This window comes from Scytonema sp. HK-05 (genome assembly GCF_963872035.1).
In the GTDB taxonomy this organism is placed as follows: domain Bacteria; phylum Cyanobacteriota; class Cyanobacteriia; order Cyanobacteriales; family Nostocaceae; genus Kalymmatonema.
The window spans coordinates 1-57,671 of the sequence record NZ_CAWMYC010000158.1 but is presented as its reverse complement, the minus strand read 5'-3'; the positions used below and the strand labels follow the sequence as shown (position 1 = coordinate 57,671).

The 57,671-nt window shown below is 43.9% G+C and carries 40 protein-coding genes and 1 pseudogene (1 of these 41 running past the window's edge); 24 read left to right on the top strand and 17 right to left on the bottom strand.

Annotated features, from left to right (window positions below):
• Positions 1-1,437 carry the 5' portion of a DGQHR domain-containing protein gene (locus AACT52_RS36660; RefSeq protein WP_073628423.1) on the bottom strand. It extends 162 nt beyond the left edge of the window, so only the first 1,437 of its 1,599 coding nucleotides appear in the window; its start codon is at positions 1,435-1,437; its stop codon lies beyond the left edge, outside the window.
• Between the two features lie 733 nt (positions 1,438-2,170).
• On the opposite strand from AACT52_RS36660, the gene dndC reads away from it, so the two are divergent.
• The 10 genes and pseudogenes from dndC to AACT52_RS36610 all read left to right on the top strand — a co-directional run bounded on the left by dndC (position 2,171) and on the right by AACT52_RS36610 (position 13,346).
• Entirely contained in the window at positions 2,171-3,775 is a 1,605-nt protein-coding gene (gene dndC, locus AACT52_RS36655; protein ID WP_073628421.1) for a DNA phosphorothioation system sulfurtransferase DndC, read from the top strand.
• Positions 3,776-3,921: 146 nt separating this feature from the next.
• A complete protein-coding gene (dndD, locus tag AACT52_RS36650) occupies positions 3,922-5,916 on the top strand; it encodes a DNA sulfur modification protein DndD (protein ID WP_073628419.1) in 1,995 nt (664 codons plus the stop codon).
• 71 nt (positions 5,917-5,987) lie between these two features.
• Positions 5,988-6,377 (top strand): DNA sulfur modification protein DndE, encoded by a 390-nt coding sequence (gene dndE, locus AACT52_RS36645; protein WP_073628417.1) that lies wholly within the window; start codon positions 5,988-5,990, stop codon positions 6,375-6,377.
• Positions 6,378-6,468: 91 nt separating this feature from the next.
• Positions 6,469-7,932: a DNA phosphorothioation-associated putative methyltransferase gene (locus AACT52_RS36640; protein ID WP_073628415.1), complete on the top strand. Its 1,464-nt coding sequence runs from the start codon at positions 6,469-6,471 to the stop codon at positions 7,930-7,932.
• 408 nt (positions 7,933-8,340) lie between these two features.
• The gene (gene iscB, locus AACT52_RS36635) at positions 8,341-9,615 is read left to right on the top strand and encodes an RNA-guided endonuclease IscB (RefSeq protein ID WP_073628629.1); all 1,275 of its coding nucleotides are present in this window, start codon (positions 8,341-8,343) and stop codon (positions 9,613-9,615) included.
• Between the two features lie 84 nt (positions 9,616-9,699).
• Positions 9,700-10,993 (top strand): annotated as a pseudogene (locus AACT52_RS36630) (AmpG family muropeptide MFS transporter).
• Positions 10,978-11,379, top strand: coding sequence for an ABC transporter permease (locus tag AACT52_RS36625; RefSeq protein WP_073628411.1), 402 nt, complete (start codon positions 10,978-10,980; stop codon positions 11,377-11,379). Before AACT52_RS36630 ends, AACT52_RS36625 begins: the two are co-directional and overlap by 16 nt.
• Before the next feature lie 291 nt (positions 11,380-11,670).
• A complete protein-coding gene (locus AACT52_RS36620) occupies positions 11,671-11,919 on the top strand; it encodes a hypothetical protein (RefSeq protein WP_073628409.1) in 249 nt (82 codons plus the stop codon).
• Entirely contained in the window at positions 11,912-12,427 is a 516-nt protein-coding gene (locus AACT52_RS36615) for a GNAT family N-acetyltransferase (protein ID WP_073628407.1), read from the top strand. Before AACT52_RS36620 ends, AACT52_RS36615 begins: the two co-directional genes overlap by 8 nt.
• A 160-nt stretch (positions 12,428-12,587) precedes the next feature.
• Positions 12,588-13,346 carry a HEAT repeat domain-containing protein gene (locus AACT52_RS36610; protein ID WP_073628405.1) on the top strand — a complete coding sequence of 253 codons (759 nt, stop codon included), beginning with the start codon at positions 12,588-12,590 and terminating at the stop codon, positions 13,344-13,346.
• Between the two features lie 62 nt (positions 13,347-13,408).
• On the opposite strand, the gene AACT52_RS36605 is transcribed toward AACT52_RS36610, so the two are convergent.
• The 6 genes from AACT52_RS36605 to AACT52_RS36580 all read right to left on the bottom strand — a co-directional run bounded on the left by AACT52_RS36605 (position 13,409) and on the right by AACT52_RS36580 (position 27,864).
• Positions 13,409-14,755: a PQQ-dependent sugar dehydrogenase gene (locus AACT52_RS36605; protein ID WP_073628403.1), complete on the bottom strand. Its 1,347-nt coding sequence runs from the start codon at positions 14,753-14,755 to the stop codon at positions 13,409-13,411.
• Between the two features lie 309 nt (positions 14,756-15,064).
• Positions 15,065-16,159 (bottom strand): hybrid sensor histidine kinase/response regulator, encoded by a 1,095-nt coding sequence (locus AACT52_RS36600; protein ID WP_073628401.1) that lies wholly within the window; start codon positions 16,157-16,159, stop codon positions 15,065-15,067.
• Between the two features lie 222 nt (positions 16,160-16,381).
• Positions 16,382-17,593 carry an EAL domain-containing response regulator gene (locus AACT52_RS36595; RefSeq protein ID WP_073628399.1) on the bottom strand — a complete coding sequence of 404 codons (1,212 nt, stop codon included), beginning with the start codon at positions 17,591-17,593 and terminating at the stop codon, positions 16,382-16,384.
• The gene (locus AACT52_RS36590; protein ID WP_073628397.1) at positions 17,571-22,712 is read right to left on the bottom strand and encodes a PAS domain S-box protein; all 5,142 of its coding nucleotides are present in this window, start codon (positions 22,710-22,712) and stop codon (positions 17,571-17,573) included. The genes AACT52_RS36595 and AACT52_RS36590 overlap by 23 nt, the downstream gene beginning before the upstream one ends.
• A gap of 792 nt (positions 22,713-23,504) precedes the next feature.
• Positions 23,505-26,405 carry a family 10 glycosylhydrolase gene (locus AACT52_RS36585; RefSeq protein ID WP_073628395.1) on the bottom strand — a complete coding sequence of 967 codons (2,901 nt, stop codon included), beginning with the start codon at positions 26,403-26,405 and terminating at the stop codon, positions 23,505-23,507.
• A gap of 115 nt (positions 26,406-26,520) precedes the next feature.
• Positions 26,521-27,864, bottom strand: a complete 1,344-nt coding sequence (locus tag AACT52_RS36580) for a TIGR03279 family radical SAM protein (protein ID WP_073628393.1) — start codon at positions 27,862-27,864, stop codon at positions 26,521-26,523.
• 388 nt (positions 27,865-28,252) lie between these two features.
• On the opposite strand from AACT52_RS36580, the gene AACT52_RS36575 reads away from it, so the two are divergent.
• Positions 28,253-29,254 (top strand): FecCD family ABC transporter permease, encoded by a 1,002-nt coding sequence (locus AACT52_RS36575; protein WP_073628391.1) that lies wholly within the window; start codon positions 28,253-28,255, stop codon positions 29,252-29,254.
• A gap of 213 nt (positions 29,255-29,467) precedes the next feature.
• On the top strand, positions 29,468-29,659 hold the full coding sequence (locus tag AACT52_RS36570; protein WP_233153821.1) for a hypothetical protein: 192 nt from the start codon (positions 29,468-29,470) through the stop codon (positions 29,657-29,659).
• 246 nt (positions 29,660-29,905) lie between these two features.
• Here AACT52_RS36570 and AACT52_RS36565 read toward each other — a convergent pair whose 3' ends face one another.
• Both AACT52_RS36565 and AACT52_RS36555 read right to left on the bottom strand, forming a co-directional pair.
• Positions 29,906-31,060 carry an SUMF1/EgtB/PvdO family nonheme iron enzyme gene (locus tag AACT52_RS36565; protein ID WP_073628389.1) on the bottom strand — a complete coding sequence of 385 codons (1,155 nt, stop codon included), beginning with the start codon at positions 31,058-31,060 and terminating at the stop codon, positions 29,906-29,908.
• Between the two features lie 713 nt (positions 31,061-31,773).
• Positions 31,774-32,865, bottom strand: coding sequence for an effector-associated domain EAD1-containing protein (locus AACT52_RS36555; protein ID WP_073628387.1), 1,092 nt, complete (start codon positions 32,863-32,865; stop codon positions 31,774-31,776).
• Between the two features lie 224 nt (positions 32,866-33,089).
• Between AACT52_RS36555 and AACT52_RS36550 the strand changes: the two genes are divergently transcribed.
• Both AACT52_RS36550 and AACT52_RS36545 read left to right on the top strand, forming a co-directional pair.
• Positions 33,090-33,899: an ABC transporter ATP-binding protein gene (locus tag AACT52_RS36550; RefSeq protein WP_073628385.1), complete on the top strand. Its 810-nt coding sequence runs from the start codon at positions 33,090-33,092 to the stop codon at positions 33,897-33,899.
• Positions 33,892-34,809, top strand: coding sequence for an ABC transporter substrate-binding protein (locus AACT52_RS36545; RefSeq protein ID WP_443216607.1), 918 nt, complete (start codon positions 33,892-33,894; stop codon positions 34,807-34,809). The genes AACT52_RS36550 and AACT52_RS36545 overlap by 8 nt, the downstream gene beginning before the upstream one ends.
• A 163-nt stretch (positions 34,810-34,972) precedes the next feature.
• Here the strand turns inward: AACT52_RS36545 and AACT52_RS36540 are convergent, their stop codons facing one another.
• A complete protein-coding gene (locus AACT52_RS36540) occupies positions 34,973-35,935 on the bottom strand; it encodes an undecaprenyl-diphosphate phosphatase (protein ID WP_073628384.1) in 963 nt (320 codons plus the stop codon).
• 171 nt (positions 35,936-36,106) lie between these two features.
• On the bottom strand, positions 36,107-37,057 hold the full coding sequence (locus tag AACT52_RS36535; protein WP_073628383.1) for an undecaprenyl-diphosphate phosphatase: 951 nt from the start codon (positions 37,055-37,057) through the stop codon (positions 36,107-36,109).
• A 186-nt stretch (positions 37,058-37,243) separates the two neighbouring features.
• Here AACT52_RS36535 and AACT52_RS36530 point away from each other — a divergent pair, with 186 nt between their 5' ends.
• From AACT52_RS36530 to nadB, 3 genes are all read left to right on the top strand, one after another.
• On the top strand, positions 37,244-37,984 hold the full coding sequence (locus AACT52_RS36530; RefSeq protein ID WP_073628382.1) for a DUF3120 domain-containing protein: 741 nt from the start codon (positions 37,244-37,246) through the stop codon (positions 37,982-37,984).
• A gap of 372 nt (positions 37,985-38,356) precedes the next feature.
• Positions 38,357-38,818 (top strand): photosystem II complex extrinsic protein PsbU, encoded by a 462-nt coding sequence (psbU, locus tag AACT52_RS36525; RefSeq protein ID WP_073628380.1) that lies wholly within the window; start codon positions 38,357-38,359, stop codon positions 38,816-38,818.
• A gap of 187 nt (positions 38,819-39,005) precedes the next feature.
• Entirely contained in the window at positions 39,006-40,679 is a 1,674-nt protein-coding gene (gene nadB, locus AACT52_RS36520) for an L-aspartate oxidase (protein ID WP_073628378.1), read from the top strand.
• 140 nt (positions 40,680-40,819) lie between these two features.
• Here nadB and AACT52_RS36515 read toward each other — a convergent pair whose 3' ends face one another.
• From AACT52_RS36515 to btpA, 4 genes are all read right to left on the bottom strand, one after another.
• Complete coding sequence (locus AACT52_RS36515; RefSeq protein WP_233153820.1) at positions 40,820-41,146, bottom strand: hypothetical protein; 327 nt, start codon at positions 41,144-41,146, stop codon at positions 40,820-40,822.
• A gap of 702 nt (positions 41,147-41,848) precedes the next feature.
• Positions 41,849-44,056, bottom strand: a complete 2,208-nt coding sequence (locus AACT52_RS36510; protein WP_233153819.1) for a CHASE2 domain-containing protein — start codon at positions 44,054-44,056, stop codon at positions 41,849-41,851.
• A gap of 310 nt (positions 44,057-44,366) precedes the next feature.
• The gene (locus AACT52_RS36505) at positions 44,367-45,332 is read right to left on the bottom strand and encodes a vitamin K epoxide reductase family protein (protein ID WP_073628374.1); all 966 of its coding nucleotides are present in this window, start codon (positions 45,330-45,332) and stop codon (positions 44,367-44,369) included.
• Between the two features lie 141 nt (positions 45,333-45,473).
• On the bottom strand, positions 45,474-46,322 hold the full coding sequence (gene btpA, locus AACT52_RS36500) for a photosystem I biogenesis protein BtpA (protein WP_073628372.1): 849 nt from the start codon (positions 46,320-46,322) through the stop codon (positions 45,474-45,476).
• A gap of 828 nt (positions 46,323-47,150) precedes the next feature.
• Here btpA and rimO point away from each other — a divergent pair.
• The 3 genes from rimO to AACT52_RS36485 all read left to right on the top strand — a co-directional run bounded on the left by rimO (position 47,151) and on the right by AACT52_RS36485 (position 50,956).
• Positions 47,151-48,470 (top strand): 30S ribosomal protein S12 methylthiotransferase RimO, encoded by a 1,320-nt coding sequence (gene rimO, locus AACT52_RS36495; protein WP_073628370.1) that lies wholly within the window; start codon positions 47,151-47,153, stop codon positions 48,468-48,470.
• 82 nt (positions 48,471-48,552) lie between these two features.
• Positions 48,553-50,097, top strand: a complete 1,545-nt coding sequence (locus AACT52_RS36490) for a DEAD/DEAH box helicase (RefSeq protein ID WP_073628368.1) — start codon at positions 48,553-48,555, stop codon at positions 50,095-50,097.
• 271 nt (positions 50,098-50,368) lie between these two features.
• Positions 50,369-50,956, top strand: coding sequence for a Uma2 family endonuclease (locus tag AACT52_RS36485; protein WP_073628366.1), 588 nt, complete (start codon positions 50,369-50,371; stop codon positions 50,954-50,956).
• 5 nt (positions 50,957-50,961) lie between these two features.
• On the opposite strand, the gene AACT52_RS36480 is transcribed toward AACT52_RS36485, so the two are convergent.
• Entirely contained in the window at positions 50,962-51,870 is a 909-nt protein-coding gene (locus tag AACT52_RS36480) for a class I SAM-dependent methyltransferase (protein WP_073628364.1), read from the bottom strand.
• 266 nt (positions 51,871-52,136) lie between these two features.
• Entirely contained in the window at positions 52,137-53,546 is a 1,410-nt protein-coding gene (locus tag AACT52_RS36475) for a glycerol acyltransferase (RefSeq protein WP_073628362.1), read from the bottom strand.
• Between the two features lie 83 nt (positions 53,547-53,629).
• Here AACT52_RS36475 and AACT52_RS36470 point away from each other — a divergent pair, with 83 nt between their 5' ends.
• The 4 genes from AACT52_RS36470 (at position 53,630) to AACT52_RS36455 (ending at position 57,620) form a co-directional block, all read left to right on the top strand.
• Positions 53,630-55,444: a proline--tRNA ligase gene (locus AACT52_RS36470; protein ID WP_233153818.1), complete on the top strand. Its 1,815-nt coding sequence runs from the start codon at positions 53,630-53,632 to the stop codon at positions 55,442-55,444.
• A 103-nt stretch (positions 55,445-55,547) separates the two neighbouring features.
• Complete coding sequence (locus tag AACT52_RS36465) at positions 55,548-56,354, top strand: LmeA family phospholipid-binding protein (protein WP_073628358.1); 807 nt, start codon at positions 55,548-55,550, stop codon at positions 56,352-56,354.
• A 65-nt stretch (positions 56,355-56,419) separates the two neighbouring features.
• The gene (locus tag AACT52_RS36460; protein ID WP_073628356.1) at positions 56,420-57,040 is read left to right on the top strand and encodes a GerMN domain-containing protein; all 621 of its coding nucleotides are present in this window, start codon (positions 56,420-56,422) and stop codon (positions 57,038-57,040) included.
• Between the two features lie 274 nt (positions 57,041-57,314).
• Positions 57,315-57,620 (top strand): helix-turn-helix domain-containing protein, encoded by a 306-nt coding sequence (locus AACT52_RS36455; protein ID WP_233153817.1) that lies wholly within the window; start codon positions 57,315-57,317, stop codon positions 57,618-57,620.
• The last annotated feature ends 51 nt before the right edge of the window (positions 57,621-57,671 follow it).

The window sequence follows — 57,671 nt, the reverse complement described above, 5'->3', positions numbered from 1 at the left end:
CGCCAAATCCCGTCCAGCAACCTGCACCCGCTTTTTGTTTGGATCATACAAAACACCGTACCAGAGAGATTGCGGGTACTCCATACCGCTAAAACCACCGGAACGGTCGAACTTTTGCAGCTTCTTAAAAATGTCTGCTAGCGAAAAACTTTTCTTAAAAACCAGAATACCCAAAGCTTGCGCTAACGCTACTTGACCAACAGGACGGAAAAGCATATTTCCTTCGCCGCCATCCTTCTCAAAGCTGAACCGTCGCAATGCAGGCGTAGTCTCATCTTCCAGAAGCTTATAACTTGGAAGGCTTGCTAAACAATCGAATAACTTGTGAAACTCCTGTATCCCCTGCTCAAGTTCCTCATCCTCTGGACGCATGGGAATTAGACCTTTATCCAAGGGTTTCCAGTGAGAGTACTTTTGCCCCAAATATCGCTCAGACATTTCTTTGACAGCTTGCAGCGTTGTCAAAACTGTTGAGTTCGCTGCAACTGTCGCACTATTCCAATTGACGCGAGGCTTTCGCGTTTCTTGTTGTTCCAAAAGCGGATGGTTGACAGCGATTTTTCTGGCAACAATCGAAAAACCATCATCTTCATTGAGCTGTGCTAACTGACCTTTACTCAAGGGTGCAGCCATCAGGTTAACATGAACAAAAATGGATCTCACCCGTCGCCTTGCTTCTTCGCGGGTTTCGCCAGCCGCAACCGCACAAATGAACTCAATACCAATTTTTTCCTTGGGCAAACTTTGCAGGTAACTTGGTTCTACGTGGTACTTTTCTACCAAGTCAGCCAACGTAATGAAAGTTTCGTAAGCGGTTTTATCCTTTTTGTATCGCTGGAGTTTGCCAGTTTTGATCAACTCCATTAAACCCTGCACCCCCATCAATCGGTGTTGACCATCCAAGGCATAAATGGTGACATTCTCCTCAGAAATATTCAGCAGACCAGCTTTATCATCTTTATCCAGTGCAGTGAATTCGGTGGTAGATTTTGTGGCGCGTCCCTGACTATCCCACTCAGCAGCTTTGGGATTATCCACCCACGGTTGATTAATCACCACGAGAACTGGCGGAAACTTGTGATTTTTTCGCGCTGCCAAATACTGCACTAGGGGTGCTTGACGTGACCAATCAAGGGGGCGCTGTTGAATTTCATCAATGCTATCCGCGTCAATTTCGACGTTATCAGTCTCTGGATTGTACTTTTTTTGAAGCAGTGGTAAGCCAGACGCGAAGTGAACACGACCCGCAAACCATTCCAGACTGACAGAACCAACATAAGCCTCGGTACCACCCATCTCGGTTTTCTGAACGAGAATGCGATCCTTCCTCCCAAGGAACTTCTCTAGCAGTAAAGCGAGTAGCTGTTGATCTTTGATTTCCCGTTGCAAGTACTCGCTAGCGATGTCAGTGGTTAGGTCGGATGCGCTGTCCTTCATGGTAGTTTTTGAAAATAACAGTTTGTTGCACAGGTCAATTGTCTAAAAAATTTGATATTAATATTAATGTTTTTAAAAACTCTTCAAATAAAAGATGATACAATTATATACTGACCAAAGCGGCAGACAACTTTAAGTCGTAGCCACACAAACAAAACCAGCCGACGTCGTGGGTTTTACAACCTCAATTAAGTCCGCCAGCGCGGACTTTGTTTGTGCAGAGCGATACCAAAGTCTAAGGAGTGGGCGTCAGTCGCTGGTTGCAAGAAGTCACTGACCCCAGCCTAAAAGGGATGGGGCTTGAAAGCGGAAGATTCACCAACTTCTTAATTCAGGACTAAACCAGTGTCTAGCTTACGGGTTAACAGCCCAAACTGAATTATCTGATGGTGGTACATCAAAGGACGTTACTGGATGCTTCCCAAGTCTGTAACCTCTCCGATAGTCAGTAGCGTTCGCGAAGCGTGCCCGAAGGGCTTAGGGAAATAAACACAAGGGCTTATCGCCACTTGCTCATGCGTACAGAGTGAACAACATCACTTGGTAACTGTCGATAGCGAAAGTGCAATACAAAAGTACACGGTGTGAAGTATCTCCAAGGCGGTGACAAGGTTTATTACGGGGATTAACCTCCCCGTATCCCAAATTAAGTAAAGCCGTCCTACAAGGACGGGGTTTCTACCCAAGTTTTCGATGAAGTGATGATCGCCCGTGTTTCCAGAGGTAGGGAGAAATGGCTAAAGCACAACAACTAGAAAATCAAGCTCAGCAAGCACCTTCTACGGTGATAGATAATATCCCATCTCTGACCACTGAAATACAAGAATTATACTGTCTAGACGAAATACCTTGGATTATAGGCGTATCCTGGGGTAAAGATTCTAGTGCTGTATTGCAGCTTGTTTGGAATGCGATCGCCGCTTTGCCTACTGAAAAACGAACGAAAACAATCCATGTCATTACAACAGATACTCTGGTAGAAAACCCTGTAGTCTCTGCTTGGGTTCGCAAATCATTGGAACAGCTCAAGCTTGCCGCCAAAGAAAAGGGTCTACCAATTGAGCCTCATCTGCTAAAACCAGTCATTGAAGACACATTTTGGGTAAATTTGATTGGTAAGGGCTACCCAGCTCCTCGTAACCAGTTTCGCTGGTGTACTCCACGTTTGAAAATTAATCCGGCTAATCAATTCATCCGTGAGATAGTTCGCGCTAATGGTGAAACAATTCTTGTCTTAGGGACTCGTAAAGCTGAGAGTAGCAAACGTGCTGCTACGATGAAAAAACATCAAGTTGGTAGAGTACGCGATCGCCTCAGCCCAAACGCAAGTCTACCCAACTCTCTCATCTACACTCCTATTGAAGACTGGAGTAACAATGATGTTTGGGTTTACCTTCATCAATGTGAAAATCCTTGGGGACAAAGCAATAAAGAATTATTCTATCTCTATCGAGGTGCAACAGCAGATAACGAATGCCCTCTTGTGATTGATACTTCTACTCCCAGTTGTGGTGATTCCCGCTTTGGATGCTGGGTTTGCACAATGGTTAATAAGGATAAATCAATGGAGGCAATGATCCAAAATGACGAAGAGAAAGAATGGATGCAGCCTCTGCTGGATATCCGTAATGAATTAGATGTGCAGGATGACCATGACAAAAGAGACTTTAGACGAATTTGGGGGGATGTCCAACTCTTTGAGCGCAATAAAAACGGTGAAATTTCAGTTGATCCAATACCTGGTCCTTATACAAAATATTGGCGAGAGCATTGGTTAACACGAGTCTTAAAAGCGCAAACACAAATCCGGCACACAGCACCAGCAAATATGCGCGACACAACCCTAATTACCTTAGAAGAATTGAGCGAAATTCGCCGCATTTGGCTAGAAGAAAAACACGAATTTGATGATAGTTTGCCCCGCATTTATATGGAAGTTACTGGTGAAGAGTTCCAAGATCCGCGTCCTGGCGCTGGCTATAGTTTGCTAGGTCATGATGAATGGGCTGTGTTAGAAGAAATCTGTGAAGGTGATGCGATGCACTTGGAACTGATGGCGAAACTGTTGAACACGGAACACCAGTTTCGCAAGATGGCGCGTCGCGTGGGAATATACGATGCACTAGAAAAGTGTTTTAAAACAAGTTCGCGTTCCCAAGATGAAGCGATTAAAAATGCACACTTGAAAAGGGATTTGAAAGAGGCTGTTGATAAAGGCGATGTTGCAACAGTTAAACAGTTAACTTTGGGAGATGTTGCTGTTGAAGATAACAGTGAAACTGCCAAACCGCGAACTTGGGCAAACATCAAGTTTCAAGCTAAAGATTCAGATGATTGACTTGTTTGACTCGTTCCCACGCTCCGCGTGGGAATGCCTACCCAGAGGCTTAGCCTCTAGTTTACCTCATTCATATTATATAGGAGGCAGAGCCTCCCAAAATACATTCCCAGGCTCAGCCTGGGAACGAGATATAAAACATCACCATGATTTTTCTTGAACTCGTTCTACAAAACTTTGGTCCCTACTTTGGGAAACAAGTCATCAATCTCGATCCAAAAATTGATAAAGACAATTCTTGCCCAATCATCCTCTTGGGTGGGATGAATGGTGGCGGAAAAACTACCCTGATGGACGCCATTCGCCTCGCGCTTTATGGACCTCGCGCCCAATGTTCGACCCGTGGAAATCTTAGCTACGGCGATTTTCTCACCCAATGCGTTAACAGCCACGCGCCGACAAATGAAAAAACCCGGATTGAATTGGCTTTTGAACACATTGAAAATGATAAGCCAGTCAAATATCGTGTTGTGCGGACTTGGGAAAAAAATCCTAAAGATGGTAAAGACCACTTAGGTATTTTGGATATTCGTGAAAATGATGAATGGCTGGACACGGCATTAGTTAATATCTGGGATGAGTATATTGAAAATCTGCTGCCTGTAGGAATTTCTAATTTGTTTCTTTTTGATGGGGAACAGGTTAAAGAACTGGCAGAACAGGAAATTCCTCCACCAATTGTCGTAGATGCGATTCGCGCACTTTTAGGATTAGAATTGGCGGAACGTTTGGCAGTTGATATAGAAATTTTAACCAATCGCAAACGTAAGGAACTTGCAGATACTAAAGATTTGGCAAATTTAGAGGAAATTGAACAAAAGCTGAAACAGCAAGAAGAAGAATACCAAGCAACTAAAGAGGTAGAGATTAGCTTGGCAACATCTCTAAAAGATGCGGAAAAAGAGCAGCAAGAAGCTTTTGATAAATTCATTTCTGAGGGCGGTAAAATTGCAGCAGAACGCACCCAGTTAGAAAAGCAGCGTGACCAAAAGAAAGCAGAGACAGAGGAATCTCGTCAAGGTATGTGTGAATTAGCGGCTGACGTTTTACCGCTAGCATTGATTGAACCTTTACTTACTCAAGCACAAACCCAAGCAGAAAAAGAATTTCGCATCTCTCAAGCACAAATTGCACGGGATATCTTATTTGAACGAGATAAACGCCTCTTAAATTGGATGAGTCAGGTAGGTATTTCAGAAGAACAAATTGACAAAATCAAAACTTTTCTCGACCAAGATGTAGAAACGTTGAATTCAAGCTTTCTACAACCTGAAGAACTTTGGTTATTAGCTGATGCTGAAACTTTGAGTCAATTGGGAAACGTTCTCTACTATTTGCAAAATACTAAAAATCTTGCCAAGCAGCAATTAGGGATTTTCAAAAATAAGGAAGAAGAAATTATCACCCTGGAACGACAAGTGCAGACTGCTGCATCACCAGAAGATTATAATAAGCTAGTCCAAGCACTGCAAAAAGCACAAAATCACGTTGCTGAAGTAAAAGCGAATTGGGAAGCAACACGCCGTCGGGTGACGGAATTAGAAGACGTCATCGAAAAGTTAAAAAAAGACTTAAAAGAATATACTGTGCAAACTATTGACCGCAAAAATAGAGAGCATATTATTGCAGCTTCTGCTAAAGTCCAAGATACACTCAAAATTTTCCGTGAAAAATTAACCCTGAGAAAACTTAATAAACTCGAAGTCGAAGTCACCGAGTGCTTCCGCTATCTCCTGCACAAATCTGATTTAGTGCATCGCGTGGCAATCGACACCCACAGCTTCAGCCTCTCACTGTATGATTTACAGGGGACACCCGTTCCCAAACATCGCCTTAGCGCTGGAGAAAAACAACTTTTAGCGATCGCCTTCCTTTGGGGATTAGCTCGTGTTTCCGGACGCCGCCTACCAGTTGCAATTGATACACCCTTAGGACGCTTAGACTCCTCCCACCGCAGTAACCTAGTTGAACGTTACTTTCCATCAGCTTCTCATCAAGTCATTCTCCTTTCCACCGACACCGAAATCGGACAAAAAGAAGTGCAAGCCTTGCGGGAAAACGAGGCGATCGCCCGCGAATACCTCCTCAAATACGACTCATCCACCCGCCAAACAACAGTCCAACCAGGCTACTTCTGGTAACCCTCTTCTTCATCTCTTCTTGGCGCTTTTGGCGTCTTGGCGGTTCGTTATTCTAAGATTCTAAGAAAACTATGGAATCCCCAATAGATCGTATCAAACTCTCTCAAACAGCCAAAGACCAACTCCTCAAACTCAGACGCAACACTAAAATCGATCAATGGAATATTCTATGTCGTTGGGCATTTTGTCGTTCCCTCGCCGAACCAACCCCACCCTCACCTGTACCAATTCCCCAAGATAGCAACGTCGAGATGACATGGCGCGTTTTTGGCGGTGAAATGTCCGATATTTTGCTACTCGCCCTCAAGCAACGCTGCTACAACGACGGCTTCGGAACAGACAAAGAAACTCTCGCCACGCAATTTCGTCTCCACTTGCATCGTGGTATTGGGTACTTAGCAGGCGATCCAAATATCAAGAAGATTGAAGATTTGATAGAACTGGCGACGAACAAGATATAAGAATTAATAAACCACAGATGGACACAGATGGACACAGATAAAAAACATCTGTGTTCATCTGTGTGTATCTGTGGTTCTTCTTAATATTATTATGTCGTTAGAGAGCTACGTAGAAATAGAACGCCATAGAGCCGCGATTGTTCGCACTGACTTATCGAGACCTGTGCGATTGGCAATAGAATGGGCAATTATAAATAAAGATACCACGTTTTTTGACTACGGATGCGGACACGGTGGCGATGTCCAGCGAGTGGCAAACTTGGGCTACAGCAGTGCAGGCTGGGACCCTTACTACTACCCGGATATTCCGCCCATTCCTGCTGATGTCGTTAACTTGGGCTTTGTCCTGAACGTGATTGAAGACCCAGAAGAACGTCGCCACGCTCTTTGCAAAGCATGGGAACTCACCCGCAAGGTCTTAATTGTCGCGGCACAAGTGCTGATAAATGCTCCCAGCAAAGCTCAACTTGCTTACGGCGATGGCATTGTAACTCGCCGCAATACTTTTCAGAAATATTACGAACAAGAAGAACTCAAAAAATACATTGATGAAGCCCTGAATGTCGATGCGGTACCAGTGGCGCTGGGCGTCTATTTTGTTTTTCGAGATGAAGCCGAAAAAGAAGGATTCAAGGCAATACGCTTTTTCTCCAGAACCTCAACGCCAAGAGTACGCATCCCTACCAAACGGTTTGAGGACTACAAAGAAAAGCTGGAACCACTGATGGATTTTTTTACCAAACGTGGGAGACTTCCAGTGAAAGGCGAATTGGATAACGAACAGGAATTACTAGGCGAATTTGGAAACTTCCGCCGTGCTTTTGCTGTAGTTTTGCAAGCCACGGATGAAGCGGAATGGGATGCGATCGCCTACCGTCGTTCTCTTGATATCCAAGTTTATCTTGCTCTCACCCATTTCGAGCAGCGCCCTGCATGGCACAAACTATCACCAGAAATGCGCCATGACATCAAAGCCTTTTTTGGCAGCTATGAGGAAGCTTGCGAAGTCGCTGACGCCAAGCTTTTTAGCTTAGGGAAACCAAGAGTCGTTCAAACTGCTTGCGAAAAAAGTAAAATTGGCAAACATACTCGCAGCGCCCTTTACGTCCATGTTTGTGCGCTTGGTGAACTCGACCCTTTGCTGCGAATTTACGAAGGCTGCGCTAGCCGCACCATAGGGCGTGTTGATGGGGCAACACTGATAAAGTTTTGTACAGATGAACCGCGTATTTCCTACCTATTTTACCCTGAATTTGATACTGATCCCCATCCAGCGTTAAAAGCAAGTATCACAATTGACTTAAAAACGTTGTACATAACTCACCGAGACTACGAACAAAGAGCAAATCCGCCAATTCTCCACCGTAAAGAAACATTTGTGACAACAAATTACCCACTCTACGAAGAATTTGCCCAACTCACCCAACAAGAACAGGAATTAGGGCTACTCAAGCACAAAAGCGACATCGGAACTCGTGAAGGTTGGGCAAAATGCCTGGCTGAACACGGTGTAGAAATTACAGGACATCAAATTTATCAAGTTAAAGACGTTTAGGAAACAGCCAAAAACTGAAAAACGCAAACTGCATAAGATTGCGGAACTTTGTGTTACATATTGGCATCTTTGCCTGACATTACACAGTAAGTGTGGCAAGATATCTGAAATTCATCCTGGTCAGGAGAATTATATAAAACAGTCAGGGTTCTCTCGCCCTCGCGGCAAGCCCATGCCTAAAAGGCAGGGGCTTGCTGATTGACTCACCTGACCAGACTGCTCGTTTAAGGCAAGAGTTTAAGACCCACTTCAGAATGCTTGCTAGTTCTGAACCCTGGAACCGAACGATTAAACAGGCTTACGGAGAATAAACCAGTGTCGTTCGGAAAGTACCGACCTTAAACAATGTCGTTCGCGCAGCGTCTCCCCTTGGGAGAAGCAAACATTACCTGTAAAAAGGATGCAGCAATGCAAAATTATGTTTTTGTTATTGACCAAAACAAGCAACCTCTTAACCCGATTCCTCCAGCACGAGCTAGAGAACTGTTAACAAAACAAAAAGCCGCAGTGTTCAGAATGTATCCGTTTACTCTGATACTCAAACACGTAGTTGACAACCTAGCACCAAGACCACTAGTGATCAAGCTTGACCCCGGTAGTCGATTCACGGGTATTGCGGTTCTTGATCAGGATAAGGTTATTTGGGCGGCTGAGTTAGAACATAGAGGGTGGCAAATTAAGGATTCTTTGGAATCAAGACGTTCATTGCGTCGCAGTCGCAGGAATCGCAAAACTCGCTATCGTCAACCGCGTTTTGATAACCGTAAACGTCCACAAGGGTGGTTACCTCCATCTTTAATGCATCGTGTTCTTACGGTTGAAACTTGGGTAAAGCGGCTTTGTTTGTACTCTCCCATTATTCAAATAGCGATGGAATTAGTCAAATTTGACACTCACAAAATGCAAAACCCAGAGGTTGATGGTGTTGAATATCAGCAGGGCGAACTCACTGGGTATGAGGTGCGGGAATATCTTCTACAGAAGTGGGGGCGTAAATGTGCGTACTGCGATAAAGAAAATGCACCACTCCAGGTTGAACATATTCACCCAAGGTCAAAAGGCGGTAGCAATCGCGTCAGCAACTTAACTCTTAGTTGTGAGCGGTGCAACGCGAAGAAAGGAGTCAAACTTGTTGATGAATTCCTTAAAAAAGATCCTGTTCGGCTAGAAAGAATTAAGCGGCAAGCCAAGCAACCACTAAAAGATGCTGCGGCGGTCAATGCAACTCGTTGGGAATTGTTTCGCACATTGAAGAATATTTTGCCTACAACTACTGGAACGGGCGGACAAACAAAGTTTAACCGCACTCGCTCATGCTTGGAAAAGCAACACTGGATTGATGCGGCTTGTGTTGGGAATATCGAAACAATTAAGTTACTAACCCAACAACCATTACGCATTAAGTGTACTGGTTGGGGAACCCGTCAAATGTGTGGTACTGACAGTTACGGTTTCCCAACTCGTCATCGTGAACGCAAACAAGTTCATTTTGGTTTCAAAACTGGCGACATCATTAAAGCTGTTGTACTTTCCGGGAAGAAAGTTGGGGAATACGTTGGTCGGGTATTATGCCGCAAAACTGGCAGTTTTGATATTGTCACTAAAGCAGGTCGTATTGCGGGTATTAGTTACAGATTTTGCACACCAATTCAACAAAAAGATGGTTACTCTTATGGTTTTTAAGATATCTGGACGGCGAATAAATTCGCCTGTTTGCTCCTGGCAGCCATGTTTAGAAAACAGGGGCTTCCGCCACGAGGAGGTTCGGTGAAAACAATTTCATCGCTTTTGCAAGTTTTTGGCAGCCGGAAGATGGCGGCTTTGTCGTTACTAGGTTTTTCATCCGGTTTGCCTTTGTATTTAACAACTCAGATGTTGCAAGCTTGGATGACTGTGGAAAATGTCGATTTGACAGTCATTGGGTTGTCTAGCCTAGTCGGTTTACCTTACTCGTTGAAGTTTGTCTGGTCGCCTCTGTTAGACCGATTTTCGCTGCCATTTTTGGGACGGCGGCGGGGTTGGTTAATTTCGATACAAGTGGCGTTGTTGATTGCGATCGCCTTCATGTCTTTGCAACAACCCAAGCAAGCATTACAACTATTAGCCATCAATGCCGTACTGATTGCCTTTTTCAGTGCGACTCAAGATATCGTCGCTGACGCCTATCGTACCGATGTCCTTCATCAACTAGAAATGGGCGCTGGTGCAGCGGTTTTTGTCTTGGGTTATCGAGTAGCGCTATTAACTACAGGTTGGTTAGCGTTCAGACTTGCAGATCAGATTCCTTGGTCATCAGTTTACTTGGTAATGGCGGGATTCATGGTGATTGGAATTCTTGGTACTTTGTTAGCACCACAACCAAAGGAAATCAGTCCACCAGAATCTTTAGCCGATGCCGTGATATTACCATTTGGGGAATTTTTCCAGCGATTGGGGTTACTCCAAGGCTTTTTAATTCTGTTGTTCATCATTCTTTACAGACTAGGTGATGCCTTAGTTGGTAATATGTCCATACCCTTTTTGCTGCAAACCGGATTTACCCAAACCGAAATAGGTGATATCCGAAATGGTATGGGACTGCTTGCTACCATTGTAGGTACTTTAGTTGGTGGTTCAATATTAAGCAAAATTGGTATCAATCGCTCAATTTGGGTGTTTGGCGTTTTGCAGGCTTTCAGTAATATTTTTTACTTTTTTCTTTCTCAAGTTGGAAAAAACTATCAATTTCTGGTAATTACAATCAATGTGGAAAACTTTTGTGCTGGGTTGGGAACAGCAGGCTTTGTTGCCTTTATGATGAGTCTTTGTAACCAGCGCTTTTCTGCCACGCAATATGCCTTACTTTCCAGCTTCATGGCTCTCAGCAATAATATTCTTGTTGCCCCAACTGGCGGATTGGCAAAAAGCACAGGTTGGTCTATGTTTTTCTTAATTAGTATAGTCGCTGCTTTGCCGGGGCTACTTCTGTTGCCATTCTTTGCCCCTTGGAACTCTAAGCCAGTGGCAATGAACAGACCAGGTCTCGACTATGAGGAATAAGGATTTATGGGGCAGAAACTAATTATTATTGTTGCAACAGCTATTCTCTTAATTACTGGCGTCTTACTTGGCTACGTTCTCTCCCAGTTAGTTCTGGGATTCTTGACGCTTAACCTACTAACATTTCTAGGAACATTTAGCCTAATTGTCATTTTTGGTACGCTTTATTATGTTTTATTTTGGGAGTTTAGAAGACAACAGTCGCAAACAGGTCCCGGAAGAACGCGACGTTCAACAACAGAGGAGCGTTCAGTTGATGTCAATCTCAAAAACAGGCTCATCTCTTTAGCTGGTGATGTTGCTAGCGCCGAACGGCTAGTCAATCAGACAAAGCAAGATTACCCTGGTATGCCAGAAAATTGGTATTGGGAAAAAGCAATTGCTGACTTAGAACGCGATCGCCCTTAGGGGCGCTGTTCCTTACCCAATCGCCCGTAGCCCTCAGTTATGTGCGCTCTTAGCATCGGGAGCAGCATACGCTTTGCGATCGCCCTTAAAAAGCATCACTCAGTCCAACAAGCCTCAAGCCCTGCTAAAAGCAAAGCTTGAGGCTCATTCACAGCTAGTAGGTGCTTTACAATCAGCGAAGTGTTTTCTTTAAAATTACGCAAAAATCGCTAAAATAAACCAAGAAAGCTTCACAATACTTTAAGTAAAATTCTCATAAAAATTCGCTGTTGGTTGCAAAATACAAAGAATATGGCTATATTTCGTCAGTACATCGCCCCGTTCATCGTGGTGCTGATATTCCTCACTGCCCTTGTAGCAGTAAGCGCCCGCATCTTTTTACCCTCTGATATGGCTGCACCCGCCCCGATTGAAGAAAATAGGCAGATAAGCAGATGGGAAAATGGGGGTTTGGGGTTCCCTGTGGAGTTGGGGACGGTAGGAAAAATCAATTCCTCCTTGTCCTCGTTGTCCTCCTTGTCTCATTCTTTAAGTGTCTAAGGAACTGCTACCGGGTTACAAAATTCGCCGTGGTTCTACCTTGGATAAGGCGCTGCTAGTGAAATTCATGCAGCGAACTTACCAAGAAGCCTACCCACAGCAAGATTTCTCCCATTTAGCCAGAACAGTCGAGCAATACTTCTCCAACGACACCCCTGTGTGGTGGGTAGACTTTGCAGGAGAAGAACTCAGGCGAGAGGGAATAACATCCCCCTCATCCCCCTCATCCCCCGTTGCGTGTCTCTGGGTGGGAAATGCCATAGATCAAGTGCAGGGAACGCGCCATGCTCACATCTTTTTACTCTACGTTGTGCCAGAACACAGACAACGAGGTATCGGCACAGCTTTGATGCGATATGTAGAAGATTGGGCAAAGGCGAGAGGCGATCACCAAATTGGATTGCAAGTGTTTCAAAGCAACACAGCCGCATTAAATCTTTACAATCAGTTAGGTTATCAAACCCAGTCACTATGGATGGTAAAATCTCTTGATAGTTCAAGGAAATAGGGGTGTAGAAAAATTTTTGAATGTTGAATTTTCAAAGAACTTGCCTTACCCCTTATCCTTATAGTTAGAAAAATAAATAGTTAGAAAAATAAACTACTATTAAGAGTTTGACTTATTGACATGGGGGGTTATATGTTAATCCCTATCAGGGATTGAAACTATGTATGACGAAGACGACCTCAGCCTACTAGATGTCGAAGCAGAGCTAGAAAGCCCTCTGGATCATATGGAACCGCTCTCTGCCCAAACAGAGACGCCAAAGCCGAATCCAGAGCAGATGCTAGCATTATTAGAACATCCTCAGCCACAGCAAAGGATGCTGGCAGCGCGTGCTTTTTGCGACATAGAAGATGCGAGGGCGACTCCGCATCTGATTCGCTTGTTAACTGATACCTGTCCCTTGGTGCGCGTGAGTGCGGCATATGGTATCGGAAGAAACCCAAATCCAGATGCTGTTGAACCGTTGATTGCCCAGTTAAACCGAGATTGGAACGGCTACGTGCGTAAAGGAGTCGTTTGGGCATTGGGAAACTGCCGCGATCGCCGAAGTCTCGCACCCCTAGCAGACGCTTTAAGAACCGATATTTCCGCAGTACGTTTGTGGGCAGCCAGCGCCTTGGCGCAGATGGCAGACGTGGGTTACGAGACAGTTGTGGGAGCAATACCAGCCTTGATTGCAGCCTTGGTGCAAGATCCTGTAGCAGCAGTGCGAAGTAATTGTGCTTGGGCGATTGGACAACTGTGTCGCGAACTGCCTTCTAACGTAGTTTACGCCACCGCTATTGATGCATTAATTCAAGCATTTGCCGAAGACCAAGATTTGGGAGTGCGGGAAGACACCAAAGCAGCCCTTCTGGGAGTCGGCGATCCCCGTGGACTTCAATTGATTGAAACACTTGAACAAGAAGGATGGTTTTAACAAGTTAAAAGTTAAAAGTTAAAACTCAAAAGAAATTTCTTTTTACTTTTGCCTTTTTACTTTTAACTTTTTCCGCCCGTATACTGAATCCGATAAATACGGTTATTCGCTTCCTCTGTGACTAAAAGACTACCGTCAGGTAAGACGAGCAAGCCTACAGGACGTCCCCATGTAGTTGGTATAGCAGGGTCTAGCAGGAATCCTGTCAGGAAGTCTTCATAGTAACCTTGCGGTTGCCCTTTCGTATCAAATGGAACAAAAGCAACTTTATAGCCAGTGCCGCGATCGCGGTTCCACGAACCACGAAAGGTAACAAAAGCACCATTACGATACTTTTGGGGGAACGTCTGACCGTCATAGAATTGCAATCCCAACGCGGCTGAGTGCGCTTGAAACAGCACATCTGGGGTGCGGGTACGGGCTGCTAAATCAGGGCGTTTACTTTTGTCACTCGTCTTCTGACGTGGGTCAAGGTTATTTGGTGCTAGATATGTATAAGGCCAGCCATAGAATTCCCCTTGCCGAATGCGTGTTAAATAGTCTGGTACCAGGTCATCGCCTATACCATCCCGTTCATTGACAGATGTGTAAAGTTCCTTAGTCACAGGGTGAAAGTCCAAACCGACTGGATTACGCAACCCAGATGCAAAAGTCTGCTTCTGGGAACCGTCCAAATTCATCACCTGCACCGAAGCCCGTGGGAGTGGTTCTTCATCTACGTTGGTTCCTGAACCAATAGAAACGTACAGCTTATTGCCATCAGGCGAAACAACGACATTGCGCGTCCAGTGGTTGTTGTAGCCACTAGCAGGCAGATCAGCGATTTTTGTGGCAGTACCAGTGATTTCCTGCTGACCTTTGGCGTAAGGAAACCGCAACACCGCATCAGTGTTACCCAGGAAAAAGGAATTATCTGCAAAAGCCATCCCAAGGGGTCTATTTAGTCCGTTTGCCGCACTAGCAAAGGTGTTTTTGACATCAGCCACTCCATCACCGTTTGTATCGCGTAGTAAACGAATACGGTTTTGCTTGGTTTCTGTCACCAGCACATCACCGTTGGGAGTTAAAGCTAACCAGCGTGGCGCATCTAAACCGTCAGCAAAAACGTTGACCACAAAGCCAGGGGGTACACGCAGAGTCGGGTTGGCTGGAATTGGCACTACATTAGGTGACTTTGAGGCACTTTCAGTAGCGAAGGGTTTTGGCAAATCACCGACATTAATGCGGATGGGTGTGGGTGAAAGTGGTTCAGTACGAACAAGATTTTTTGGCTGTGTAGAATTCTGTGCTATTTGACCAGAAGCTGGAGAAGATTGGGGTGTGGCTTCTTCCAAAGAAGCGCGAGTCTGGTCACAGGCTGCTGCTGTAAACAGTAGCAGAAAAAGCAGCAAGCAACGCAGATGTTTCATAGTAGCAATTTCAAGAATGATGCACGTTCTCTTCAAAATTAGACTAGATGTTCCAAAACTGCCACCATTCTAAAGTCCGATTTTTACCATTTCATATATATAGCGCAATTCAATTGAATGAAGTAATTATTTATCTGTGTCCATCTGTGTCCATCTGTGGTTCATTATTTCTTTGTGTTCCTTCCTCTAAGATCAAGCCTCGAGTTGCAACAGTGAGTCGTCAGAGGCTCCAAACCCTCGTTACCTCTTTCAACCTGGTAACTTTGATATTAGAGCCTCTGGCTCTTGTTGGGTGCAAGATCTGAGTCCTCAAATACAGGGAAGCACCACCTGCACAACTGTTTTTTCTCCAAGCTGACTCTGGATGTTCAGTTTGCCTCCGTGTAATTCAACCATACGTTTAGCAATGATTAAACCCAAACCCAAACCTTGTTGTTCATAAAGTTGGCGCTCAAATTGCCGATATGCTCCCAATTCAGCAATTTGAGCGGCTGTCAGACCTCGCCCGTGGTCGGTAAGTGATATAGTAAGTTGATTGCTAACCAAAGTACTTACAAGATGAATTCTTGTTCCTGATTCTGAAAACTTCAAGGCATTATCAATTAATTCTTCAATAATTTTATAAAGTCTTGTTTCACAAATTTGTAGACAACAACGAGTTTGGAAATTCACTTGTAAATCTGCATCACGTCCTGCTTGTTTAGCTTGTTCGGTAATTAAATTTTTCAACCCGATTGAAGGGAAAATCGTTTTCTGGCTTCGCAACTGGTTAATTCGTTTTGAATCTGTTGCTATAATTTCGAGTTCCGCATAAAGTAAAAAGTTCTGAACTAATCTGTGTAAGCGTTCTCCCGACAGATGAATAAATAAAGCCATATCACGGATTTCTTCCCGAGAAAGAGTATTAGCTTCTTTCATTAAAAGTTCTGAAAAACCCAAAATACCATTGAGTGGTGTCCTCATTTCGTGAGGAAGGGACATAGTAATACTACTACGCAACTCGTCTAACCTTTTCTCTGACTGCTGATGAATGGTAACTTGTTTTTCTAATCGGGAGAAAATTGCAGCTAGTAGTTCTGCGCGGGTGAAAGGTTTTGTTATGTAATCATCAGCTCCCAACTCCATCCCTTGGCGGAAGTCAGTTTTGTCACTTTTAGCTGTCAAAAAAATCAACGGAATCGTTGCTGTTGTGGCTTGTTGACGTAATATATTTAAAACACCATGACCGTCTAGTTCTGGCATCATCACATCACAAATGACCAAATCGGGAATTTCCTGTTGAGCTAACTGCACGCCAATGCGACCATTTTCTGCAGCAATGACATCGAAATCCTCATAGGTTAGTAATTCGCAAAGATTCTGCCGTACACTAATCTCATCTTCTATGACTAAAATTTTATACATACTTAATCAAACTTAACAATAGAAATTATTTATATTTGTGATTTCATTTACTATTATTTATCTCAACTTGGTTGGTAGTAGTGCTTCAGCACTAACTACAAACCATTATTACAGCAGGTTGTATCTTTTTTGAGGTACATCTTTTCAACTCGCAAGCCAGAGATAAAGCAAATTTTACTTCTGAGTTGTGAGTTGTGAGTTGTGAGTTCTGCTGTATCAAACCTATACATTCAACCGTTTGTTAGCAAACAAAATCTTTTCAAATTCTGCGGCGCTTAACGGACGGCTAAAGAGAAAACCTTGCATAGCATCACATTTATATCCGCGTAAAAAATCAAGTTCTTGTTCCGTTTCCACACCTTCAGCAACTGTCTGAATCTTGAGATTACGCCCCATTTCAATCAATGCCGTTGTAATTGCTGCTTTTTGGGAATCATTTGCAATATCTTGAATAAAGTAACGGTCTATTTTTAACGTATCAATCGGTAATTGCTTCAAATACATTAAAGCAGAATATCCAGCACCAAAATCATCAATAGCTATTTTTACACCGAACGAGTGTACTTCCTTCATAGTAGAAGTAGCGTTATTGACATCTTGCATAATTATGTTTTCTGTTAACTCTAATTCTAAACAATTTGGCAGCAAATCGTTTACTAATAAAAATTTCATTATTTTTTCACTAAAATCAGGTTGAACCAACTGATGTGATGATAGGTTAACAGCGACACGTAACTCAGAAAAACCTGCATTATGCCAGAGTTTAGTTTGTTTACAAGCATTTTTTAAAACCCAATCACCAATAGGGAGAATTAAACCAGTAGATTCAGCCAAAGGAATCAATTGTGTAGGAGAAACCATCCCCAATTCGGGATGCTGCCAACGTAATAAACTTTCAGCAGCGATGATTTTACCAGAACGAAGATCGACTATAGGTTGATAGTAAACTAGAAATTGTTGAAAATCTCTTTGTTCTAAAGTACGACGCAAGCACATTTCTATCATCTGTACTCTGGGAGAAATAGTCTGAGTTTCAAATTTTGTAGATACTTGCTTTGTTAAATTCGCTTGCTTGCTCAAGCGACTTGCGATCGCACTTAATAATTCATCACGAGTAAATGGTTTCGTCAGATAGTCATCAGCACCCAATTCCATCCCTTGACGAAAATCAGCCCTAGCGGCTCTAGCTGTCAGAAAAATAAACGGAATGCTTGCTGTTACTGGTTCTTCACGTAATGCTATCAGTACGCCATAACCATCAATTTCTGGCATCATCAAGTCGCATAGAATTAAATCGGGAACTTCCGAAACTGCTAATTCTACCCCAATGCGTCCGTCTTCAGCAGCAATAGTATCGAAATGTTCTGCTTCCAACAAATCCAGAATATTTTCTCGTACTGATTTTTCGTCTTCAATGACTAAAATTTTGGTCATAGTTTGCCTCTGTTTTGGTGTGACTATTTAACGGCAGAGTTACAGTAAATATTGTTCCCACTCCGACTTCACTTTTTACAGCAATTTCACCATTGTGGGTATCCACGCACTTTTTGACAATTGCTAATCCTAACCCCGTGCCTTGGATGTTACCCACATTCGTAGCTCGATGAAAAGACTCAAACAGGTAGGGTAAGTCTTCTGGTGGAATGCCTATTCCTTGGTCTTGAATTGTAAATACTGCTAGCCCATCCTTAAACGTAAGAGAAAATCTGACAGTACTACCAGTTGGAGAATACTTAATTGCATTCCAGAGTAAATTACTAAGGATATGTTCTAGCAATTTCTCATCCATACAACACGGCATCGAATCATCTTGACGAATAAAGTTGATTGCATGGTGATTGTTGGCATTCAGTTGTAATTCTTCCACTAAATAATCGCAGTATTTCACTAAATCGAAGGGGACGGGTATAAAATCTAGTTTCCCTGCCTCTGCTTTGCCAATCACCAATACATTGTTTAACATCTCAGTCATATGCTTAACAGCAGTTTGAATGCGATGCAGGTGCGCCAGTTGTTTTTCCTCTGTCCACTTATGCTGGTAGTGTTCCAGTAACTCCGATGAGGAAAGAATAGTACTTAAAGGTGTACGGAACTCATGGTTCGTCATGGCCACAAAGCGAGATTTGAGTTCATTAAGTTCTTTTTCTTTGTGCAGCGCAGCTTTCAGTTCCTCTTCTAGTTGCTTGCGTTCTGTGATATCTAGCCAGTAACCGACAATTTCTAATGGATTACCAGCATCATCCAGCACAAGCTTGGTTTGATCGTACATCCATCGATATGTGCCATCCTTATGCAAAAAGCGGTACTCCTGGCTGTGTTGTCCTTGCTGTATCAGTTTTGCCGTCGCAGCAAAGACTTGCTGTAAGTCTTCCGGGTGAACATGGCTAGCCCAAAAGTTCGGACTTTCCATAAATTCCTGTACTTCATATCCCACCATAGTGACAACGTTTTCACTCATAAAGGTAATGCTATGGTCACCGTAAATTTTGCAGCTATAAATCACACCTGGACTAGAAGAAAGTAAATATTGTAACCGCTCTTGGAATACTAATAGCGCCACCTCTGCCTGCTTGCGCTCTGTGATATCACTTTGAATACCAATATAATGAGTGAATCTGCCATGAATGTCATAAACCGGAGAAATACTTATCTCATTCCAAAACAGAGTCCCATCTTTACGGTAATTACGTAAAACCACGGTACAGCTTTTTCCTTGGGTAATGGCGTCGTGTAGTTCGGTTATCCCTGGTTGATTGAGATCAGCACCATGCAGAAAACTGCTGTTTTTCCCAATCACTTCCGCTACTGAATAACCAGTGATTTGCTCCAACGCTGGATTAGCATATATGATTGGCGAGTTTGGCATGGTGACATCAGCAATCATGATGCCATTACTGCTAGCTGCGATCGCGCGATCGCGCAGTTGTAAACTTTCTTCTGCTTGTTTGCGTTCTGTGATATCAGTATGAATACCGACAGAGCCGATGATTTTGCCAGTGGTATCTTTAATCGCATCACCACGTAATTCGATTTGGATGATACGACCACTGCGAGTTTTCATCCTCACTTCACCGCGCCATGATTCTCCTGTGTTGACACTTGCAAAAATTTGTTCACACTCTGCCTTGCTGGTATAAATAGCTGGTGGTCCCCCAGCTGCTTGTAACTCCTCCAAGGTGTACTCAAATAATTTGACAAATGCTGGATTAAGGTAAATGACCTCACCTGTGATATCAGCCATGCCTATGGCATCGCTGGTGCTTTCTATGGCTTTGCGAAAGCGCAAAAGCGACTCCTCGGCTAATTTGCGCTCAGTGATGTCTGTAGAGATGCCGCAAACAGCATAAGGGATTTCATTGGCATCTTTTAGAGGAAACTTCACACAAAGGTAGGTGTGTAGCCCATCCTCGTGGGGGACGACTTCTTCAACTTCTATCGGTTTGCCTTGTGTGATCACCTTGTGGTTATTTGCGGCAAGCTTATGAGCAATGTCGTGCGACCACATATCATATATGGTTTTGCCTACAATCTGCTCTTTGCTAATTTTGAAACGCTTTTCATACTGGTGGTTGACCAACAGGTATCTATATTCAGTATCTATTAGGTAAATGAAAGCTGGGGAGTTGTCCAAAATCGCCTGCAGTCGTTCCTGAGTCTCCCGCAATACTGCCTCTCCTCGCTTGCGCTCAGTAATGTCTCGGCCAACGCCACGATAACCCCGAAATTTACCCTCAGCATCGAATATGGGAACCCCACTGGTTTCGCAAATAACTAAATGCCCATCTTTATGAGTATTTGTGTTCTCCAGACATTTGAATGGTTGTTGTGCAGCAGCAATTGGGGCAAATATATTAGCAACATGCTCGGCTTCTTGCGGTGGCATCAAGTCAAAAGGAGTTTTGCCCAACACGAATTGCGGCTGGTAACCCAACAGCTCGTATATTTTTGGACTTGCATAAGTGTAGACAGTGTTCTCATCTACTTCCCAAACCCAATCGCTGCTCGTTTCAACTAAATTACGGAAACGCTCTTTGCTGCGTTTGAGCGCCTCTTGTGCCTGCTTTTGATCGTGAATGTCTGTGTCTGTCCCAAACCAGCTTAAGATTTGTCCTTGCTTATCACACAGGGGTAAAGCACGTGATAAATGCCAACGGTAAGAATTATCAGACCTTTTGAATAGACGTGCCTCAACCTCAAAGATTTCACCAGTGAAGAGTGATGTTGTCCAACGCTCAAGACACCTTGGCAAATCTTCAGGATGTATCCATTGTTGCCAATTCCAGCCTTGAATCTCCTCTTGAGTGCAGCCGTAGTAGTCGAGCAATCGCTGGTTAACGTACTTAAGGCTACCATTCGCTTGAGCGAACCAGACTAGCTGAGGTATGGATTCAACCAAAAAGCGAAAGCGCTCTTCACTTTGTTCTAGCGCTTCTTGTGCCTGCTTGCGCTCAGTTATATCTTCACAAGTGCCAAGAACCCCTATCACATTGCCTTCAGCATCGTGAAGTGGAATTCTACTTACCTCTAGCCAAAGTTGTGTGCCATCCTTTTGGAGGTGGGGAATGATAACGCTATATTCTGGCGTATCAGTCTGCATCACCCTAAGGTCAGATTCACGGTAGAGATCTGCTTCCTCCTTTTGAGGGAGTAAATCATAGTCAGTCTTGCCCACAACATCTTCTGGACTCTCAAGACCAGCTATTTCGGCAAAGACGCGATTACAACCCAAAAATACAGAAGCTGTATCTTTCCAGAAAATAGTCTGGGGGATGTTGTCCATGACGAGCTGCAACATTTCCTGCGATTGCCGCAGTTGCTCTTGTGCATACAAGCGATCGCTCATTTCATTAATGAGTTGCCGATTTATTTCGTTAACAGCCCTTGTTCGCTCCTCAACTCGCCTTTCTAGGTCTGCGTTTGCCTGCTGCAGTTCTGCCTGTGCCTGTTGCAGTGCTGCTTCTGCCTGCACACGTTCAGTAATATCTGTACAGCAGCCAATGTAACCGATAAAGCTGCCATCAGATGCAAACCTGGGAACGCCCATGTTGATCAGCCAACGATATTCTCCATCTGCATGCAAATAACGACAGACATACTGGAAACGCTGATGCTTTTTGAATGCAGATAGGTATATCTCAAAACAGCGCTGTTTATCTTCAGGATGAATTCCTTCTGCCCAACCTTCACCCAGTAACTCTTCTAAAGGTCGTCCTGTAAATTCCAGACAATATTGGTTGAGAAACGTACCCGAACCATTAGCATCATTCATCCAAATCAGGACTGGTGCTTCGTCTGCGAGTTTACGAAAGCGCTCTTCACTCTCGCGTAACGCTTCAGTCGCTCTTTTTTGCTCGGTAATGTCTTCGCTGATCCCAAAGATGCGGTATTCTCCCAGTTCATTTTTTACGGGAACGGCTCGCGTCCAAACCCAGCGCTCCTCGCCGTCAGGACGGACAATGCGATATTCGTGGCTGTAAAGATTACCTGATTCAAGGGTCTTGATTGCTGCGATAACGCGATCGCGCTCTTGTGGATGGATAGCCTCTATAAAGTCAAAAGGATTTTCGTAAAGGCGATCGCGGCTGCGTCCCCAAATTTCTTCGTATGCCGGATTAATATAAACGATTTTGTTCTGTTTGAGGTCTCGCACAAACAAAACTTGGCGAATATTTTCTGCTGTTTGTCTGAAGAGTTCTTCACTCGACCGTAGCGCTTCTTCTGCCAGTTTGCGCTCAGTAATATCTCGTTGTGTGCAAACAAAATGAGTAATTTTGCCTTCGCAATATGCAATTGGGGCTATGTTAACCTCAACCCAGTATGTACAACAGCCGTTTTTGTGGTAATTAATGAATTCTGTTCTAATGGACGAGCCATCCCTAAGCGCCGTGCAAATTCTATCTATCTCGCTGCTAGAAGTTTTTTCACCATATAAAGTCGGTAGCGTTTTGCCAATAATTTCACAAGCTGACCAACCGCTCATACGGGTAAAAGCTTCGTTGACATAGACTATACGCCAACCCAATGGATCATCCAGCCCCTGAGCTTCAATGATCACAATAGCGTCGTTGCCATTGACTACAGCAGCCTCCAGCAAGCGCCCTTGTGCCTCGGTTTGCGTTAATTCGCTTGTTTCCCCTGCTTGTTGTTCGAGTGCTTGACAAATCGTTTCATAAGTGCATAAACCCACGAGTTGACCTTGATCATCAACTAGTGGTATGAAATACAAACGATATTGGCGTAAAAATGACAATATTGATATTACACTAGAAACCTCAGAGCATTTTAGGGTGAGTACTGAAGTCTCCATGACTTCAGATATTTTAGCTGTTTGTAGGTTTACGTCTGAGTACAAAAGCTGCAATGCATCATCCTGTGTGAACCACCCCACTACCTGCAAATTCTCAACTATCAACGCACAACCTGCTTGCGGTTGACGCTGACTCATCAAAGCAACTACATCTGACAATGGTGTATCAGGTACAACACTCAGGGGAGAAAAGTCAATTGCAGAATCCAACGATGGTAGTGAGATAAATTGAGCAAAGGCGTGCATAAATGTTTGCAATAGCTTATAGCACAAAAATGTTCTAGATCTATGAGGTAATGTCTTTAATTATTTTCCATTATTTTTACGTTTTTTCTCAGTAATTTCTTGCGTAAAATCCCTTAAATTAGTTAAATTTTATACTAAATTTTAATCGAATGCATATTAAGAGGAAGTCAAGACAGTAGAGGGGAAGAAATTAAGCTGTTACGTACTTCAGTTGCATCTTTTAGCGTTAAGCAAAACTCTTCCATTCTTCTGTCCATCCTCCGTTTCATCAGAGGTTGCCGGATTTTTACACGTTTTAGCCCAACACGAGTGCAAGTTCAAGGAACCTTTTATTCTTCAACGCTCCGAACGGGTAAAGGTTACTGGGCTTGGGTGAAAGAAGGAGAGAAACACCTTTGCGCCTTCCCCTTTACCCCTTAACCGAACCGTATTGAGACAAGGGGGACAAGGAGGAATTTGCTTCCTTGTCTTCCCCCTCTCCCAAGTCTTGGCTTGTCTAATAAATTATTGCAAAAGATCTAAGAATGAAAGCGCACTAGTACAGCGCGGCGGAAATAAGTCGTCAACCCCTCCGGGGAATTCAAAATTCACGCATTCGCTCATTCAAAATGGAAGACCCCACGGATGAATCCGGGGGCTTGAATAATTAGCTTGTGCATCTTTTCGTCTCCATGAATAAATTCAGGGGCTTGTATCCTTTTCTTGTTCGGTCAGTTAGAAATCACTTCTTAGACAGACAGGATAAGCATTGCTGAGTTCCTAGCTGCGGTTTCTGAGTTCTGAGTTCTTGCACTAGGGATGCAACTGTACCCGTTCTCCGTAACGCAATAACTTTTCTATCGTGGCGAGACGATTTTCCCAAACTTTGACTTGATATGGATTTTCCAGAGCTTGTAGACGCATCCACACTCTAAATTGAGACTGTAACCTTAAAAGCGACGCTCTTGCTGTTACCAACTTAGTTTGATTTGGGTTAGTAGCCAGCTGATTTAAAGCATTTTCCACAACTTCTGCTTGGGAGTTAAAAGTTGAAAGCGTTGTGGAAGGTATTCGCAGCTTGTTGTTTTGCAATGCCAATTTCCACTCACTTTGTAGGGCTGTGTAACGGACAGCAGCAGTTTGAAAAGGTTTGCGGTGCGGAATCGGTTCTTTTTGTCCGGATTGAACGTTACCTTGAGTATTATTAAAGACTTTATTCAGGTCATTGGTGAAATTCTCTGCAGCAAACAAAGCGTAACCAATAACAGGCAAATCTCTCAGCAGTTGAATTTGATCAAATGCTCCGACTGTCTGCAAAGAAAGCAGGCGAATTCCTGGTACCAACAGCGAAGAACCCAGTTGTGTAGAAGATGTTATCCAAGGTTGTGCGAGTCGCTCAAAGCGCGGGGTATCCTGAGCATAAGTCATGGGGACAATTAAATCGATATCGCCACGTCTTGCCCAAACCTCCCAGTGTTGCTGTAGCTTCTGAATCCGTTCTTGTTCTGGAAGGGGAAAAACAGCAGCCGATAAAATCAAATTAGGTCGCTTTTTTCGCAGTTGCTGTGACACTTGAGCAACAAAGTTATCAATTTGCTGGGTACGGAATTCTGTCCACTTTTGCCACAGCTGTCGTTCTCTTGGAGAAATCCTCACTGGATCTACACCAGCGATTTGCTGAAACTGCTCTCTAGCCGCCTTGCCATAACCATAAATCCGGTTAGCGGCTGGGTCTTGGAAGGGATAGCGAATGTAATCTAGTTGTAGACCATCCACGTCATAACGGCTGACAATTTCCTCGTACAAACTCAGCAAGTACTGCCGCACTTGGGGATTTGCCGGGTCTAAGAATGGCTTGCTTTGTCCAGAAGGAACCATTTGACCGCGATTATCGTATCCTGCCCAATCAGGATAAGCAGCAAGCACTGGTCCTGGGTAGTTCGGATCTATATTGAGCAGTTCATTGTGTTTTCGATTGCCAGCAGCAAAAGCCCAAACCCAAGCGTGTAATTCTATACCTCGCTCGTGAGCTAACTTGACTCCAGATGCCAATGGGTCCCAACCGCGAACTAAAGGGTTTTGCTGGGGCGTAATTTTGCTGGGATAGATCGTGTAGCCAGCATTTACCGTTTCAAAAAATACTGTGTTAATTCCGGCTTGCGCTATGCGGTCAAAAATCAGAGCGAGTCCCTGCTCGTTTCTCGCACGGATAATCGTTCCCCGGTCGAGCCATATCGCCCTGATTTCTGGTTGCGCCAGTCTCCGATTCAAAGGAAATTGGTTCCATAAATTTGCTTTTGCTACCAACCATTGCTGACGAGCCTGAGCGTAATTTTTCTGTGCAATCAATTGGGGCAAGTTTTTCGCAACTTCGCGAGCAGCATCTAAAGCTTGCTCTACGTTCACAACTGCTCCTCCAGGTCTTGTTGAGGCAACTTGCGATTGTTGCGTCTTTGCTAACTGGGCGTTGTCGTCATTTTCAGAAAGAGCTCGTGCTGCTAAATTAGCACTCTCGACTCTACCAATAAGTTTTTCTAGCTCGTACTGCAGGGTGAGCGTTTCAGTTTGGCTAATTGGTGCTTGCGAGTTAGGGACAACATCGAAACGCACCGCTGTTTCAAGTTGGTCAATAGCCTCATCTGATTTTGGGGGTGTGACACTAGGAACAGGTCTGGGTAGAGGAGCTGTGGCAATCTTGGGAGATGGGGGAGATGAGGGGGATGAGGAAGATGAGGGGGATGAGGAGGATGAGGAAGATGAGGGAGATGAGGAAGATGAGGGGGATGAGGGAGTGCGGGAACTAGGGGTAGATGGGGAAGTGGAGGAAGTCTTTTCTCCCCCTGCTGACCTGCTGACCTGCTGACCTGCTGACCTGCTGACCTGCTGACCTGCTCTGGCTTGTCCTCTCGCCGGAGTTGCTGGTGCTTTCGCCACCACAGTGGTGGAGCAGGTTTGAGAACCTCCTGCTACTTTAGTTGGGGCAGTTGTGGGCTTTTTTACATATCGGTTGATGGTCGTCTGTAACCAAGCAGTATCTAACTGAGCTGGTGAAGCCGCATCTACACCCCAGCGCCAGCCAAAAAAGGTAGAACGCTCATTCGCTACCACTGCTGCTGGATTATCTTTGGAACCCCAAACAGCAGCAGCTTGAGTTGTGAAGTTATCAGGAATGACGACGCCACCGCGTACCTGACCAAAGAGTCCGTTTTGATTTGCCCATTCTAGGAATTTTGCTTTTGGTGATGGTTGTAGCTTTTGTGGACTATCAAGGCTGAATCCCCAATAGCCGCCTAGAAGAGTTCGCAGTAGCTGTCGCACTCCCGGCGCTGACAAACTCCCTACAGGACCGCTGGCAATTACGCGCCCTCCCTTGCTCATCCACTCTTCTAGGGCAATGGCTTGTGCGGGCGATAATAACTCGATATTTGGCAAAAATAAAACCACGCGATCGCCCCAATCTGCTGCATCCTTCACACTCGCTAGAGAAATCACGCAATACTTCACCCCACCCGCCTGCAAGCGGTTTGTGATTCCCGTCCACTGATTTGCATTTTCTTCGCTATGGACTATGCTCAATATCGGTTCTGAAGTTGCCGCGCTGGCTGGCAAAATGTTTAATAGATTAAATATTAAAAAATTAAAATTTAGAATTAATATTCCTGCTTTTTTAATTTTCAATTTTATTTTTTTACTTCGTCTTTTCTGATTTCTCACTCTTTACCCTCACCTTGAAAAATTCAAACTTCAAAATTCAAACTATGCCTACGGCACCCTGCGCGAACAAAAATAAATAACTTAATGATGAATTTTGAAATCAAACTATAAAATCTTAACTCTTGTCTCCGTTAAGTGGTTTGATGCACTTTTGAATGAATTCTTCTACTCCCGCTACTGGAAATATTTTTGTATCGAGCTTACAAGCCACATCCTCAACACTTATATCATCTAAAAATACCAATTCACCATGTTTTAGCATGACACTTGGCAGCAAAATTCCATCTCCCAAATCTTGCCCCTGTAATTTCAAAAGCAAATCATGACCAGTTAGCAAGCCAGTAACGGTAATACTTTGTCCCCAGTAATCGCTTGACAAAGCACACATTTTGATCTCTAAACCATCAACAGAATTCAATTGCTTCAAAATAGGTTGAAACGCTTGTTCTACTGCATTACCAACTATCCAAGTCAATTTTCTCGGCTGAACTTTTGGCGGTAGTAACTTGTTTGCTGTTTCGGCAAACTGCTTGAGAAACAAACGAATCGAACCGACACCGTTATCTATTTGAGGATAATCTTTGTATTCTGCTTCGGTTGGTAATTCCTCTCCAGCAATCAAAAACCACTCATCAGCTAGCCAAACACAGCTTTGTCCTTGTTTCTTTTGAAATTCCTGCTGTAGCGATCGCACCTGGGAAATGACTTCTCGTGCTTTTTCTCTGGTGACAGGCGTGAGTTCATCTTCTTGGGGACGAAACCGCGTTAAACCCACTGGTACCACTGCCACAGAGGCAACAGCAGGCACTTCTCCAGTATGAAAAGACGCTAAATCTCTTAACGTCCGTTCCAGATGAATGCCATCATTGATACCAGGACAAACTACGACTTGTGCGTGAATTTGCAGTCTCCTTTTTTGGAACCACTTGATTTGCTGCAAGATTTGTCCTGCACGAGAATTTTTCAGCAGTCTAATTCTAACATCGGGTTCCGTCGCATGAACCGACACATACAAAGGAGATAGCCGCATATTTTCAATTCGCTGCCATTCTCGTTCTGTTAAATTTGTGAGAGTTAAGTAGGAGCCATACAAAAAACTCAGGCGATAATCATCGTCCTTTAGGTACAAACTTGAGCGCTTACCTGGTGGTTGCTGATCAATAAAGCAAAACGGGCAACGGTTATTACACTGAATCAAACCATCAAATAGAGCTGTTTCAAACTCTAGCCCTAAGTCGTCGTCATAGTCTTTTTCAATTTCAAGATGATGAGTTTTGCCAGCAGCGTCTAAAACTTCTAGTTCTAGTACCTCATCAGCACACAAAAACTGATAATCTATCAAATCGCGAGGATGTGTACCGTTGATGCTGACAATTGCATCTCCCGGTTCAAATCCAATTTCTGCGGCGATGGACTCTGGTAGGACTTTTGTAATTCGGGCAGGACGAATGGTAGTCATAAGTTGTCAGTTATAATATACGGGCTATTTATTATGTATTAGTTAATATGCGATAATTAATCGTCTGGGAAGTTGTAGAGTCAAACGAGTGATACTCTACAAGCTTATAATTTATCGCTACTGATTTTAACTTACCTGGAATCAAAGTAATATTTATAATTTATCCAAGAGTCGATAATAGACTTTAATTGATTTAATAAAGAACAAAAATCAGTGTATTAACTTTATTTTGCATAAAATAGACCTCTTGCGGAATATAAGTTCTATCTGTGTCCATCTGTGTCCATCTGTGGTTAGTTATTCTTTTTTTTCGACTTTTGCAAGAAGTCTAATGAAATCTCTCTATGATTATCAACGTTTAAAGTCGTAACAGCAGTGTAGAGTTCGAGTGCCAAAAATAATCTCAAGCAACCGTGTACTGGTGGTAACTTTATTACTGAGTATCGCACTACTTTTTATGATAGGGATTTCCCTATCATTTGGAGCAGTAGCGATGACTCCAGCCCAATTATGGCAAGCAATACTGCGTAAAGGAGACACACTCACTCAAACGATTATCTGGGATTTACGACTACCGCGTACCCTAGCCGCAATGCTAGTCGGTGCAGCCTTAGGAATGTCTGGCGCACTGCTTCAGGGAATGCTACGAAACGGACTCGCAGATCCGTTCTTACTTGGTATTTCTGCTGGTGCAGGTTTGGTAGTTGTGCCAATAATCACCCTTGGGGTATTGCAGAGTTGGGTTCCTTTGGCTGCTTGGATTGGCAGTTTATTAACAACTATTTTCGTTTATTTTCTGGCTCGCAGTGCTGATGGTATTTCCATTGAACGGTTAATTTTGGGTGGAGTCGCAGTGAGTTCATTATTTGGGGCGATTCAATCGGTATTGTTGCTACTGGCAGACGATGGACGGGTGCAAGCGGCGTTAAATTGGTTAATTGGTAGTTTGAATGGAAGAGGATGGAATCTGGTAGCGATCGCCGGACCTTATATTTGTTTATCCTTACTGCTGGGGTGTCTGTTGGGGCGTAGTGTCAACTTGCTTAATTTGGGCGATGACTTGGCAGTTGGGTTAGGGGTTTCTTTAGTGCGATCGCGCATTTTTATTGGCGCTATTGCCACACTATTAACCGCAGGTGCTGTGAGTGTAGCAGGATTGATTGGCTTTGTCGGCTTAATCGTTCCCCACGCTATCCGCTTGTTTGTTGGCACAGATTATCGAGTTGTTTTGCCATTGAGTGCTGTTGGCGGTGCTTTCGTCCTCACAGGCGCTGATTTGCTCTCTCGCTTAGGCGCTGTAGAGTTACCAGTTGGTGCTGTCACCGCACTTTTTGGATCGCCTTTGTTTATCTGGTTGCTGTATCAACGCAAAGGAAATTTTAACAATTGATGTTTTTGGGAGACTGAAATTTTGCAAGAGTTGCAACAGTGAAGAGGCGAAGCCTCCAAACCCTCGTTACCAGGTTCAACCTGGTAACGAGATATTAGAGCCTCTGGCTCTTGTTGAGAATGGTGAGTCCAGAGAAAGCAGGCGGGCTTCGCCGTGAGGCTTCGACGGTGAGATCAGCCCAACCGCGCTCAGCGGCTCGAGTGAGCGGCTCGAGTGAGCCTTCGCCGAACTCCTCGCCGAACTCCGAACGGTTTCCCAACAGAGGGTATGAAAACGAGCGGTGTCATTTTAAGTGACCAAATCAAATCTCTAGATTGGAGAGCCAGAAAAATTCTGTTTGTAGAGAAAGCAGAACAACACTTAATTGAAGAAGTGCAAGCAAAAATCGAAGCACTGATTCTGTGATACTTCGACGCCACGGTAATAGTGCAAAAGTGTCAAGGGTTATTGAAGAGCGGCTGCTGTGATTGCTGTTATGACAATCTTATTAAAACTTGTGTTTTTGATATTTTAGAATTAAGATAAAGAGGATAGATTTATTTTTAGACAGTTTCTTCCTGAAAAAAATTTTATCTCGCTCCGCTCCGCTCCGCTTACACCAGAGAAAAGAAAAAAGAGTAAAGGGTAAAAGGGCAAAAGTATAAAGGGCTACTAAGTCCTCCCGAACGCGCAGACAACACGAAAACCAATAAGGTCGTCGTGGCTGTCGCGCTCCGCCCAAGAGTCGTAGAAGCGAAACGCGGAACGGCAGAGTACAGGAAGGTTGCCCCAGGAACCGCCCCGCAGTATGGGATTATCATTATCATTTATCCATGCACTGCCATCTTTGGGTGCTCCTTCATAGTTCTTATGCCAAGTATCAGCACACCATTCCCAGACATTGCCATGCAGATCGTATAAACCAAAGGCGTTTGGTGGAAACCTTCCTACGGTTGTGGTTTCTTCTCGATACTCTCCTTGGGGAGCATTTCCGTAAGTGGAGTTACCGCGATAATTTGCTAAATCAGTCGTTATCGTTTCACCAAAGTAAAAGGGTGTCGTTGTACCTGCACGACAAGCATATTCCCACTCCGCTTCGCTGGGTAACCGATAATCCCTTTGCGTTGTGACATTTATTGTAAAATTAAGTCTAGCACAGAATTCCAATGCATCATACCAAGAAATTTGCTCTACTGGTCGGTCATCTCCTTTAAAGTAAGACGGATTTGGTTTTAGTTCTTTGTTGACTTGAGGTAAAGCCGCTACGGCTCTCCATTGTGCTTGAGTAACGGGATATCTACCCATGAAGAAGGGTTGAACTGTGACTTCGTGTTGGGGACGTTCGTAATCGAAACTATCTTTCTCATTCTTTGGTGCGCCCATCATAAACGTGCCACCAGGAATCGCGACCATTTCTAGGGTGACTCCGTTTCCTAAGTCTTCCGTAAAGTATTGTGCTCGACATCTTTTGCGGCTAATTTTCCAACCTTGGGCATTCACCGTTACCACATCAAACTCAAAGGATTTTAAAAGTGGTTTATCACTAAGGTTGGAATAGATAGCGTTAATTTCTTGAGCGACTTTCTGCACATCAGGATTACCAGGTCGTTCATTCAACGCTCCCTTAATTAACTCTGGTATACGATTTTGGCGGTCAAGCTGGTCTATTAAGTTGAAAACAACTAAATTATAGTTGGAACCATCAGGAACTTCTGATTCGGGTATATCAAGTTCCATGCGTAGCATCATCACCAGTTCGTCGCGGTTCGGAAAGGCAGACTTGATTGCTTCTCTTATTTTCCTGATTGTTTCTCCAGACAAACTCATTAACGGCTACTCCATAGTTAGAAAAAATAAGATTTTTAACTCTCGTTCCCAGGCTCCAGCCTGGGAATGAAATTCGCTTAGGCTCTGCCTCTAGTAGCAAAAGGAGGCGGAGCCTCCATTGCTGCATTCCTTGCCAGAGACAAGGAACGAGACATGAGGGGTCAAACTGTCTCCCAATTCGCCAACAGAATCATTTATCACTCTCGTTCCCAGGCTCCAGCCAGGGAATGAAATTCGCTGTGGGCTGCTGCCTCTAGTAGCAAAAGAAGGCTCTGCCTCCATTGCTGCATTCCTTGCCAGAGACAAGGAACGAGACAACCTTTATCCCACGTTGATTTGACCCCACCCCCGTAAAGCTACGCTATGGCTAACGCCACGCTAGTCCCTAAGAGGGACGCTGCGCAAACGCTATCACGTCCCCTCCCCTTGGTAAGGGGAGGGGAGGTTTTGGCGCAAGACAAAACCGGGGTGGGGTAAGCGCGACAATTGTGGGCAAGCATAAAGCCACGATATGAAAACTGGTATATTCACCATATTGAAGGAACGAGACAACCTTTATCCCACGTTGATTTGACCCCACCCCCGTAAAGCTACGCTTCACGTCCCCTCCCCGCGAGCTCGGGGAGGGGAGGTTTTGGCGCAAGACAAAACCGGGGTGGGGTAAAGCGAGAATTGTGGGCAAGCATAAAGGCACGATATGAAAACTGCTATATTCACCATACTGGTTGACCACTTCGTAAATCTGCCAATAAACCTTGCTTCTCTAAACGTGAACAAATAGCACTGAAGGGAGTTCCCGCGTTGTAAGTTGGATTTCTCCAGTCGGGATCACCGCTATGATGCAGCGCTACTAAATTCCAGTTAATGTCAAAGCATGGAGAACCAGAGGAACCAGGCTGAGTATTAGTTTTATATTTAACAGTTGTGCCATTTTCATTGATGCCAATAATAGCATCTGTGTCAAACGCCAATTTTAATGGCTCGGCTTTTGGATGTTGCACTATTAATAATGGAGTCTCAGGCAAAAATTCATAAGGTTCGGTAGGTAACGAAATCCATCCTCGCTGTGGAGCATTTGGATCAGAGTTTTTCGCGATCGCTTCTTCTCCAGGAACTCCATCTACTCGGAGCAAGGCATAATCTAGTTCCTCAGGTGTTGGCAAAGTATTTTTGGCATAAGGACTTTTATCAATCAGCCAGTCGGACTCTACTAAGCGATACTCTGTACCTTTGTTGATTATTTTACCATCCACTAGTTGTTTATAGTCAAAACGCAGAATAACATTGCTGGCAGTTGCTTGTCCTGAATCCACAGATTCGATGACATGGTAATTGGTAATAACGACATTTGGTGCAATCAGAAAACCTGTTCCAAATTCTTTCGTATTATTGTTTTTGGTAATTTCTATCCTGCAGACTTGCGCCTCAATTGTGCCTAACTTTTCTCGCCATGTATTCACGTCTAGAAAACTATTCGTTTTCTTAATAATTTTCTCTAATGCGCCTCTTGCTGATAGCTGTGGTGGCATAGGAGTAGCAAGATTAAACTCTTGAGCAAAGACAAATAATGCTGAGTTTCCAGGATTTGACTCACGAGCACCTGCAATCAGTTTATCAACCCATCCCTCAGCTTCTGCTGCTTGAATTAATCTAAAGATAATTGCTTGCAAGTCATTGCCCATTGCTATTGCATTTAGGTTTTTTTCAAACTGGAATCTTACTACTTCAGCAAGTCTTTGCTGATCTGGAAATGCGTCAAGTAGAGCTTGTGTGAATTGTTTGTATTGCTGACCATTTAGTTTCATGGGTTGTTCTAGGCAAGTGCGGTTCTAGTTTGGATGTATGCAGTACAATTTTAGAACTCCATTCTTATACCATTTCACGTTAATCGCAATACATTTAAATTCTGTAGAGACGCGCCATGGCGCGTCTCTACACTACCGATTTGTATCATCTTTTTCGTAAAATGGTATTAACCCTTTTTCCAACTATTGTGTATTTTGACTTTTTTTATCTTTAACTTTCTTCAATGCCACTAGAAACACACAATCTCACCGGTGGATACGCAGGTAAACCGATTGTTCAAGAAATCACTCTCGCACTGCAAGCGGGAGAATGGCTGAGTCTAGTAGGTGCGAACGGTTCAGGAAAATCCACCCTCTTAAAACTCATGAGTCGCCTGCTGAAACCGCAAACAGGCGCTGTGCTACTCGATGGTAAAGCCATTCACACTCAAAAAGCTGCTGTTGTCGCCCAAAAACTGGCATTATTGCCGCAACAGCAAACGATACCTGCGGGGTTGACGGTGCGACAGTTGGTGTCTTTAGGACGCACACCCCATCAACCTTGGTGGCAATGGGAATTAAACCCCGAGGATAGAGATAAAGTAGAGAGAGCCTTACAGTTAACGCGGATGCAATCTTTGTGCGATCGCCCTGTAGAACAATTATCTGGTGGTGAGCGACAAAGAGCTTTTTTGGCGTTGGCTTTAGCGCAAGATCCGCAAGTTCTGCTGTTGGATGAACCGACGACTTATTTAGATATTCGCTACCAGTTACAGTTACTAGAACTGCTCAAACAGCTTAACCAAGAACAAGGCTTGTCAATTATCACAGTTTTGCATGATGTAAATTTGGCAGCAAGATATAGCTCTCGCATTGCACTGTTATACCAAAGTAAAATTTGGGCTGTAGGAGAACCAAGGATAGTTTTGACGCCTCTTAATTTGGCTAATGTTTTAGGCGTAGAAGTTGCTGTGTTGGAAACGCCTGTTGGTTTGCAAATTTGCTCCTTGGCTGCTATTGGTGATAACTACCAAGCTGCATCTAGCAATGAATAAAAATTATGGGGTAATTATGCAACGTCGTTTCATACTATTTGGGTTAATACTGTGGTTGACTTGGGGCATTTTTGCTTGCACAAGTCCAACAACTGAACAAGAAAAAAATACAGATGCAACTACTATCTCTACATTGCAGCAATCCCAACAGCCAGTCCAAAGAGTTGTCAGCCTCACATCTCTTTCGGCTGATATGATTTATCAACTGGATAGTACAAAACTAGTCGGTATATCTGGTAGCACTTTATTCAAAAATGACTCACGATTTAAAGATATTCCCCGTGTGAGTGAGGGGCAAGCAACACCAAATTTAGAGAAAATCGTAGCACTGAAACCAGATTTAGTGATTGGCGCTGAAGGTTTTTCTAATCTGACTACCGACAAACTTAAAGAGTTAGGTATAACAACTTTACTTACCAAAGTTGACAGTTGGGAAGGATTACAAGAGTTAACCAAAAGCCTGGCAAAAATTGTTGATGCAGACTCCACTCCATTATTAAACCGCTATCAAACTTTTGTGCCAGATAAGCCTGCTCAGAATCCTTCTACATTGGTGCTAGTTAGCCGTCAACCAATTTTGTCACCAAGCAAAAAAAGTTGGGCGGGAAATTTGCTAGAGAAATTTCAAGCAAAAAATCTCACAGCTGATTTACAAGGTAAAATGTCAGTACCAGGTTATGTGACGCTTTCTGCTGAAAAAGTTCTGGAAGCAAATCCAGATGTATTAATTGTTGTTAGTCCCCAACCAGGACTATTAAAATCTTTCAAGTCAGAGTCTTTTTGGAATCAACTCAAAGCTACGAAAAATAATCGAGTTTACGAATTTGACTATTACGGGCTTGTCAATCCTGGTAGTGTAGATGCGATTGAAAAAGCTTGTCAGCAATTAAAAGTAGCTTTATCAAGCTAGAAGTAAACAGTTAATATAGCGGGCTCAATTGAGTGCAATACATCAGGAGATAAGAACCACAGATGGACACAGATGGACACAGATAAATTATCTGCGTCCATCTACTTCGGCGTCCATCTGCGGTTTTAAAGAGCCAAAAATCAGATTTTCGTAAGAAATCTCATCAAATATTTTTCAATAATCCTGCTCCAATTGCGCCTAGGATAAGTACGCCAAACACCAATCGATACCAGATAAATACCCAAGTGCTTCGGTTTTTCAAAAAGCGCAACAACCCAGCGATCGCCATGTAAGAAAATATCGCAGATGAAACGACGCCAACTACCAGGGAAACTATCGCTGCATTCTCTAAGCCTTGTCCTAAAACATCTTTTAACTCAACTAACCCAGCTAAGGTAATGGCAGGGATACCTAGCAAAAAGGAAAATCTAGCTGCTGTTGCCCTTTCTAAACCAATAAATAATCCTGCTGTTAAGGTAGAACCGGAGCGCGAAACACCAGGAATTAATGCCATAGCTTGAGCTAACCCCATGAATATACCATCTGACATATTCAATTGGCTAAACTCTCGCTTTCGTGTGCCTAGTTTTTCTGCAACCCCCAATAACAGTGACATAAAAATTGAGGCACCTGCGATCGCTGCCAGACTCCGCAGGGGTGAATTATCAAAATCAGGAATGAATTTTTTGATTAGAAGTCCAAAAAAGACAATTGGCAAGGTTCCGATAAGAATTCCCAAGGTGACACGAAAGTCGTTGTCTTGGTAATCAGAACGCGCGATCGCTTTTGTTGTGCCTTGGGCAAGTTGTGTCAAATCGCTCCAGAAATACCACACCACAGCAGCAATACTTCCAAGCTGAATCACAGCGGTAAAAGTTACCCCCGGATCGCCCCATCCAAGCAGCACGGGCACAACCTTTAAGTGTGCTGTACTACTGATAGGCAGAAATTCTGTAGCTCCTTGCACAAAGCCTAAAACAAGAGCCTGGAAAATATTCATTTGTTGCACCCCATCTGCCCCTACATTGGGCTGGGTGGCAAAAACTTTTATCGGTACTGCGATAACCGAGATCATCGCCGATGCAGCACTTAAAAGCAAAAATAATTGACGTTTTGATAAAGCCATTCCTTTACCTATGCTCACTGTCTCTACAACCAAATACACAAACAGCCGACACACAAACCCGGAGGCAAAATAGCTTTTTTAGGAGTGCTAGGTGGTTAAACTCACGCATCGAGCTATGAGTCCACAGGCAGTAGTCCAAAGTTGTAACTGTAAAAAATATAATAATGGCTTCTAAGTATTTTTCAATAGCCCAGTTGCGATCGCACCCAGAATTGTAGCCCCAAATGCCAAGCGGTACCAGACAAATACGAAATTGTTATGGGTTTGAAGATATCGCAACAACCAGGCGATAGATATATAAGAAAATACAAACGCTGAAAATGTCCCAAAGGTTACCACTACCAAATCAATTTTGCCCAATGCCTCTTTCACAAATTCATATAAAGTGGCGATCATCAACGTTGGAATCCCCAACAGAAAGGAAAATCTGGCTGCTGTCTCCCTCTTAAGCCCCAAAAACAAAGCGGTTGTTAAAGTTGATCCAGAACGGGATACACCAGGTGCTAAAGACAGCATTTGGCCTAGCCCTATCAGCAGTCCATCTCGAATCTTCAAGTCTTGAAAGTCGCGCTTGCGCTTGCCAAATTTTTCCGCCACACCTAATAAAATTGCCATCACAATTGAATCAATGGCAATGGTGGTCATGCTGTTAATTACCGAATTTTCGTCATTAAGTGCCTTCTTCAGCAGAAAACCCCCGACTAAAGCTGGCAAGGTTCCTACTGCTATACCCACCAGCAATTGCCATTCGTCCCGCCGCCAGTCTTTTTGCTGAAAAGCCGCCCAGCCTCCTGTCAAAATTTGAGTGATATCTTTCCAAAAATATAGCAACACGGCAATCACACTGCCGAATTGAATCGTCGCCAGAAAAGCCTTTTGTCCCAGAAGTTCCCAACCTAATGCTTTGGTAAACACCTGCAAATGTGCCGTGCTACTGATGGGAAGAAATTCTGTTATCCCTTGGACAATCCCTAAGATAAACGCCTGAATCAGTTGCTGTATCAAATTCACTTCACCACTGGCTGTGGCGTTGTTCATTTCTCCCACTTGTGCCAGTTGTCCCCATACAGCATAAAGCAACCCGTAGCACTGTGTACTACCCGCTTCTAATATTGTCGTCATGACTCGGACTCTCAATATACTTGCGTAATTGTACTGGATTATCCAAATTTACGCTGTTTTCCTTGGTCTTTCCGGGTGGCACATAACACACTCTGAAATTAAGCTAAAATCAATATGCCCCTAGGGGGGATATTATGTTGTGATATCTTAAATAAAATAAAGTTAAGTAACAAATATTAAAAAACATTGGTTAACAATACTTTGTCTTCTTACGCTGCTTCTACCACTACGATCGCGCCAATTGAGCCAACGAAAAGCGCTGAGGTTCCTTTGTTATGGAAAGTCGCCTCTCAGCCAGCATGGTTAATATTTGCGGCGGCGGTATTTTTGGTGTCTGTGCCTGTGTTTATTGAAGCGCCACTGGTGCGATCGCTGCCGTGGTTCAGCTTAGCCCTAACAGCAGGCTGGGTATGGCTAAGTTTTAAATTAATGTCGCGTCCCTCTACTTATGTGTGGGGAGATTTGCTCTTAGGATTTAGTTGGAGTTGGTTAGCAGGCTCAATTTATTGGGGCTGGTTGCGCTGGGAACCGTTATGGCATTTACCTGTGGAGTCTATAGGTTTGCCATTCGCGTTGTGGTGTGTGTGTCGCAACTGGGGCAAGATAGGTAACTGGTTTTATTTAGGTTCTTTACTCGGTACAGCGTTGACTGATGTGTATTTTTACCTGGTAGATTTAATCCCCTATTGGCGGCAAATTATGCAGGTAGAATCAACGACTGAAGTGGCAGCAATTTTGCAAAGTGCCGTGACGCAAGTACAAACGCCTTGGGGACAAGTCTGGGCGCTGATTCTCGCCATAGCGTTGTTAACAATCGGAGTTTTACCTTTACCCAAGAAGCAGCGGCACTGGTACGCTTTTAGTGGAGCAGTTTTGAGTACTATTTTGGTAGACTGCCTATTTTTGCTAGCTGCAGTTCTAGCGTGAACATTTTACCGTCATTGTGTCAATTGTATGCACTACATGGTAGAGGCACAACGCAATGCGTTGTGCCCCGACTTTGACTGTGTTTAAACCTATGCGAGAGTAGGCACTTCTGCCACTGCAAAGAATTTTTGGCAAAAGTTACAGTCAAACCTAGTAGCGGTAAATATTGTGGATATTAATAAGCTGTATATTAGTTTCTGATACTGCTGTGTTGATTAAGCGATCGCCTATCAGCCAAAGCAGTTCTAAGTACAAAGTAGCGAGTAAAGAGTGGGATAATAAGTCGGTCTACTCCGCACTTAACACTCATTGCTCAGAACTTTATTTGCGCTGACTGCTTTTAGCTTAAGGGTTTTATTTCAATTAGAGTGGATGGAAAGAGGTGGAAAAATCGTGAAAGGATTGGTGCGTTTATTAACAGTGTTTAGTTTGTTGTTAGGATGCTTGGGATGGTTGGGAACCCCTCAAATCGCTCAAGCAGCTGACTTCAACTCAATTGCTTTTCGTTCAGTTCCAGTTCTGGCAGTTGAGGGAACTCAAACCTTCCGCAACCGTGCAGACGATAAACTGGCAGAGGTCTATGGTAAAAAAATTGATTTGAATAATACCAACGTGCGAGCTTTCCAAAAGTATCCAGGATTGTATCCCACTCTTGCAAGGACACTCATTAAGAATGCTCCTTACGACAAAGTAGAGGATGTGTTGGATATTCAAGGATTGAGCGAACGTCAAAAACAAGTTCTGCAAGCTAACCTAGACCACTTTACCGTGTCAGAAGTGGAATCAGTCTTCACCGAAGGAGACGACCGCTTTAACAACGGTATTTACAGATAATTGCACTTGCAGCTTATTCAGCCGCCCTAACCCACTCCTTTCTGGGAGTGGGAATTAGTTTATTCAGCAACAGGGAAAACCGGGACAAGAAAGACCAGGGGAGCAGGGGAGCAAAAACTTCCTCCACTTCCCTCACTCCCTCACTCCCTCACTCCCTCATCGCCCTCACTCCCCCCACCCCCCTGCTTTGCTTCAGATAGATATTCCTAGCCAATTTGATGTCATCGTTGTCGGTGCTGGTGCTGCTGGACTGTACACGGCACTATGCCTACCTGCGGAATTGCGAGTCGGCTTGATTACCAAAGAAACAGTTTCTCTTTCTGCTAGTGATTGGGCGCAGGGTGGCATTGCAGCAGCGATCGCAAAAGAAGATTCTCCTTCTTTACACGTTGAAGACACAATAGCCGCAGGTGTTGGCTTGTGCGATCGCCCTGCTGTCGAATTCCTTGCCAAACAAGCTCCTAGCTGCATTCAATCGCTTGTAAACTTGGGAGTAGCCTTTGACCGTCATGGCACCCAGTTAGCCTTAACCTTAGAAGCTGCTCATTCCCGCAACCGCGTTCTTCATGCCGCAGACACCACAGGCAGAGAAGTGATCACCACTCTCACCGCCCAAGTCCTGCGACGCCAAAATATTCAAGTCATTCAACAAGCTTTGGCGTTGGGTTTATGGCTAGAACCAGAAACACAGTCCGCTCAAGGAATTAGCCTGTTTTATCAAGGTCAAATCAGCCTCGTCAGAGCAAATGCTGTCGTTCTAGCGACAGGTGGCGGGGGTCAGGTGTTTGCCCAAAGTACAAACCCCGGTGTTAGCACAGGTGATGGAGTGGCGATCGCATGGCGTGCTGGGGCGATTCTCCGAGATTTGGAATTTGTGCAATTCCACCCCACTGCTTTGACAAAACCCGGTCGCTTTCTCATTAGTGAAGCTGTACGCGGCGAGGGCGCACACCTTGTCGATAATGAGGGGCGGCGTTTTACCTTTGACTATCACCCAGCAGGCGAACTTGCCCCCAGAGATGTCGTCAGCCGGGCAATCTTTAGTCACTTGCTACGCACTTCATCTGACCCTGCAACCGCTCATGTATGGTTAGATATGCGCCCCATCCCTGCTGAAAAAATTCGCCACCGTTTTCCCAACATCATCAAAGTTTGTCAACACTGGGGTGTGGATGTCTTCACAGAACCCGTTCCCGTCGCCCCTGCTGCTCATTACTGGATGGGTGGTATTGTTACCGATTTCATGAACCGGACAAACATTCCCGGTTTATACGCAGTCGGAGAAACCGCAAGTACTGGTGTGCATGGAGCAAATCGCCTTGCCAGCAATTCTCTGCTGGAATGTATCGTATTTGGCGCACAGATGGCTCATTTGCAGCCTCTAGATGTAACTACACCAGAAGACGTGCCAGTAGTTCCTAAGCGAGAATTTTCTGCCAATGTAGCCCAATGGCAACCTCAGCAAGAAAACTTAGAACGACTGCGAGAAAACATACCGCGTCTGGTTTGGCAAAGTGCTGGTATTTGCCGGGAGCAATCAGGCTTAGAAGCAGCGATATCAACCATTAAGTCCTGGCAGCAAGATTTTACTTCTTTGCCGATCAGTCAATTCTTGCTATCTGTACATCCTACAGAATCAGCTCGTTTGGACATACCTGATGTTGAACGACAATTGCGATTGTGGGCAGAAACCCGTAATTTATTGGATGTCGCTTTTTTAATTCTCAAAAGTGCTGCCTTTAGAACCGAAAGCCGGGGAGGGCATTACCGCTTAGATTACCCTCAACTAGACCCTAACTGGCAAGTCCACACACTTGTACAACAAAACAATTGGTGGAAATCTCCAGTGTTGAATCATTAGACCTCTTGCATTCATTCAAAAAATCGTGAATGTCATTAGTCGCGAAACGTAGTGTAGCGAGGAATCTCAGAGATGTTTCGCTCCGCTCAACATGACAATTCAACCATTTTTGCAAGAGGTCTATTAAAATTTTGAATCGTTCATCGAGTACCACTACCGTACTGGCTATCAGGACCACCATAATTTGGTGGTTCGTAATTATTATCTAAGTCAGCATCAGAAACAGCTTGCTTGAACACTTGAGTATCAAGCTTGAGATTTGCTAACTCCTCATTATAGCAGTTCTCAGTTGTATGTACTACTCGGTAGGGGCAAAGGCTAGCCGTGCCCCTACTTTGACTGTGTTTAACTCCATTGAAAACTGCTTTATCTGTGGTGTGCGAATCCACAGCCGCCGCAGTATCAGCAATTTTGGCAGTTATCAGATAGGCTCCGATAAAAAATATCACAACACTAGTGAGTCTCAAGCTAGTTCTCATACGCCTCTGTAGATTCCCGTTGGGTTTATTTAATTTCGTATTCTTTTTTACTTAAAAACGAAGACATATATTTAAAGAATTATAAAGTTCACGCTGTCATCAGGATAATTACTTAACTGTGCCATCTTTCGGGAGTGGTAAATAGCAGCTTAACCATAGGTCTATTTTTACTGTCTATTTCAAGTTAGTTAAGTTTTATTATGAAAATGGAGTCAGTCACCTCTATCGAAAGAGTGAATACGTTACTGGTGAACACAATCCATTTACTGGTATAAAAAATTTAGTTCATCAAATATGAATATAGCAGTTGTTGTTCGTATTCATCGAACTGGGGTGCTATTTGTGGGGTGTAAAGCTGTAAGCTAATTTCTAGACAAAGTATTAAGCTGTTACGCAGGTTTTTTGCAGACGATCAAGATGCGCACAGGAGGGTAATACCAATTCGCTCATTCACGCATTCATCTCTGTACGGCATTAAGAAAGGCAGATATAACCAGGGTTTGGCAGTGTGTATCTGTCCCATTCTTTTTTCACGCTTGGTATAAGTTCAGTAGAAGCCCAGGGAATCAAGAATCCCACGGCTTTAAATGAAAACGAGCTAACGCCGTGTTTTCACGCGCAGTGGGAGTATCAATATTTAGACGATAGTTTAGGACGGGCGAGATAGCATCTCACAAGAAAAATGACTCATTAGGCAAACTCATACCGATTTTTCCCGAGATGCTTGGCACGGTACATTGCATTGTCTGCCAGCTTAATCAAAGCTTCACTGTCTCGGCTGTTACTTGGGTAGAAACTGATGCCAATACTGGCGGAGATTTTCATTATATGTCCTTCTAAGACAATCGGCTCAGTAAGAGTTGCTAGAATTTTTTCAGCGACTGTAGCAGCAGCTTGTAGCTTGGGAATTGCCCGTAAAATGACGGTGAATTCATCACCACCCAAGCGAGAAACAGTATCACTGCTACGTAAGCAGTGGGTGAGACGTTGGGCAACGGTTATCAACAGGCGATCGCCTATCTCATGCCCAAAGGTATCGTTAACTTGTTTGAAGCCATCTAAATCAATAAATAGTAGCCCTGTTAACGAATTATTTTCCTGTGCCCACAAAAGGGACTCTTGAAGTTGTTCTATAAAATATTTACGATTGGGTAGACCAGTCAGGGCATCGTTATAAGCAAGATAACGTAAGTGGTCTTCTTTGACTTTTAATTGTTTGTTCATCCGAGATAAGTCATCAGCAGCACGTCTGAGTTCGTCTTCCATCCGCTTGCGTACGGTAATATCTCGCATAACCCCAACTAAGAAGAAATTGCCTGCGGCATCTTTATGAAGCGATCGCTTTGTGGCAATCACATGAGTGATTCCACGCGCGTCTGTAAAGTCTTCTTCGTTTTCATGGGGTTGCTGCGTTTGAAAAACGAGCTCATCTGAGGCACGAAAAGCATCCGCCTCATGCTTGGGGAAAAAGTCATAGTCAGACTTTTCAATTAACACATTTTCGGGATAGCCAATAAATTGACAATAAGCCTCATTTAAGGCTATCCACTGATGTTTTTTATTTTTGACAAAAATTGGATCAGGAATCTTATTGATGAGTTGATGCAAAAACTCTTTGGAGCGTTTCAACTCTTCCTGACGATATGCAACTTGATAAGTGATTGCAATAGCTGAGCCACTAAAGGTGAGCAACGCAGGTACAACTGGTATCCACCAACCAAACAACAAAGCAAGGTAGGCGCTTCCACATAGCACAAAGTATAATAGTAGAATGCTGATAAAGTTTAAGTTTGGACGTTGTATTCGCCTGGTTACAACTGCTCCCACATAAGCCCAAGCAGAAATCCACAAGCATTCTATAAGGTGAGACCAAACTTTGAGTAAAGGTCTTCCTTCGAGGGCGGCTGAGATAATCTCACTGATAAAATGAGCTTGTAGTTCAATGCCAGCCACAGGCTTGACCGTACCAATCAGACGGCTGGAATATGGGAAAAATACAAAATCCTGGAGACTAGTCGCAGTGGAACCAATAAGTACAATGCGGTCTTTAATCCAACTTGGTGGTACCTGATTGTTTAACACATCTCGCATCGATACCTTGCGGAAGCCATAACCTTCCACTGATGAGCTTCCGGTGCCAACTTTGGGAAAATTAGACAAAATTTGGTATCCTCTGTTATCAGCTCCCACGTAGCCACCATCATTAGGCTGAAAACGGCGGAACTCAGCCTTACCCAACTGTAAATAGTCAGGATTGTTTTTTGCTTTCTTGGGAGTAATACCGTTGGACTTTAAATACATTAAAGCGAGTTTCAAAGCAAAACTTTCGTGTGCTTGATGCTCAGTGTGCCAATATAATAAGCTACGACGTACTTTGCCATCAGCGTCATACACCACATTGTTAAAACCTACTCGGCGGGTCTGATAAAGCCACGATGCTGGAGGAACACTGGTGTTTTTATTATTGGACAGGAGTTCAATTCCAACCAAGTTTGGTATGGATTTGTAAGCTTTAACCAAATCCTGATGACCTGGTTCCACTGGTAAATTACGGTAAATATCTAAACCAATAGCCCGAGGTTGGTTATCTTTTAATTTTTGCAACACCTCAGCAATATTGCGGTCTGGAATTGGCCATGAACCGACTTGGTGTAAAGAAGCTTCGTCAATCGTTACAATTGTAATGCGCTGCTCTGGTGGCTCCTGTGGACGCAACTGAAAAAGATAATCCAAAGCTGCCCACTCTAAATATTGCATGAATCCGAAAGAGCGCAGCAATAGAATACAGGCTGCTACGCTTGAGGCGGTAAAAAGTTCCCTACGTCCTTGATGAAGTGGTTGTTGCAGTGCAAACCGTAACTTCACAAGACGCTGACTAAGCTGCTTACTTATTCCCATAACCTAGTTGGGAGAAATATTTTTATATTTTTGTAATTATTAACGACCTGGCGAATGCAGTTCATAGGCTACCCTTACTGCTTTATAAGCTGTTAATCTACTCGTTGAGTTATTAAAGACAATCTCAGATGTCTCTGATATAAATTACTCATCATTTCGTAAAACGGCAATGGTATCTTTCGCAACATCAAAAAAAATAAGTCAGATGGTAGAGTATGACTCATAAAAAAAATAAGTCAGATGGTAGAGCAAAAGTCATACATTACTACCACCCGACTTTTTTGTCTTAAGTTATGCTGCTGCCTGCAGGCTACTTGAAAGCGCCAGGAAAATTTTTAAAGTTGCGCGGACCTTGATAACCAGAAATTTGCGCTAATTTCTCTAATGCTTGCACGTTGGGATAAAGTTTACCGTTAATTTCCCAAGTAGGAAAGCCTTGAATGCCAGCTGCTTTGCACAAATCTGGACGGGCGTCTTTGCCCTGCGGGTCGCACTCTATGTGCTTAATTTCTTGATACGCCTCTTTACCAAACAGTTGCTTTTGTTCATGGCAATGAGGACACCACCAAGCTATGTATTCTTTAGCACCTATTTTGGTCAAGTGACGTGCTAACTGAATTTCTGCCTCACCAGAGGTGGTAGTGATGGGCCAACCAACTCCAAGTGTGGGTTGTCCTGTTGGTTCTAAGCTAGCAGTATTAGAGCCAGTGTTAGCACTAGGGTTATTCACATTCGCATAAACGCCTAAAGTACCAATCAGCGTCACCATGCCCACAACAATGGCGGTAAAGAAGATTTGCCCAATATCTTCCCACGTGCGACCGATCATGGTCAGTACTAAGAGGCTGGTGGAGAAGATAGCTGAGGCAAGACAGTAGAGACAGAGTGATTTGATTTTGAAAAATAGCAGGTACATTAAGTAGCCACTAAAGACAGACATGGCGATCGCACCTGCCAAAAGCAGCAACCACGTCCAATTTTCCAGCTTTGTCCGAGTATCTTTACTTTGGGAAGGGTTAACTGCCAAAGGAGCCAAAGCGAAGATAGCCATACTGGCGTAAGCAAGAAAGCCAAACAAGGCTAAAGGTAGCCCGAAAACGGTAGCATAAGGGCTAGACAGTACTAAATCACAGCTATTGGTGGGGCAAGCGGCGGAACTTAGTGTCAACTTAACTACGGTGAGATAACCCGTTGTCAATGCACCAACAGATGCGATCGCGGCAATTAATATCCGCGACCATCTATGAATCCAGGGAGTACTACGGCGGCGATTCATAAACTGCAATAGAGAATTGGGAATTGGAAACTGGTAATTAGTCAGAGAGCCATTTTTGTGAATGATGAATTACGAATTGTGTTTTTCCTCATTTATAATTCATCATTCATGACTACCTCTCACCCATTACCTATTCCGTACCTATGAGTGTAGCTTTACAGAAGGAATTGATTTTGTTTCCTCTTTAGAGTTCCAACCTTTACGTGCAGCTTCCACAAACTGACTGACCCGATTTGGGTCTATAGGTTGCTCGCGGCGACCGTGGCGTTTCAACGCACTGGAAACAATCACACCATCTGCCGCCACCAGGAGTGTAGCAATATTTTCCCAACTTGCTCCACTGCCAATCAACACTGGAGTGCCGTTAGCAGCAGAAGTTGCCAATTCCAAATCTTCTAGGTTTGGAGGATCACCCGTAGCCCAGCCAGACATAATCACTGCATCTGCCAAACCGCGTTCAATTGTGTCTTGCACTGCAGTGGTGAGATTCACCGCACTCAACGGACGGGCGTGTTTGACCAACACATCGGCGAAAATTTTCACATCGCTGCCTAACTCCCGCCGATACCGTAGCAGGTGATGAGCTTCTCCCTCAATGATACCCTGGTCGGTTGCCATGACACCTGTCAGTACATTAACGCGAATGAATTGCGCTTTTGTGCAGGTGGCGATCGCTATTGCGCTTCTGGCATCGTTCCGCAAGACATTTATACCTACAGGTAGCGTCACCAAATTCTGTATCCGCTGTACCACTACGGTCATGGCACTCACAACTGCTGGATCAACCTGGTTTTTGGGAAACGGCGCGTCGAAAAAATTCTCCACAATAATGCCGTCAACCCCTCCACTTGCTAGGGCTGTTGCTTCTTGTTCGGCACGGTCTATAACTGCTTTCAGGCTACCTCCCCAACGGGGCGAGGTAGGTAACGGTAGTAGGTGAACTACGCCAATAATTGGTGTTCGGGTTTTAAATAGCTGATATAAAGTCACGTCTTTAACCCGCTTTACGGAGTCTTCAGTCCTTAGTCCTTAGTCATTTGTTATTATCGCTGCTAACTATTGACTATTTACTCATGACTCATTACTAATTAAGTAAAGTAAAGGGCGCTGTACCTCCTTTGAGGTGTCTAACCGTGCTGCCATTTCTGTCACGCATTTCATTTGCACCCTGTTAGCAGCTAGGATGCTTGCTAGCACTGGTTTCTTCGACTTTCAAATGGAAATTGCTTACCTCCACCTTTAGATGGAATTTAACGTAACACTTTCCCTAAGATATGTTAAGATAACATATGGATAGAAGAGGAGTTTGCCGCTCATAAGACGCGAGGCAGCTTTCCGATGAACAGGCATCTCGCCTGATCAAGGTACAGGCATTACCGCTATACAAGCTTCGTCACGCGATATTTTCAAAGGCTGGTAGCGACTTCTCCAAATGCGCCACACACACTTGGTTTCGGCGAGATGGATGACTCCGCTCCTGACCAAAACCAGTGTCATTTAGAGAGTGGCTTCCCAGTAGATTGATTAATAACATACACTTTGCGGTAATATAGAATACCAAAAGGTAAAATTTTAAAAAAGATTAACTACTAGTGTCCAATTTATCTAAATTCTGTCTATTTTGCCCGAGAAAAAAATTAATAAAGTTATCATAGCATGAACTCCAGATTCATCATGGTGCTAGCTTGCTTTGACGGTGTGTAACATTTCAGGTCATGGCTTAGTTTCAGAGGTTTTGACCTAGTTGATATCTCAAGCAAAAATTTTGCGCTCAAGGGCGTTAAAGTACATGAAAAAACCTAAAGACTCTTTGTTAATATGGGTGACAAGCCAACAATTTCAATTTCTCACCTAGGCTGCGAGAAAAATCGAGTTGACACAGAACATATGCTAGGACTGCTGGTAGAAGCAGGCTACAGCGTAGATTCTGATGAACAGTTAGCAGATTATGTTATAGTCAATACATGTAGTTTTATTGAAGCAGCAAGACAAGAATCTGTCAGAACCTTAGTGGAACTGGCAGAGGCAGATAAAAAAATCGTTATCACAGGCTGTATGGCGCAGCACTTCCAAGAACAGTTATTGGAAGAGCTGCCAGAAGCCGTAGCCGTAGTAGGAACCGGGGATTATCACAAAATAGTCGATGTCATTCAGCAGGTAGAACAAGGCAAGCGGGTTAAGATCGTAAGTTCACAACCAACCTACATTGCTGATGAAACCACACCCCGTTATCGCACTACGACTGAAGGCGTGGCTTACCTGCGGGTTGCTGAAGGTTGTGATTACCGATGCGCTTTTTGCATAATTCCCCACCTGCGGGGAAACCAGCGATCGCGTACAATTGAATCAATAGTGACCGAAGCAGAGCAGTTAGCAAGTCAAGGGGTACAGGAAATTATTCTAATTTCCCAAATAACCACCAATTACGGTATTGATATTTACGGCAAGCCGAAGTTAGCCGAATTACTCCGTGCCTTAGGGAAAGTTGATGTGCCGTGGATTCGCATGCACTATGCGTATCCCACCGGACTGACCCCAGATGTGATAGCGGTCATTCAAGAAACACCGAACGTCTTGCCTTACCTGGATTTGCCCCTACAACATTCCCATCCAGATATTCTCCGGGGTATGAATCGTCCCTGGCAAGGACGAGTGAATGATGCGATTATCGAACGCATCAAAGACGCGCTACCAAACGCTGTGCTGCGAACGACATTTATTGTCGGTTTTCCAGGAGAGACACAGGAGCATTTTGAGCATTTGTTACAGTTTGTCGAGCGTCATGAATTTGACCACGTAGGTGTCTTCACCTTTTCAGCAGAAGAAGGAACTCCCGCCTACAACCTACCAAACCAACTGCCCCAATTCGTCATGGATGAGCGGCGGAACGTATTGATGGAACTCCAACAGCCAATTTCTTTAAAGAAAAATCAACAAGAAGTTGGCAAAGTGGTCAATGTTCTGATTGAACAAGAAAATCCGGTAACAGGAGAATTAATTGGTCGTTCTGACAGATTTTCCCCAGAAGTCGATGGGCAGGTCTTAGTTCATGGGGAAGCACGATTAGGAACAATCGTGCCAGTAGCTATCCAAAATGCTGATGCTTACGACCTTTATGGTCAAGTTGTCAATAATTAATGGTTATTAGTTGTCATTATTAACCCATAACCACTAACTACTAACCAATCTATAAAGAGCAAAGAAAAACATAGGAGATTTGATGAATCTTTCGTTTCTAGATTTAGGAATTTCACAAGAGCGTGTTGAGCAATTAGAAAAATTAGGCTTTACCGCACCAACTAACATTCAAGCACAAGCAATTCCCCACCTATTGGGTGGTCGCGATGTCGTAGGTCAATCGCAAACAGGAACAGGAAAAACAGCGGCATTTTCCCTACCGATCATAGAGCGGCTCGATCTGACTCAAAAAGCAGTCCAAGCTGTGGTTCTGACACCGACTCGTGAGTTAGCCATCCAAGTTCACGATGCTATAAGCACCTTCATGGGAACCCAAGGATTGCGGGTTTTAGCAATCTACGGTGGTCAATCGATTGAGCGCCAAATGTTACAACTCAAACGCGGCGTTCACATGGTTGTAGGTACGCCAGGGCGAGTCATAGACTTGCTAGAGCGGGGTAGTTTGAAGCTGGATCGCGTGAAGTGGTTTGTGTTAGATGAAGCCGATGAAATGTTGAGCATGGGCTTTATCGACGATGTAGACAAAATTCTCTCACAAGCACCTCAAGAGCGCCAGACAGCGTTGTTCTCGGCAACTATGCCACCTTCAATTCGCCAATTGGTGAATAAGTTCTTGCACTCGCCAGTGACAGTGACTGTTGAGCAGCCAAAAGCCGCTCCTAACAAAATTAATCAAGTCGCTTATCTTGTACCGCGTCACTGGACGAAAGCCAAAGCTTTACAGCCCATCTTGGAAATGGAAGATCCAGAATCGGCTTTAATCTTTGTCCGCACCAGACGTACAGCAGCAGAACTAACAAATCAACTGCAAGCGGCAGGTCATAGTGTTGATGAATACCACGGTGATTTGTCACAACAAGCACGGGAACGGTTACTGACACGGTTCCGCAATCGTCAAGTACGCTGGGTGGTCGCAACCGATATTGCGGCACGAGGTTTGGACGTTGACCAGTTGTCTCACGTCATCAACTTCGACTTACCCGATAGCGTAGAAACCTACGTCCACCGGATTGGTCGTACTGGTCGAGCTGGTAAGGAAGGCACAGCAATTTCTTTAGTACAGCCGTTTGAGCGACGCAAGCAGCAACTGTTTGAACGCCATAACCGCCAAAGTTGGCAAGTCCTGTCGATTCCTTCACGGACACAAATTGAGGCACGGCACATAGAAAAATTGCAAGTTCAGGTGCGCGAAGCTTTGGCTGGCGAGCGTTTGGCTTCATTTTTACCGATGGTGAGCGAACTGATTGAACAATACGATGCTCAGGCGATCGCTGCGGCAGCGTTGCAAATCGCTTACGACCAAACCCGTCCTGCTTGGCTGCAATCAGAACTTGATATTCCAGAAGAAGAGATCGTGCAGCCATCTGCCAAACCCAGGCTGCGTTCCAACAACCGTCGCGGTGAGTTTTCTGGTGAGCGCAGTCGCTCCGCTTGGGTACCATCAGACGGCAGCACCACAGAAGGAGACAAACACAGTTCCAAGCCCAAACTGCGGACAGGACGTCGCGAGAATTCCATGTCTCCGAAAAAGCTAGGTTCTACTACAGCTAGAGAAACAGCTTCATAGTGACTAGTTATTAGTCATGAGTCCTGAGTTCTTGACTTTTGACTACTGACTTTTCCTTCAACTAAGGATTGATAAGGTTATCAATCTGGGCAATTTCATCAACAGTCAAAATCAGCCCAAAGTGCCAGCATGGTTTGTCTTGGTAGGGCTGTTTTTGCATTGGTAAAGGAAAAGGTCACTAGTACCGCTGAAGTAGGGCAGGCAAGACGCCTGCCTCTGTTTTTGCTATTAAATATTAAGATTCAAATAGTCCTGCACTTCCTAAAATGCTATGACCATAACCACCGCTAAACGCTTTACCATAGCCGAATATGACCGTTTAGCAGAACTCGGATTTTTCAGTGAAGATGACCGAGTTGAGCTAATCAACGGAGAAATTATCCCAATGGTATCGAAAGGTAAACCACATTCTGTTTGCGAAACCCGTTTAGAACGAGAGTTATATAAGCTTCTGGGGGAACGTGCAACCCTACGAGGACAACAACCGATTATTATTCCTGACTATAATGAACCTGAACCAGATAGAGTTATTGTAAAAAATCGAGAAGACGATTATCTCAGCACTCATCCCCATCCAGATGAGATATTACTTTTAATTGAAATTTCTGATTCCTCTTTAAAATATGACCAAGAGGTGAAATTACCAATTTATGCTGAAGCGGGTATTTCTCATTATTGGATCTTTAATCTAGTAGACAATTATCTGGAAAACTACAGTGAATTTTATCAAGATTTGCAAGGTAAATTTGGTTATCGCAGCAAATTGATTTTTCTGCCTAATGAATCAGTTAATCTACCGTGTTTTCCTGATCTATCCTTAGATTTATCAAAGGTTTTTCCAAAAAAATTACCTGAGTAATACGCTCAACTCTGCATTGCAAGCATTTTCTTGACTGCCAACTTCAATTCACTCTTTTTTTTATCTAAATACGGTTTCCTGATATTGTCATCTCTAAAGAGAGAGATAGAGTTCATAATTGATGGCTTTTCCAGTTTAGTAAACTCCATTGGTTTGAACTTAAAGAAAGTTTTTTGACTATACCAATAAAGTAGCATTCCACTTTTTAGAAACAAAAAAGGTGTCTTATTGGCAAACTTTAAGTTAGATTGTAAATGTGTGGGAAAATTATCTGAAACAGCACCGAATGCTTCTGTTATTAGTGCTATTCCTCCTATTCTCAACATCAATGAAATATCTCTGATAGCTGATATTGGGTCAGTAAGATGTTCAAGGACTTCAAAGGAAAGTACAACATCGTATTGAGAAGAAAGACAGGAATCAAAGTCAGATATAAGATTTACACTGTTTCCTAGTAAATCATAATGAGCGAAGCGCTTTGTTGCAAAATCATAAGTTTTACTGCCAGGTATGTCAAAATAGTTGACCTTAAAGCCATTCCTTACAAGCTCTAAAGAATCATTGCCAGTGCCGTCACCCAACATTAGTATTGCTAATTCATCTAAAGCACGATCGCTCTTTTGGGCGTATAAGCGAATCCTTTCAACCGCCTGTTGAATCCAAAGCTGTCTTTCATTTGTTGCCCAAAAAACTAGAGTTTCAATTATCAACCCATATCCTTCTTTGTATAGCTGTTCCATTTTGTCGTCATATACATGCGGAGTTATGCCAAAATGCTCAGCATCATGTTTCACACTCCCATCCCCCAGAGCCTGCTTCCACACTCTGTGTTCTACTTCCTGTCTGGGTAACTCAGTAAAATTAACTAGCTCATTGACAATGTCCTGATAACTAACAGGAATTTGAATTTCCATTGTATTTATTTTGCCTCCTAATTGTGATATTTGATTTGTATTAATTTCGTTTAATAGGCTTTTGATAGGCTTGCAGAAAAAGCAGACAAGTTCTTTTTGATACAATACTTGCAAAAGCCTGACCTGTATTCACAGACACTAGGAGCAGTGTTACAAAGCTTGTCATCAGGGGCAAAGTCACGAGAGAAAGTGCCAAATCGTTTTTACGATTAACTTTGAGCTAATTGCCAGAAATTCTTCTCAAAATAGGATCGCTGTCAGCAATATTACCTTCCCTTCAAAATCAAATCCTCCATCGCCAGCTGTAAATCCTTCGTTAAATCAGCTACCGCTTGCCTTGCACCTTGCCGACTCGTCTTATAAGCTGGATAACGTTCTGAAACCGATAATGGCTCACCTATAGTTATTTTTACCTGTTGCTTGCCAAGAGTTGGACGCCCGGAGGGGTTACCACCTCTAATTCGAGTTACCAAATCCCATATCAGTAATGTTGTCTCAGCAAAGCGTTCTGCTGTGGGTTTTTCGCGTACGTATTTGCCTGTGACAGCCACAAAACTTTCTACCAGCCTCATGTGCCACATCCGCAAATTCGCTTCTTCGGCAATGCGATCGCCTAAAGCACGTTCTAAAGGCGACAGTGCTTTCACATCTTTAAATTCTTCTCGAAAAATATAATTCCAGCCAGCTTGTTCTACTCGACGACAGCGGTCATTAAAATTGCCTTTGGGTTGTAAATCAAAATACTGTTCTGCTACGTGTAACACGACATTTAACAAAGCTTGCAAACGAGCTGCCAAAAGTTCATTGGCATCTTTTATGTCCCCTTGTACTGGCAGTTTTTGATGATAAAATCGCGTGTAGAAATTTTCCATCAAAGACAGTAAATGTTGGCTCAAATGAAACAAACGTGGGTAGAGGGAGTCCGGTGATAGAGACGCGCCATCTTGTTGTAGAGACGCGCCACCTCTCGTCTCTACAGGTAAACCACTAGCAGCTTCCAATTCACTCAAAAGGTTGGCGATCGCACCCCAAGGAGTGGCGACGTACTTGTATTTAATCCCAACTGGTACAATAAAAACCTGCTCATCTCGATTGTCCTTGTGCAAATCTTCAGCACACCAAAAACCGAGTTGAGCGATACCGGGTTCCAAGGGGTTGACAATTTCTGAAAGACCATTCGTGGCTCCTTCTGGTGCAGCTGCCATCGGGAACTGACCATTGGCAAACAAATCACGCGCTGATCGCAACCCTGTCCAATCTGCCTTACCTCGCTGGATAGATGTGCCACCTAAGCGCGGAGCAACCCAGCCGATGTAAGAACCAGCCCATAGAGGAATTCCACGGTCGTAGATAAAATGGGCATGAATCGGAGGCTGTAGCACGATACCCTTGTGTCGTGCTAGTTTTGGCAAAATGTGGGAAAGCAAGTAAACCAAACAAAGCGGGTCTTCTGCCTTGGGATGGCGAAAAGCGATTAAAAAACGGATTTTCCTATCCTGAAACTGGTGATATAGATCCAGCAAAACTTCTAGGTTGTCTGCTTCAATATGACTAATTGCCGTTCTCCAGTGTATTAAGCTGGGTAGGAAGAATTGGCAGACTCGTAGAAAGGTGGGGTCTAGCGCTGGAGGGATAAATTCTAGGGGTGGCTGTGCTTGATAAATGACATCAGGCAAAGTGATTTTCTCCTGAAGTTGCAAGCGTTCATTTTAGACTGTAACTGAAATAGAGATTATCGAATTTGGAAAGGGGACAAACGATGCGACTGTCACAAATGTTATTCGTTACACTCAGGGATGACCCAGCAGATGCTGAAATTCCCAGTCATAAACTCTTACTCCGCGCAGGCTACATTCGTCGCATCGGTAGTGGTGTCTATGCCTATCTTCCTTTGATGTGGCGGGTACTGCAAAAAGTTTCCCAAATTGTCCGCGAAGAAATGAACGCCGCAGGTGGACAAGAATGTCTGTTACCCCAACTCCAACCTGCTGATTTATGGAAAGAGTCTGGACGCTGGGATACTTATACCAAAGCCGAGGGTATTATGTTCGCCCTCAAAGACCGCCGCGACCAAGAACAAGCCCTAGGACCGACTCACGAGGAAGTCATCACGGCGATCGCTCGTGATATGATTCGTTCCTACCGTCAGGTACCACAGCTCCTCTACCAAATTCAAACCAAGTTCCGCGATGAAATTCGTCCCCGGTTTGGTTTGATGCGTGGACGAGAATTCATCATGAAGGATGCTTACTCGTTTAACGTAGATGAAGAAAGTTTGGAAAAAACTTATCAGGATATGCATACCGCTTACAGTAATATTCTACGGCGGTCTGGTTTGGCTTTTCGTTCTGTGCAAGCTGACTCTGGGGCTATAGGTGGTTCTGCTTCTCAAGAATTTATGGTGCTGGCGGAAGCAGGCGAAGATGAAGTCCTCTACACTGAAGATGGGCAGTACGCGGCTAACGTGGAAAAGGCGGTTTCTTTACCACCTGACGCGGAAACTTCAGCATTTACCAGTTATGAAAAACGCGAAACACCAGGGACGGAGACAATTGAGAAACTCTGTAAATTCTTGAAATGTTCCCCTACCCAAATTGTGAAAAACGTTCTTTACCAAACAAATTTTGATAATGGAACAACAGTGTTGGTGCTGGTAAGCATCCGAGGCGACCAGGAAGTTAATGATGTCAAATTACAAAATGAATTGACAAAGTTAGCCCCCAAGTACGGTGCGAAAACGGTGATCAAACTTGCAGTACCAGATGCAGAAGCTCAAGGAAAATGGGCGAATCAACCTTTACCCTTGGGGTATATTGCTCCTGATGTTGCAGATGATTATATTAAGTCTGTCAAAGATGTCGCACCTCGCTTTTTACGTTTGGTCGATAAAACAGCGGTTGATTTAAAAAACTTTGTTACGGGTGCAAACGAAGCTGGTTACCACGTCGTAGCAGCAAATTGGGATGAGCAATTTAAATTACCAGAATTAAGCGTAGATATACGTAAGGCAAGACCAGGCGATCGCGCCATCCATAACCCAGAACAAACTCTACAAAGCGCACGTGGAATTGAGGTAGGTCACATTTTCCAATTAGGTACCACGTATTCCATCGCAATGGGTGCAACTTATACCAACGAACAGGGTGAAGAAAAACCTCTACTTATGGGTTGTTATGGTGTGGGTGTGTCAAGATTGGCTCAAGCTGCTGTAGAGCAATCTTACGACAAAGATGGAATTATTTGGCCGGTGGCGATCGCACCTTATCACGCGATTGTGACGATTCCTAACATCAACGACACTCAACAAGTGGAAATTGCGGAAAAACTTTATGCCCAACTTAATCAAGCGGGAATTGAAACCTTGCTCGATGACCGTAATGAACGGGCGGGAGTAAAATTCAAAGATGCGGATTTGATTGGGATTCCTTACAGAATAGTCACAGGGCGAGCAATTGCCAATGGCAAAGTCGAAGTTGTGGAAAGAAAAAGCCGCAACTCACAAGAAATTGCGATCGCTGACGTTGTATCTACATTAAAGCAGTGGATTCATCAATCAGTGAACAGTCAACAGTGAACAGTCAACAGTGAACATGAAGGAATCTTGGTAACTGGTAACTGGTAACTGATAACTGATAACTGACAACTGGTAACTGAATACCCTAATTACAAACGAAAACGTGGAATTCTTCACACTCCTTGTATCTGGCGCTTTAGGGTTAGTGACTCCGGTGGGACTGGTGGTTGATCAGGCTGCTGTTGCTGCTATCCGTTCTCAATTGGCTCAAGTTGAACAATTGCAAGTGCGAGTTGACAACGCCCCTACTCATCAATTGCTGCAAGGTAAGGTGGAAAGGGTGCGTATTGCGGGGCGTTCTTTGCAACTCAAGTGGCAAGAAATTCGGATTGCAGCTTTAGAATTGGAAACCGATGCCATTGAATTAGAACCGCGTAGTCTTGGAAGCAGACCGAAATTCAAACGACCTTTACAAGCTGGTGTACGTTTGGTGTTAACTCAGCAGGATATCAACAAACTCATACAATCACCTCAATTCATAACCTTGTTGCAAAAGCTAAAAATTAACACAGGCAATTCTTCAAATACAGGGTATAACTCTGTTTATAATTTTGTGAATCCAAATGTAAAATTTTTAGCAAATAACCGCTTGAGTTTGCAAGTAGAATTACAGGAGAAAGGTCTGGAGAAGCCCTTGTTAATTAGGGTGGAATCAGGATTTCATATCGTTGGTGGGAAGAATATTCAGTTAGTTGACCCAATTGTGGCAGCGAATGGTGAAGAGGTTCCACCTCAATTTGTAAATGCAATTGTCAACAATATCAACAAACGATTGGATTTAGGAAATCTGGAAGATGACGGTCTACAAGTGCGAATTCTAAAATTGAGTATGAGACCAGAAGAATTAGAGATTGCCGCATTTTTACGAGTAGAGCCATCCTCTAGGTTTTTGGAAACCCCCGGCTCCTAAGTATCGTCGTTAACCAGGCTTATCCTCATACAAATGCTATTTTAGCCTTTAGGAAGGTTTTCATTATGAAAGAACAGCAAGGACCTAACCGTATTTCTCCAGGTATCATCGCAGCTGTTTCAGCAGCAGTGATTGCAGTGACTGCTGGTGTTGCTTTTTTTGCATCGAAATCTGATGATAATAATAAGGCTCCTGTAGCAATCCCTGTTCCAGAAGTAGTTCAACCTAAGCCATCAGAAAATCGGGTAGCTAATGAACAAAATGCTGAAATCTTTTGGCTGCAAGACACTGGCACTGGTTTAAAATTGGTTCCCCAAACAGTTCAAGTTAAAGCAGTTGGGAAGTCGCCCAATCAAGTATTAGAAGGGGCTTTCCAACAATTATTAGCTGGACCCACAGAAGGGACGGACTCTACCACAATTCCAAAAGGAACTAAGCTGTTGAGCGTCAAGGAGGCGTCGGATGGCATCCACGTCAATTTATCGGAAGAATTTAGTAGTGGAGGTGGTAGTTCTTCAATGATGGGTCGTGTGGGGCAAGTTGTCTACACCGCCACAGCTTTAGATAAGAATGCCAAGGTGTACATTGAGGTCAACGGGCAACCATTGGAGGTTTTAGGTGGTGAAGGTCTGGAGTTGGAACAACCACTGACACGTGAAAGCTTCGATAAAAATTATTCACTTTAGCTAAGAGTCATTAGTCATTAGTCATTAGTCCTTAGCCACAAGCGATGACATCAGGACAAAGGACTTTTGACCGAAAATAATGGGATACAAGCCCCGTCCTTCTAGGACGGCTTTTTGTCTTAGAGTGAACAAATAAACTCTCTCACTCCGTGTGTCTTCGTCCTACCCGACTTGGCGCAATAGTCTTCAAGAATTTTTAGTTTAGACTCAGGTAATCGGATATTTAGCGCTGATTGCGATGGCATTGTATTGATATTTGTAATACAATACTACTATGAAAGCACGTTATCGCTACAGAATCTATCCTGACGACCAACAACGCCAAGCTTTAGCTAGGTTATTTGGTTGCGTCCGTGTTGTTTGGAATGATGCGCTAGCGCTGTGCAAACAGTCTGAGAAACTCCCTAAGTTAGGAGATTTGCAAAAAATCTGTATTACTCAGGCGAAGAAAACTGCATTGCGTGAGTGGTTGGGTGAAGTTTCCAACATTCCATTGCAGCAGTCTATCGCTGATTTGGGGGTGGCGTTCCAGAACTTTTTTGCATCTGGCAAGGGTAAGCGAAAGGGAGTCAGCCCCTGAGTCCTTACGGACACGCTCCGCGAACGGGGAAGTCACGCATTCACGCATTCA

Coding starts and splice junctions, on each gene's coding strand:
- dndC (WP_073628421.1), top strand. CDS start 2,171: ATGGCTAAAGCACAACAACTAGAAAATCAAGCTCAGCAAGCACCTTCT.
- dndD (WP_073628419.1), top strand. CDS start 3,922: ATGATTTTTCTTGAACTCGTTCTACAAAACTTTGGTCCCTACTTTGGG.
- dndE (WP_073628417.1), top strand. CDS start 5,988: ATGGAATCCCCAATAGATCGTATCAAACTCTCTCAAACAGCCAAAGAC.
- AACT52_RS36640 (WP_073628415.1), top strand. CDS start 6,469: ATGTCGTTAGAGAGCTACGTAGAAATAGAACGCCATAGAGCCGCGATT.
- iscB (WP_073628629.1), top strand. CDS start 8,341: ATGCAAAATTATGTTTTTGTTATTGACCAAAACAAGCAACCTCTTAAC.
- AACT52_RS36625 (WP_073628411.1), top strand. CDS start 10,978: ATGGGGCAGAAACTAATTATTATTGTTGCAACAGCTATTCTCTTAATT.
- AACT52_RS36620 (WP_073628409.1), top strand. CDS start 11,671: ATGGCTATATTTCGTCAGTACATCGCCCCGTTCATCGTGGTGCTGATA.
- AACT52_RS36610 (WP_073628405.1), top strand. CDS start 12,588: ATGTATGACGAAGACGACCTCAGCCTACTAGATGTCGAAGCAGAGCTA.
- AACT52_RS36605 (WP_073628403.1), bottom strand. CDS start 14,755: ATGAAACATCTGCGTTGCTTGCTGCTTTTTCTGCTACTGTTTACAGCA.
- AACT52_RS36600 (WP_073628401.1), bottom strand. CDS start 16,159: ATGTATAAAATTTTAGTCATAGAAGATGAGATTAGTGTACGGCAGAAT.
- AACT52_RS36595 (WP_073628399.1), bottom strand. CDS start 17,593: ATGACCAAAATTTTAGTCATTGAAGACGAAAAATCAGTACGAGAAAAT.
- AACT52_RS36590 (WP_073628397.1), bottom strand. CDS start 22,712: ATGCACGCCTTTGCTCAATTTATCTCACTACCATCGTTGGATTCTGCA.
- AACT52_RS36580 (WP_073628393.1), bottom strand. CDS start 27,864: ATGACTACCATTCGTCCTGCCCGAATTACAAAAGTCCTACCAGAGTCC.
- AACT52_RS36565 (WP_073628389.1), bottom strand. CDS start 31,060: ATGAGTTTGTCTGGAGAAACAATCAGGAAAATAAGAGAAGCAATCAAG.
- AACT52_RS36555 (WP_073628387.1), bottom strand. CDS start 32,865: ATGAAACTAAATGGTCAGCAATACAAACAATTCACACAAGCTCTACTT.
- AACT52_RS36550 (WP_073628385.1), top strand. CDS start 33,090: ATGCCACTAGAAACACACAATCTCACCGGTGGATACGCAGGTAAACCG.
- AACT52_RS36545 (WP_443216607.1), top strand. CDS start 33,892: ATGAATAAAAATTATGGGGTAATTATGCAACGTCGTTTCATACTATTT.
- AACT52_RS36540 (WP_073628384.1), bottom strand. CDS start 35,935: ATGGCTTTATCAAAACGTCAATTATTTTTGCTTTTAAGTGCTGCATCG.
- AACT52_RS36535 (WP_073628383.1), bottom strand. CDS start 37,057: ATGACGACAATATTAGAAGCGGGTAGTACACAGTGCTACGGGTTGCTT.
- psbU (WP_073628380.1), top strand. CDS start 38,357: ATGGAAAGAGGTGGAAAAATCGTGAAAGGATTGGTGCGTTTATTAACA.
- AACT52_RS36510 (WP_233153819.1), bottom strand. CDS start 44,056: ATGGGAATAAGTAAGCAGCTTAGTCAGCGTCTTGTGAAGTTACGGTTT.
- AACT52_RS36505 (WP_073628374.1), bottom strand. CDS start 45,332: ATGAATCGCCGCCGTAGTACTCCCTGGATTCATAGATGGTCGCGGATA.
- rimO (WP_073628370.1), top strand. CDS start 47,151: ATGGGTGACAAGCCAACAATTTCAATTTCTCACCTAGGCTGCGAGAAA.
- AACT52_RS36490 (WP_073628368.1), top strand. CDS start 48,553: ATGAATCTTTCGTTTCTAGATTTAGGAATTTCACAAGAGCGTGTTGAG.
- AACT52_RS36485 (WP_073628366.1), top strand. CDS start 50,369: ATGACCATAACCACCGCTAAACGCTTTACCATAGCCGAATATGACCGT.
- AACT52_RS36480 (WP_073628364.1), bottom strand. CDS start 51,870: ATGGAAATTCAAATTCCTGTTAGTTATCAGGACATTGTCAATGAGCTA.
- AACT52_RS36470 (WP_233153818.1), top strand. CDS start 53,630: ATGCGACTGTCACAAATGTTATTCGTTACACTCAGGGATGACCCAGCA.
- AACT52_RS36460 (WP_073628356.1), top strand. CDS start 56,420: ATGAAAGAACAGCAAGGACCTAACCGTATTTCTCCAGGTATCATCGCA.
- AACT52_RS36455 (WP_233153817.1), top strand. CDS start 57,315: ATGAAAGCACGTTATCGCTACAGAATCTATCCTGACGACCAACAACGC.